Origin of the sequence: Streptomyces sp. NK15101, from assembly GCF_020400725.1 — a bacterium.
In the GTDB taxonomy this organism is placed as follows: domain Bacteria; phylum Actinomycetota; class Actinomycetes; order Streptomycetales; family Streptomycetaceae; genus Streptomyces.
In genome coordinates, this window is record NZ_JAINVG010000004.1 from 56,676 (window position 1) to 114,346 (window position 57,671).

A 57,671-nucleotide genomic window follows, 5' to 3' on the forward strand; every position below is an offset into this window, starting at 1 on the left:
TATGGACCTGAATCGTGTGTCGTTCACAGTGCCCAGGGTGGGACGGGGGAAACCGCCCCACCCGGTTCGAGCGGGAACTGACTCCCGCTCAGGCCTTCTTGAGACGGAACCAGTAGAAGCCGTGTCCCGCAAGGGTCAGGAGGTAGGGGAGCTGGCCGATCGCCGGGAACCTCACCCCGCCGATCAGCTCCACGGGGTGCGTGCCGGCGAAGCGCCGCAGGTCCAGCTCGGTCGGCTGCGCGAACCGCGAGAAGTTGTTCACGCACAGCACCAGGTCGTCGCCGTCCTCCCGCAGGAAGGCGAGCACGGCCGGGTTGGAGGCCGGGAGTTCCGTGTACGTCCCCGTCCCGAAGGCCCGGTTCTGCTTACGGATCTCGATCATCCGCTTCGTCCAGTGGAGGAGCGAGGACGGCGAGGCCATGCCCGCTTCGACGTTGGTCACCTGGTAGCCGTGGACCGGGTCCATGATGGCCGGCAGGTAGAGCCGTCCCGGGTCGCAGGAGGAGAATCCCGCGTTCCGGTCGGGGGTCCACTGCATCGGGGTCCGCACCCCGTCCCGGTCGCCGAGCCAGATGTTGTCGCCCATGCCGATCTCGTCGCCGTAGTAGAGCACCGGCGAGCCGGGCAGCGAGAAGAGCAGCGCGGTGAACAGCTCCATCTGGTTGCGGTCGTTGTCGAGGAGCGGGGCGAGCCGCCGCCGGATGCCGATGTTGGCCCGCATGCGCGGGTCCTTGGCGTACTCGGCGTACATGTAGTCGCGCTCTTCGTCCGTGACCATCTCGAGGGTGAGCTCGTCGTGGTTGCGCAGGAAGATGCCCCACTGACAGCCGGAGGGGATCTCCGGGGTCTTCGCCAGGATCTCGGAGACCGGGTAGCGGGACTCGCGCCGCACGGCCATGAAGATCCTCGGCATGACCGGGAAGTGGAAGGCCATGTGGCACTCGTCGCCGCCCGAGCGGAAGTCGCCGAAGTAGTCGACGACGTCCTCCGGCCACTGGTTGGCCTCGGCGAGCAGCACCGTGTCCGGGTAGTGGTCGTCGATCTCCTTGCGGACCCGCTTGAGGAAGGCGTGGGTGGCCGGGAGGTTCTCGCAGTTGGTGCCCTCCTGCTGGTACAGGTACGGCACCGCGTCGAGCCGGAAGCCGTCGATGCCCAGGTCCAGCCAGAACTTCAGCGCGGACAGGATCTCCTCCTGCACCGCCGGGTTCTCGTAGTTGAGGTCCGGCTGGTGCGAGAAGAACCGGTGCCAGAAGTACTGCTTGCGGACCGGGTCGAAGGTCCAGTTGGAGGACTCGGTGTCGACGAAGATGATCCGGGCGTCGGCGTACTGCTTGTCGTCGTCCGCCCAGACGTAGTAGTCGCCGTACGGGCCGTCCGGATCGCGCCGCGACTCCTGGAACCACGGGTGCTGGTCGCTGGTGTGGTTCATGACGAAGTCGATGACCACGCGCATGCCGCGCTGGTGGGCCGCGTCGACGAACTCCACGAAGTCGGCGAGGTCGCCGAACTCGGGGAGCACCGACGTGTAGTCGGCGACGTCGTACCCCCCGTCCCGGAGCGGGGACTTGAAGAACGGCGGCAGCCAGAGGCAGTCCACGCCCAGCCACTGGAGGTAGTCCAGCCTGGACGTGATGCCCTTCAGGTCGCCGACGCCGTCGCCGTTGCTGTCCTGGAAGGAGCGGACGAGGACCTCGTAGAACACCGCGCGCTTGAACCAGTCGGGATCGCGGTCCTTGGCGGGGGTGTCCTCGAAGGTGTCGGGGACGGGCTCGTTGACAGTCGTCATGAGGTGGGTGACCCTCCGGTCTGCGGGGACGGTCGCAGGACGAGGACGTGCGCGGGTGCGACACCCGGTTCCAGGCGCACGTAACTGGTCCTGCCCCAGTGATAGGTCTCGCCGGTGAGCTCGTCGCGCACCGGCACGGTCTCGTGCCAGTCGAGGCCGAGTTCCGGCATGTTCAACGAGACGGAAGCCTCCTGGGTGTGGTGCGGGTCGAGGTTGACGACCACCAGAACGATGTTCGAACCCGAGCGCTTCGAATACGCGATCATCTGCGGGTTGTCGACGTCGTGGAAGGTCAGGTTCCGCAGCCGGCGGAGCGCCGGGTGACGGCGCCTGATCCGGTTCAGGGCGGTGATGAGCGGGGTGATCGTCGCCCCGGCCCGCTCCGCCGACTCCCAGTCCCTGGGCCTCAGTTGGTACTTCTCCGAGTCGAGGTACTCCTCGCTGCCGTCCCGCAGCGGGGTGTTCTCGCACAGTTCGTACCCGGCGTACATGCCCCAGGAGGGCGAGAGCGTCGCCGCGAGCACCGCCCGCACCTCGAACGCGGGCCGGCCGCCCTCCTGGAGGTAGGCGTGCAGGATGTCGGGGGTGTTCACGAAGAAGTTCGGCCGCATCTGCGCGGCCGTCTCCCCGGACAGCTCGGTGAGGTACTCCGTCAGCTCCTCCTTGGTGTTGCGCCAGGTGAAGTACGTGTACGACTGCTGGAAACCGATCGCGCCGAGCGTCCGCATCATCGCCGGGCGGGTGAACGCCTCCGCCAGGAAGATCACGTCCGGGTCCGCCCGGTTGATCTCGCCGATCACCCGCTCCCAGAACACCACCGGCTTGGTGTGCGGGTTGTCCACGCGGAAGATCCGGATGCCGTGGTCCATCCAGAACCGCAGCACCCGCACGGTCTCCGCGACGATCCCGTCCATGTCCTTGTCGAACGCGATCGGATAGATGTCCTGGTACTTCTTCGGCGGGTTCTCCGCGTACGCGATCGAACCGTCCGGCCGGTGGTGGAACCACTCCGGGTGCTTCTCCACCCACGGGTGGTCCGGGGAGCACTGGAGCGCGAAGTCCAGGGCGATCTCCAGCCGCAGCTCCCGGGCCCGCGCCACGAAGGCGTCGAAGTCCTCGAAGGTCCCCAGATCCGGGTGGAGCGCGTCGTGCCCGCCCTCCGGCGAGCCGATCGCCCACGGCACGCCGACGTCGTTCGGCGCCGCCGACAGGGAGTTGTTCGGTCCCTTGCGGTGGGTCTCGCCGATCGGGTGCACCGGCGGCAGATAGACCACGTCGAAGCCCATCGCCGCGACCGCCGGGAGCCGCTCGGCCGCCGTGCGGAAGTTCCCCGGCACCGTGCGCCCCTTGACCTTCCGCACGCCCTCCGAGCGCGGGAAGAACTCGTACCAGGAGCCGAACAGGGCCCGCTCCCGCTCCACCCGCAGCGGCAACGCGGGGGAGGCGGAGAGCAGTTCGCGCAGCGGGTGGCGGTCCAGGGCCTCGACCACCTGCGGGGCGAGCGCCGCCGCGAGCCGCACCGCCGCCGGACGGGACACGTCGCGCAGCGCGTCCGCCGCCGCGAGCACGGCCTCCCGGCCGCCGCCCTTCTTCGGGACGCCCTTCGCCGCCCGCTCGTGCAGTTCGGCCCCCTCGGCGAGGACCAGTTCGGAGTCGATCCCGGCCGGGATCTTGATCCTCGCCGTGTGGCGCCAGGTGGACACCGGGTCGCTCCAGGCCTCCACGGTGTACGTCCACAGGCCCTCGGCGTCCGGGGTGACCTCGGCACCCCACCGGTCGGTGCCGGGGGCCAGTTCGCGCATCGGGGTCCAGGGGCCGGGCCGGCCCGACGGGCCGCGCAGCACGACATTGGCGGCGACCGCGTCGTGGCCCTCGCGGAAGACGGTCGCCGTCACCTCGAAGGTCTCTCCGGCCACCGCCTTCGCGGGGCGCCGGCCGCAGTCGACCAGTGGGCGGACGTCCAGTACGGGAATGCGTCCCATGAGCGGATTCACAGCATCACCTGACGGGTTACGGGGGTGCGGGTGGTGGTGCGCTCTTTCTAGCTCCGTCGGCGGCCGGCGGGTTGCGGGCATGACGGCTCCTGTCCGCGTTCACTCGGATGGCGGGTCCACAGGGATGAACCGGGATGGAGGAGGGGCACGGGGAGACGGGGTCGGGGGTTGTACCGCAGGAGCCTTCCCACGGTTGTCGGGTGGGCAATCCGGCGCTTTGTTAACTACTAGGGCGTAGGGACGCGGGCAAGGACGGGACCCGGACAAGAAAAGGGCCCCGCCTTTGTGGGAGGGGCCCTTTTCTCCGTTCCGGGATCAGTGGCGCGGCGACGCGTCCGGCTCCTCCGCGTCCGACGACCACACCTGCCAGGGCCGGCGGGCCACCCACTCCTCCACCGGGGCCGGCTCCACGCCGAGGACCTCCGACGACACCCCGTCGTCGTCCGCCATCAGCAGCGGATCCGCGCCGCTCGCCATGTGGTGGTAGATCCCCGCCACCCCCGCCGCCGTCTCCGGACCGAGCAGCTGCGCCAGGCCCCGCTCGAACACGGCCGGATCCAGCTCCTCGTACCGCACCGTCCGGCCGAGCCCCCGCCCGAAGGCCGCCGCCAGCTCACGGCCCGTCAGGGCGCGGTCCGCGCCGATGTCGAAGGTCCGGCCCTCCAGGCCCTCCCGGGTGAGCGCCGCGAGCGCCGCCCGTGCCAGGTCCCGGTGCGACAGCCACGCCGTCCGCGCCGCTTCCGGCAGCGGATAGGCGAGGACCCCCTCGTCGACGAGGGCGGGCCCGTTCCACGGGGAGAACAGGTTGTCCAGGTACACCGGCGGCCGGAGCACGACCAGCGGCACCCCGCTGTCCCGCAGCACCCGCTCCGCGAGCCGCCGCGTCTCGAAGGCGGCGACGTCCGTCGGACCCGGCGGGATACGGGTGTTGGCGTTGAACACCAGCCGTTCCGTGCCCGCCGCCAGGGCGGCCTCCGCGACGTTCCGCGCGTACGCCTCCACCCGCTCCCCGTCGTACACCAGCGGCATCGTGACGAACGCGTGCGTGGTCCCCGCGAAGAGCCGCCGCACATCGCCCGGGACCCCCAGGTCGCCGGCGACGAAGGAGGCGCCGGGGAGCGGCGGCCGGTCCGCCTCCGGGCGCCGGGACAGGGCCCGCACCCCGTGGTGGCGCTCGGCGAGGAGACGGGCCACCTCGCCGCCCTGGAAGCCGGTCGCGCCCACGACCGCCACCCGCATCGGAATCTCACTGTCCATGTGTGTCCAAGGCCCTTCGATAGGCTGTCGCCGCTGCCGTGTCTGCGTCCCTCCAGGCTCGCCGCGGCGGCTTCGGCCGTTCAATTAACAAACCGGGGCGGAAGTTGAAGGATCGTCCATGGAAACCGTGGGAACCGACCGTCACGACCAGCGCGACCCCCTCGATCCTCCCGGCGAGGGCGAGCACGAGGACCTGCTGAGCGAACTCCTCAAACCCCTCCGGCTCACCGGGGTCTTCGACAGCCGCTGGCACGTCCGCGCCCCCTGGGCCATCGAAGGAGACGCCGAACACAGCTGCGCCGTCCTCCACTACGTCGTCGAGGGCGACTGCTGGATCACCGCCGAAGGCGAGACCCCCGTCGAGCTCCACGCCGGCGACCTCGTCGTCTTCCCCACCGGCGCCGCGCACCGCCTCTCCGACCGGCCCGAACGCCAGGGCGTCCCGCTCAAGGCCGTCCTGCCCGAACGGCAGCCGGGCACCTCCGGCGAGATCGTCATCGACGGCAGCGGCCCCGAGAGCCGCTTCCTGTGCGCCGGCCTCCACTACGACGCCGGCGCCGCCACCGGCCTCTACACCTCCCTGCCCTGGGCCCTCGTCCTCGACGGCCACCAGGTCGACCGCGAGCCGCTGCTCCGCGACACCCTCCGGCTGCTCGCCGCCCCCGACCGGCCCGTCGGCCCCGGCGACCGGCTCATCACGCTGCGCGCCTTCGAGATGGCGCTCGTCCTCGCGCTCCGCCCGCTGCTCCGCGAGCTCGCCGGCAACCCGGCCTCGCTGCCGCTGCTCCGCCACCCCGGGATCAGCAGGGCCGTCGTCATGATGGCGACCCGGTTCGCCGAACCGTGGACCATCGACTCCCTCGCCCGCGAGGTCGGCATGTCCCGCTCCGCGTTCACCGCCGCCTTCCGCGAACTCGTCGGCGAGTCCCCCGCCCGGTACCTCTCCGCCCGCCGCATGCAGGAGGCCGGCCGGCTCCTCGCCGAGACCTCCCTCCCGCAGTCCGCCGTGCCCGAACGCGTCGGCTACCGGAGCGCCGTCGGCTTCCACCTCGCCTTCCGGAAATGGTTCGGGATGACCCCAGGCGAATACCGGTCGGGAGAGACCAGAGCCGCCTGATCCGCCGCCGGCCGGCACCGGTCGGCGCCGTCCGAGCCGCCCGACCTGACATCTTCGGGAGCCCCTGGACGGTTCTTAAGGACCCCTGGACGGACGTTCATTGTCCGGACGGGGCCGCCCGGACAGGCTCGGGACCGGCACAGCCGCGACCCCCGAGGAGAGGCGAGACACCGGTGACGAGGTCCGGGCAGGAGTATCTGGAGGGACTGCGCGACGGGCGCGAGATCTGGCTCGACGGCGAGCGCGTCAAGGACGTCACCGCCCACCCCGCCTTCCGCGCCACGGCAGCCTCCTTCGCCGGACTCTTCGACCTCGCCGCCGACCCCGTGCACCGCCCCGTCCTCGTCCGGGGCGGGGTGCGCCGGGCCGGAGCCGTGCCCCGCTCGTACGAGGACCTCGTCGCCCGCCGCCGCGCCTTCCGCACGACCGCCCGGGCGAGTTACGGCTTCCTCGGCCGCACCCCCGACTACATGGCCGCCGGCGCGGCCGGATTCGCCGCCGCGCCCGCCGTCTTCACCGGAGGGACCTTCGACGGCGCCGACCACGCCCTCGCCTTCCACCGCCGGCTCGCCGAGGGCGACCTGCACACCGCGTTCACCCTCACCAACCCGGCCTCCGGCCGCGGCGAGGACGACCTCACCCTGCGGGTCGTCGAGGAACGCGACGGCGGGATCGTCGTCCGCGGCGCCAAGACCGTCGGCACCGGCGCGGTCTTCGCCGACGAACTCCTCGTCGGCACCATCGAGCCGCTCGCCGACGACGACACCGAGCACGCCGTCACCTTCTCCGTACGGCTCGACACCCCCGGCCTCAAGCTGATCTCCCGCACCTCCTACGAGGAACGCGCCCGGTCCGTCTTCGACCACCCGCTCTCCTCCCGGTACGACGAGAACGACGCGATGCTCGTCTGCGAGGACGTCTTCGTGCCCTGGGAACGGGTCCTCACCTACCGGGACCCGGCCACCACCGGCGCGATCTGGTGGCGGACCCCGGCCTACCTGAACCTCGTCCACCAGTCCGCCACCCGCTTCTGGACCAAGCTGGAGTTCCTCACCGGCCTCGCGATCCTCCTCACCCGCTCGAACGGCACCGGGGAACTGCCGCCCGTCACCCAGGCCCTCGGCCGGCTCCTCGGCATGGTCGCCCAGGCCAAGGCCTTCGTCCTCGCCGCCGAGGCCTCCTACGAGGAGGTCGACGGCGGGCGCGGCGGCGTCCGCCCCGGGCAGGAGATCTCCTTCGCCCAGCGGATCATGGCCGGCGAGCTCTACCCGCGCGCCGTCCAGGACATCAAGCTCCTCGCCGGCGGCGCCCTCGTGCAGCTCCCCGCCAGCGGCCGCGACCTCCTCCACCCCGAACTCGGACCGCTGGTCCGCCGCTACTTCGCGACCCCCGGCCACCCCGCCGAGGACCGCGTCAAGCTCCTCAAGCTCGCCTGGGACGCGCTCGGTTCGGAGTTCGCCGGCCGCCACGAGCAGTACGAGCGCTTCTACCACGGCGCCCCCCACGTCTACCTCACCATGCAGACCTGGGCCGGTTCGGCGGGGGAGTGCGAGAGCCTCGCCCGGGCCTGCCTCGACGGCTACGGCCTGGGGACGACCCGGTGACGACGCCACCACCGGCCCCACGGCGCGGAGCGCTCGCCCTGCTCGCCTCCACCCAACTGCTGCTGATCACGGACACCGCGATCGTCAACGTCGCGCTGCCCTCCGTCGGCGAGGACCTCGGCTCCGGCTCCACCGGCCTCTCCTGGGTAGCCAACGCCTACCTCATCGCCTTCGGCGGACTGCTCCTCCTCGGCGGGCGCGTCGCCGACCTCCTCGGCCACCGGCGGGTCTTCCTCGGCGGCCTCGGCCTGCTCGCCGTCGCCTCCGCCGCCGGTGGTCTCGCCCCCGGCGCCGACGCCCTCGTCGCGGCCCGCGCCGCCCAGGGCGCCGGCGCCGCCCTCGCCGCGGCCGCGGCCTTCGCCCTGCTGCTCCTGCTCTTCCCCGACGGCCCCGCCCGGCACAGGGCCCTCGGCGCCTTCGCCGCCATGGGCGGCCTCGGCGGCGTCCTCGGCACGGTCCTCGGCGGCGTCCTCACCGACGTCCTCGGCTGGCGCGCCACGTTCTGGCTGAACGTGCTCCTCGCCGCCGTCCTCGCCGCCCTCGCCCTCCGGATCCTCGACCACCGCCCCGGAGCCGTGCTCCGCGGCGGCTTCGACCTCGCCGGGGCGCTCACCGCCACCGCCGGCCTCGGCCTCGTCGCCCACGCCCTCGTCGGCGGCGCCGAGACCGGATGGCTCACCGCCCGCACCCTCGGCACCGGAGGGGCGGGCCTGGCGCTGCTGCTCGTCTTCGCCGCCGTCGAGACCCGGGCCGCCGCCCCGCTCGTCCCGCCCCGGGTCCTCGCCCGGCCCGCGCTCCGCCTTGCCAACGTCCTCGCCGCGCTCGCCCAGACCACGCTGTTCCCGATGTTCTTCCTGGTGAGCCTCTACCTCCAGAGCGTCCTCGGGTACGCGCCCCTCGGCGGCGGCCTCGGCCTCCTGCCGCTCTCCCTCGTCGTCGTCGTGGTCGCCCCGCAGACCGGCCGGATCATCCTCCGCGCCGGCCTGCACCGGACCATGACCCTCGGCTTCGTCCTGCTGTCGGCCGGGACCCTCTGGCTGGCCCTGGCGCTCACCGCCGACGGCACCTTCGCCGGCACCGTCCTCGCCCCCAGCCTCCTCCTCGGCGCGGCCCTGCCGCTGGTCGTGGTCACCACCAACGTGGCCGCCACCGCCGGGGCCGCGCCCGCCGAGACCGGACTCGCCTCCGGACTCGTCAACACCAGCCAGCAGTTCGGCTCCGTCCTCGGCCTCGCCGTCCTGGTCGCCGTCGCCACCACCCGTACCGGGGCCACCGACGCGGCCGGGGCCGCCGCCGAGACCGCCGGCTTCCGCGCCGCCCTGCTCACCGGCGCCGCCTTCGCCGCCCTGGCCGCCCTGCTCTCCGTACGCCTGCACGCACGGGAGCGGTCCACGGCACCGGCCGACCGGCTGCCCGACCCCTACTGACCCCGCTCCCCACGCCGCGATGCCCACGACCACCCGGCGAGTGAGCCGTGTCCCCCGGCACACCCAGCCCCGAAGAACGGAGGTCCCCCTTGCTCGGCGACCCGCGTCACACGACCGAGGACATACGCGCCGCCGACCCGCTGGGCGCCGACGCCCTGCTCGCCGCGGTGCCCGCGATGAACGCGCGGGCCGACACCGCCGCCCTGACCGTCGCCCTGCGCGCCCTGACACCCGACCTGGAACGGGCCGCGCAGTGGAGCGTCGGTGGCGCGCTCGCCGCGATGCGGGACCTCGGCATCCTGCTCGGCTCCCTGAAACGGCACGGCGTGCAGCCGCTGCACGCGGTCCCCGAGGCACTGCCCGTCCTGGAACTCCTCGGCCGCCGCACCGACATGGTGCCCCGCGACACCGTCCACCACTACACGACCTGGAACCCCAAGGGCCCCCGCCGCCGCACCTACACCGGCCACCCCACCGAGGCCCTCCTCCAGGACGCCGTACGGACGGTGTTCCCCGGACTCGTCGCGGCCCTCGACGACTGCGCCCGGGTCGCCCGCCTCGAACCGTACGACCCCGGCTTCGCCACCGCCCTCCACCGGATCGCCGGGCACGTGCGGGCGATGGTGGACTCCATCGACCTCACGGTCGCGCAGGTCCCGCCCGAGTACTTCGCGCTCACCCTCCGCCCCTACTTCGAGGAGGTCGAGGTCGCGGGCCGCGACTACCTCGGCCCCGCCGCAGCACAGGTCCCGCTCTGGCTGGTCGACCTGACGCTGTGGCAGTGCGACCGCTCCGACGCCGCCTACGACGCCTTCCTCGCCGAGTCCCTGCCGTACGCCCTGCCGTCCTGGCGCGCCTTCCACGCCCGGCACCGCGGCGGGATCTCCGCCGTCGGCAAGCTGTCGGCGGCCGTCAGCTGGGAGGGCGCCGACCGGCTGCCGCCCACGCTCACCGCCTCGGCCGAGGCGCTCGGCCGCGTCCTGCGGATCCTGAAGACCTTCCGGGCCCGCCACCTCGGCATCGCCCGCAAGGCGTACAGCGACGGCGTGCGCCTGTACGAGGAGGGCAGCGGCGGCGCCCCCGTCACGCTGCTGCGCTCGATCCTGGACCTGACCAGGGAGAACGAGACCATGGTGCGCCGCGCCACCGAGCGGCGCCGTCCCGTCGGCATGCCCGTCGGCCACCCGGCCTAGGGGATGTCCTGCCGGTCAGGCCGGGCCCGCGGCGCCCGGCACCGCGCCCCGACGCGTCGTCGTCGGTCGCCGACGCCCCGCGCCGCCTCCCTCCGCCGCCTCGCGAGGCGGCCCCTCGGCCCCGGCGGGCCCGGGGAGACCCCGGGCACCGGACACCGCTCCCCGATCCGGCCCGACCGGCAAGACACCCCCCCACCACGCGAAGGAGCAGTCGTCATGTCCCCCCGCACCCCGGCCCACCCCGGCCACGGCCCCCACATCCTCATCGCCGGCGGCGGCGTCGCCGGCCTCACCGCCGCCCTCGCGCTGCACGCCGCCGGATTCGAGCGGGTCACCGTCGTCGAGGCCGCCGCGGCCATCCGCCCCGTCGGCGCCGGACTCAACCTGATGCCGAACGCCGTCCGCGAACTCGACGCCCTCGGCCTCCTCGACGCCCTGGAGGCGGGCGCCCTGCGCACCCGCGAGCTGCGCTACTACCACCGCTCGGGCAGCCTGATATCCCGGGAACCGCGCGGCCTGGGCGCCGGCTACCGCTGGCCCCAGCTGTCCGTCCACCGCGGCCACCTCCAGCAGGTCCTGGCCGGCGCCGTCCGCGCCCGGCTCGGCACCGCGGCCCTGGTCACGGGCGTCAAGGTGACCGGCGTCGAACCGCTCCCCGACGGGCGGCCCCGGCTGCGCCTGGAGCACCGCGAAGGACCCGTCCGGGGCCGGGCCTCCCTCGAACCGGACGTCCTCGTCGGCGCCGACGGCATCCGCTCCGCCGTCCGCGCGGCACTCAACCCCGCGGAGGGCGGGCCCCCGTGGAACGGGATGCTCGTGTGGCGGGGAGTCTCCCGGATGCCCGCGCGGGCCGTGGGCTCCTTCATGCTCATCGCGGGCGACGACCGGCAGAAGGCCGTCGTCTACCCCATGAGCCGGCCCACCGGACCCGGCCGCGAGGTCCTCGTGAACTGGGCGCTCGCCCGCCCGGCCGACACCCCCGCGGCCGCCGGCGAGGATCGGCTGCGGGGCGACTGGAACCGGGCCGTCCCCGTCGAGACCTTCCTCCCGCACTACGAGGGCTGGGAGTTCGACGGCGTCGACGTCCCCGCCGTCCTGCGCGCCGCCGACACCGCGCACGAGTACCCGATGGTCGACCGCGACCCCCTCGACCGGTGGACCCACGGCCGCACCACCCTCATCGGCGACGCCGCCCACGCCATGTACCCCATCGGCTCCAACGGGGCCACCCAGTCGATCGTCGACGCCCGCGCCCTCGCCCACGCCCTCGCCCGGCACCCCGACGACCCCGCCGAGGGCCTCGCCGCGTACGAGCGCGAGCGCCGCCCCGCCATGACCGCGCTCCAGCACGCCAACCGGCAGCTCGGCCCCGAGGTGGTCATCGACCTCGCCCACGCCCGCGCCCCGCACGGCTTCACCGACGTCCACCAGGTCATCCCCGCCGAGGAACTCGCCGCCATCGCCGGCCGGTACGCCGTCACCGGAGCCTTCGACCCGGCCACCGTCAACCAGGGCTCCCCCTACGGGACCGCCGTCCCCGCCCCCTGACGCCCCCGACGCCCCGTGGTCCGACGGGCGGGCGTGCCCTACCGTCGGAGCGGCACGCCGGACGCACAGCGTGGTGCGCCCGCTCCGCTCCGTACTCGCCTGCGAAGGTGGACAACGTGAAGGCAATCCGTCGATTCACCGTGCGTCCCGTCCTCCCCGACACCCTTCGACCCCTCGCCGACCTCGCCCACAACCTGCGCTGGTCCTGGCACGAGCCCACCCGGGAGCTCTTCGAATCCCTCGCCCCCGAGGGGCTGACCGGCGCCGACCCCGTCCGGGTCCTCGCCGCCCTGGAGGCGCCCCGGCTCACCGCGCTCGCCGCGGACCAGGACTTCCTGGCCCGGCTGCGGGCCGCCGCCGAGGACCTCGACCACTATCTGCACGCCCCCCGCTGGTACCAGGGCCGGCCCGGCGACGCCCCGGCCGCCGTCGCCTACTTCTCGCCCGAGTTCGGCGTCGCCGCCGCCCTGCCCCAGTACTCCGGCGGCCTCGGCATCCTCGCCGGCGACCACCTCAAGTCCGCGAGCGACCTCGGCGTCCCGCTGATCGGCGTCGGCCTGCTCTACCGGCACGGCTACTTCCGGCAGTCCCTCGGCCGCGACGGCTGGCAGCAGGAGCAGTACCCCGTCCTCGACCCCGGCGAACTGCCGGTCACCCTGCTCCGCGAGGCCGACGGCACCCCCGCCCGGATCACCCTCGCCCTGCCCGGCGGCCGCAGCCTCCACGCCCACCTGTGGATCGCCCGGGCCGGCCGCGTCCCGCTCCTCATGCTCGACTCCGACGTCGAGGAGAACGCCCCCGGCGAACGGAGCGTCACCGACCGGCTGTACGGCGGCGGCAGCGAGCACCGGCTCCTCCAGGAGATGCTCCTCGGCATCGGCGGCGTCCGCGCCGTCCGCACCTACACCCGGCTCACCGGCCACCCCGCCCCCGAGGTCTTCCACACCAACGAGGGCCACGCCGGCTTCCTCGGCCTCGAACGCGTCCGCGAACTCCAGGGCGAGGGACTCGACTTCGACAGCGCCCTGGAGACCGTCCGGGCCGGGACCGTCTTCACCACCCACACCCCCGTCCCGGCCGGCATCGACCGCTTCGACCGGGCCCTCGTCGCCCGCCACCTCGGCGACGACGGCGCCCTTCCCGGCGTCGACCTCGGCCGGATCCTGGCCCTCGGCGACGAGACCCCGCTCGGCGGCGAACCCGACGTCTTCAACATGGCCGCCATGGGCCTGCGCCTCGCCCAGCGCGCCAACGGCGTCTCCACCCTCCACGGCGCCGTCAGCCGCTCCATGTTCGCCGGCCTCTGGCCGGGCTTCGACGCCGACGAGGTGCCGATCACCTCCGTCACCAACGGCGTCCACGCCCCCACCTGGGTCGCCCCCGAAGTGGCCCGGCTCGACCCGGACGCGAGCGACCGCGAGCTGTGGGAGCTGCGCCGCACCCTCCGCGAGCGGCTCGTGGCCGACGTACGGGAACGGCTGCGGGCCTCCTGGCGGCAGCGCGGCGCGGCCGCCGCCGAACTCGGCTGGACCGAGTCCGTCCTCGACCCCGACGTCCTCACCATCGGCTTCGCCCGACGCGTCCCCTCGTACAAGCGGCTCACCCTGATGCTGCGGGACAAGGACCGGCTGCGGTCCCTCCTCCTCCACCCCGAGCGGCCCGTCCAGCTCGTCGTCGCCGGCAAGGCCCACCCCGCCGACGACGGCGGGAAGCGGCTCGTGCAGGAACTCGTCCGGTTCGCCGACGACCCCCGGGTCCGGCACCGGATCGTCTTCCTGCCCGACTACGGCATGGAGATGGCCCGCGGCCTCTACCCCGGCTGCGACGTCTGGCTCAACAACCCGCTGCGCCCGCTGGAGGCCTGCGGCACCAGCGGCATGAAGGCCGCCCTCAACGGCTGCCTCAACCTCTCCGTCCTCGACGGCTGGTGGGACGAGTGGTTCCGGCCCGACTTCGGCTGGGCCATCCCCACCGCCGACGGCGCGGCCGCCGCCGACGAGGACCGCCGCGACGACCTGGAGGCCGCCGCCCTCTACGAGCTGATCGAGCGCCGGGTCGCCCCCCGCTTCTACGACCGGGGCCCCGACGGGGTGCCGGTCGCCTGGACGGCCATGGTCCGGCGCACCCTCGCCGACCTCGGCCCGAAGGTGCTCGCCGACCGCATGGTCCGCGAGTACGTCGAGAAGCTGTACGTGCCCGCCGCAGGCGCCCGCCGGGCCCTCACCCCGGCCCGGGCGCGGGACCTCGCCGCCTGGAAGGCCCGGGTCCGGGAGGCCTGGCCCCGGGTGGCCGTCGACCACGTCGAGGTCGGCGACGGGCTCGCGGACGACCTCGCCGACGCGGAGCTGGGCGCGACGCCCGTCGTCCGGGTCCGGGTGGCGCTCGGCGCGCTCGGCCCCGACGACGTCGAGGTCCAGGCCGTCACCGGACGCGTCGACGCCGACGACACCCTCGCCGCCACCCGGACCGTCACCCTCAAGCCGGCCGGCGGCCCCGACCTGGAGGGACGGCTGCCCTACGCGGGCACCCTGGAACTCGATCGGACGGGCTCCTTCGGCTGCACGGTCCGCGTCCTGCCCGCCCACCCGCTGCTCGCCCAGCCGGCCGAACTCGGCCTCGTGGCGCTGCCGTCGGAGACGACGGGGGAGGGGGCGGGAGTGCTGCTGAGGTAGCTCCTAGGGGACCTCCGCCTTGTCGGCGAGGTGCCCGTCGACGAAGCACAGCCGGTACACCGGGATCGCGGCCAGCATCGTGGACCGGTAGTACCGGCACTCGTCCATGCCGGGCGGCTCCGCCGGGGCGCGCTGCGGCCTGCCGTCCAGCGGGTGGTCGGGCAGCCCGTCGGAGAGCTCGGTGATCTCCGCGAGCGACTGCCCGACCCGCATCCGGGCGTAGTCCTCCGGCTCCAGGTACGACCGGGCCTGCGTCCACAGGGCGACGCCCGCCATCAGCAGGCCGAGACCGGCGAGGAGCGCGAGCGGGATCCAGATCGCCCGCGCGAGGCCCTTGCGGACCTCGCGGCGGGCCCGGTCCAGCTCCCGCGCGGACCGCGGCGCGGCCGGCAGCGGCGCCGGGGCGCTCCGGGGCAGGACGGCCTCCAGGACGAAACCGCCGTCCCCGGTGACCCCGTGCGCCAGCGTCCCGCCCGCGAGCCGCACCCGCTCGTCGAGCCCGACGAGCCCGGTCCCGCCGGAGGGCAGCGTCGCTCCCGCCGATCCGCGGCCGCTCACCACCCTGACCCGGACGCTCGTCCCGTCCTCGGTGACGGCGACCGAGACCGCCGCGCCCGGCGCGTGCTTGGCCGCGTTCGTCAGGCCCTCCTGGACCACCCGGCGCAGGGCGAGGCCCGACATCCCCGGCAGCGTCGGCACCGGTGTCGTGGTGAGCGTGACGGCCAGCCCCGAGGCCCGGGCGCGGGCCGTCAGCTCCTCGACCGTCTCCCCGGCCGGGGTCGTCGGCGCCACGGCGTCGTCCTCGCGCAGGACGCCGATGATGTCCCGCAGCCGGGCCGTCGCGTCCGCCGCCGCGCGCCGCAGCTCGCCGGCCGCGTCCTGCTGGGCGGGACCGAGCGCCGGATCGACCTCCAGGGCGCCCGCGCGGACCGCGATCAGGGCCAGGTCGTGGCCCAGGGAGTCGTGCATGTCGCCCGCGATCCGGGAGCGCTCCCGCAGCCGCTCCCGGTCGGCGACGGCCGCCTGCTCCCGTTCCATCCGGTCGGCCAGCTCCCAGCCGCTGCGCACCAGCCGGTCGTACTGGCGCACGTAACGGCCGATCAGCCAGGGCGCCACGATCGCGAGGGCCAGCGAGAGCAGCAGCGTGAACCACTGGCCCGGCGAGGCGTGCGTGACCACCGTCAGGACGAGCCCCGCCGCCGCGACCGCGCCGAACAGCCACAGCGCCGCCCGCGCCCGCTCCTGCCGCCGCCCGGCGAGGTAGCCGAAGGCGATCAGGGCCAGGCTGTACGAGGCGGTGAACAGTTCCGGGGTGGACCACAGGCTCACCGCGACCGTGACCGCGACCGGCACCGGCGGCCACCTCCGGCTGACCGCGACACAGCCGCCGAGGAGCGTCACGCCGACGACGACCCCGGCCCAGCTCCCGCCGTCGTTCGGGTCCGACCCCAGCAGGACGGGCACGCACAGGAGCAGCCACAGTCCCAGGTCGAAGAGGCGCTCACGCACCGGGGACCAGGCCCGCCTCGTACGCCAGGACCGCGAGCTGGACCCGGTTGCGCAGGCCGAGCCTGCCGAGGACGGCGCTCACGTGCGCTTTCACGGTGCCCTCGACGACGTGCAGGCGGGCGGCGATCTCCTGGTTGGAGAGTCCGGCGCCGAGGAGGGCGACGACCTCCCGCTCCCGGCCCGTGAGGGGTTCCAGCCGGGTCCGCGCCTCGGCCGCGCGGGTGAACCGCTCGCCGCCGAGGGTGTCGATGACCCGTCGGGCGACCGTGGGGGAGAGGGCGGCACCGCCCCCGGCCACGGCCCGGACCCCGGCGATCAGCTCGCGCGGGTCCCCGGACTTGAGGAGGAAGCCGCTCACGCCGCTGCCGAGCGCCCGCGCGATGTAGGCGTCCTCGGAGAAGGTGGTGAGCATGACGACGGCCGCGTCCGGCACCGTCGCCCGCAGTTCCTCGGCCGCGCCGAGCCCGTCGAGCCGGGGCATCCGGATGTCGAGCAGGACGACGTCGGGCCGGTGCCGGTGGGCGAGTTCGACGGCCTCGTGTCCGTCGCCGGCCTCGGCCACCACCTCGATCCCGGGATCGGCGGCGAGGATGGCCCGCACCCCGGCCCGGATCATCGTCTCGTCGTCGGCGAGCAGCACCCTGATCATGCCGCCAGGGTATGCAGACGCGCGGGCGCCCGGAGGGAAACGATCCCTCCGGGCGCCCGTCCCGTGCGATGCGGCTTACGGGAAGGTCAGCTTGAAGCTGTTGATGTAGCCGGTGTCGATCGACGCCTTGTCCTGGACGCGGAGCTTCCAGGCACCGTTGGCGACCTCGGTGGAGGCGTTCACGGTGTAGGTCTGGTTGATGTTGTCGGCGCTGCCGCCGGACCGGTTGTGCAGGTTGTAGACCGAGCCGTCGGGGGCGATGAGGTCGACGACCAGGTCACCGATGTAGGTGTGGACGATGTCCACGCCGACCTTGAGGGTCGAGGGCGCGTTGCCGGTGATGCCGGTGACGTTGACCGTCGAGGTGACCGCGACGCCGTTGTCCGGGATGGACACGTCGGCGTCGTTGGTGAACACCGTGCCGCCGCCGGGGCCGCCGGGGCGGGAGCCGACGTTGACGGCCGCCCAGGCGTTCTCCACGGCCAGGACCTCGGCGCTGCCCGCGCCGTACAGCTCGGTGGCCGCCGCGACGGTGCCCGTGCGGGCGCCGGCGTAGTTGGTGGAGGAGCCCCACTTGGTGGTGAGCGCCTTGAACCAGATCATCCGGGCCTTGTCGATGCCGATGCCGGTGACCGGCAGGCCGTCGGAGGTCGGCGAGTCGTAGCTCACGCCGTTGACGGTCTTGGCGCCGCTGCCCTCGGAGAGCAGGTAGAAGAAGTGGTTCGCCGGACCCGAGGAGTAGTGGACGTCGATGGAGCCGATGCCCGAGTACCACGCGTCCTTGGACGAGCCGTCCTTGCTCGGCTTGTCCATGTAGCGCAGCGGGGTGCCGTTGCCGCGGATGTCGATCTTCTCGCCGACGAGGTAGTCGCCCTTGTCGTTGGCGTTGTTGGCGTGGAACTCGACCGCCGCCGCCATGATGTCCGAGGTGGCCTCGTTGAGGCCGCCGGACTCGCCGCTGTAGACCAGGCCGGCGGTGTTGGAGGTGACGCCGTGCGTCATCTCGTGCGCGGCCACGTCGATGGACGTCAGCGGCTTGGCGTTGTTGGTGCCGTCGCCGTACGTCATGCAGAAGCAGGAGTCGGACCAGAAGGCGTTGACGTACGCGTTGCCGTAGTGGACGCGGGAGTACGCGCCGACGCCGTCACCGCGGATGCCGGAGCGGCCGTGCACGTTCTTGTAGTAGTCCCACGTGAGGGCGGCACCGTAGTGCGCGTCCGCGCCCGCGGTCTCCAGGTTGGACGGCAGGCCGTTGCCCCAGGTGTCGGTGCTGTTGGTGAACAGCGTGCCGGTGCCGGAGGTGCCGCGGTTGAGGTTGTACGTCTTGTGGTTGCCGCGCGCGGTGTCGGTCAGCGTGTACGAGGGCGCGGTGCCGAGGGTCACCTGGCCGCTGTACTGCGTGTTGCCGATGCCGGTCTCGATGGCCTGCCACTCGTAGAGCTTCGCGCCGGTCTTCGCGTCCGTCACGACGTGCAGCTCGTTCGGGGTGCCGTCGTGCTGGATGCCGCCGACGACGGTCTCGTACGCGAGGACGGGAGCGCCCTGGGCCATCCACACGACCTTGCGCGGGGCACGGTCGGCGGTGGTCTTCTTCGAGCCCTCCGCGGCGGCGAGGCCGAGGGCCTGCTTCTCGGCGGCGGCCGGGGCGACGTCGGCGGCGAGGTCGACGTTCTTGAGCTCGGCGCGGTTGGACTTGATGACCCCGGTCGTGGCGCCGGCCTTGGTCTCGGCGACGATCAGGTCACCGCCGAGGACGGGCAGCCCGGCGTAGGTGCGCTCGTAGCGCGTGTGGGTCGTGCCGTCGCGGTCCTGGACGACGTCGCGGACGACCAGCTTCTCCTGGGCGCCGAGGCCGAGGGACTTGGCCGTGGCGGCCTTGTCCGCGTCCGCCGCCTTGATGAGCGCGGCGCGCTCGGCGGGGGAGAGGTCGGCCGGGAGCTTGCCGGGGTTGACCTTGCCGGCGGAGGCCGCCTGGGGGGCCGCTCCGAAGGTGCCGGCGGAGGCGGTGCCGGCCTGGACGCCGAGGGTGAGCATGGCGGCGGCGGCGATCAGAGCGCCGGTCGCGGTGGCGCGACGGCTGGGCGTGGATCTCACGCAGACTCCTTAAGCGAGGGGGGTACCGGCGGACTTGGGTGAGTCCGTCCGGGCGGAGCAAGGAGAGCTGTGGAGCGGGTACTCGTGACGCGGAACCCGGCGGGGGCGGGACCGTCGGGCCCGAACCCGTTCGAGTGACGCGGTGAACGGTGGTGCGAAGAACCGGGGAGAGAGTGACAGGGATGACGGGTACCTGTCAGGACTGTGGCGAGAAGTTGGCCGGAAATCGTCCGCTGTCCGAATGCCCGTGTTCGTTAAGCGGACGTTTCCTCGATCATGGCCGCGATGCCGTCCAACGTTCTGCGGAGCCCGAATTCGAAGAGACTCTCCAGACTGAGCTCGAAGCCCCCGTCATGGGTGACGGCATCGAGCAGGGGATACGGACCACCCGACTGCATCGCGTCGAACCGTGGCTCATTCTGTTCCATCCACTCGCCGTCCGACAGGCCCGTGTCGAGCCGCGCCGGGAGCCGATGGTCCTCGCCGGCGGGGCGGTGCCGGTGCTGTTGCGGTGAGCCCGTGGGCGGGCGTGGGGGGGCATGGAGGGTTCCGCGTTCGGGACTGCACGACTTACGGCGCCGGGGCGCCACACATCACGCTTCACGTCCCGAACGCGGAACCCTCCACACCCCCCTTCTGTCCGTCCGCCCTCAACCCACCAGGCTGTCCCGCCACGCCTGGTGCAGGCCCGCGTAGTGGCCGTCGCCCTTCACCAGCGTCGACGGGGGGCCGTCCTCCACGATCCGGCCCGACTCCATCACCAGGACGCGGTCCGCCACCTCGACCGTCGACAGGCGGTGCGCGATGACCACCGCCGTACGGCCCGCCAGGACCGTGTCCATCGCCCGCTGCACCGCCCGCTCGCCCGGCACGTCCAGGGAACTGGTCGCCTCGTCCAGGATCAGGACCGCCGGGTCCGCGAGCAGGGCGCGGGCGAAGGCCACCAGTTGGCGTTGGCCGGCCGAGATGCGACCGCCGCGCTTGCGGACGTCCGTGTCGTAGCCGTCCGGGAGGCCGGTGATGAACTCGTGGGCCCCGATGGCCTTAGCCGCCGCTTCGATCTCGCCGCGGGTCGCGTCCGGGCGGCCGATCGCGATGTTGTCCGCGACCGTGCCGGAGAAGAGGAACGCCTCCTGGGTGACCATCACGATCCCGCGGCGGAGGTCGGGTGTCGTGAGGTCGCGGAGGTCCACGCCGTCGAGCCTGACCTGGCCTTCCGTCGGGTCGTAGAAGCGGGCCAGCAGTTTCGCCAGTGTCGACTTGCCCGCGCCCGTCGCGCCGACCACCGCGACCGTCTGGCCGGCCGGGATCGTCAGGTCGAAGCGGGGGAGGACCTCGCCGCCCGTCCGGTAGGCGAAGCTCACCGAGTCGAAGACGACCTCCCTGCCGGGTGCCCCGGCGCGCCGGGGGAGTTCGCGGGGTGCCGTCGTCTCCGGGACCCCCGGCTCCTGGGCCAGGAGGCCGGCGATCTTGGTGAGGGAGGCCGCCGCCGACTCGTACGAGTTGAGGAACATGCCGAGGCGGTCGATCGGGTCGTACAGGCGGCGCATGTAGAGGACCGCCGCGGCGAGCACGCCCAGTTCGAGTGTGCCGGCCGCCACTCGGTACGCCCCCCAGAGGCACATGCCGGCCACCGCCGTGTTCGCCACCAGGCGCGAGCCGACCACGTAGCGGGCCATTTCGAGGAGGGCGTCGCCGTTGCTCCGCTCGTGGCGGTGGTTGAGCGCTGCGAACTCGGCGTCGTTGGCCCGTTCCCGGCGGAACGCCCTGACCGGGCGGATGCCGTTCATCGTCTCCGCGAACTTCACGATCACGCCCGCGATGGCCGTGGAACGCTCCGCGTACACCTCGCCCGCGCGCCGCCGGTAGAGCCGGATGAGGAGGTGGAGGGGGAGGAAGGAGGCGACCGCCACCGCTCCGATGCCCCAGTCCAGGGAGAGGAGGATCAGGGAGATCGAGACGAAGGAGAGGACCACGCCGATCAGTTCCTGCAGGCCCTCCGAGAGGAGCTCGCGGAGGGACTCGACGTCCGTGGTCGAGCGGGAGATCAGCCGGCCCGAGGTGTAGCGCTCGTGGAAGTCGACGCTCAGCACCTGCGCGTGCCGGAAGATCCGGCCGCGCAGGTCGAGCAGCGCGTCCTGGTTGATGCGGGCCGCTCCGCGTACGAAGGCGTACTGGAGGGCGCCCGACAGGGTGGCGCAGAGGAGGTAGCCGGTGGCCACGGCGATGACGGGCCCGTGGTCCCCCGCGCGGAAGGCCGGGACGCCGCGGTCGATGGCGTACGCGACGAGCAGCGGGCCCGCCTGCAGCGCCGCCTCCCTGACGAGGAGGATCAGGGCCGCGACCACGACCCGCCCGCGGTGGGGGGCGAGGAGGGAGCGGAGCAGGGCCCCGGTCGCTCCCGGGGGTGCGGGCAGGTCGTCGCGGTCGAAGGGGTCGGACGGTGCGGCCGGGGCCTTCGTCGTCTTCTCTTCGAGCGTGGTGTCCGTCATCGGTTCCCGTTCCCCTCGCCGGACATCAGCCAGGCGTACTCGGCGCTGCTGCGCAGCAGTTCCTGATGGGTGCCCACGGCCGCGATCCGGCCGTGCGAGAGCAGCGCCACCCGGTCGGCGAGCATCACCGTCGACGGGCGGTGCGCCACGACCAGGGCCGTCGTCTCCTTGAGGACCTCCCGCAGGGCCGCCTCGACCCGGGCCTCCGTGTGGACGTCGAGCGCCGAGAGCGGGTCGTCCAGGACCAGGAACCGGGGCTTGCCGACCACCGCGCGGGCCAGGGCGAGCCGCTGCCGCTGGCCGCCGGAGAGGCTGAGACCCTGCTCGCCGACCTGGGTCGCGGTCCCCTCGGGCAGCCGGTCGACGAAGCCGTCCGCCTGGGCGACGCCCAGGGCGCGGCGCAGTTCCTGGTCGCCGGCTCCTTCCGCGCCCATCAGGACGTTCTCGCCGACGCTCGCGGAGAACAGCGTCGGTTCCTCGAACGCCATGGAGACGAGGGAGCGGAGCTTCTCCCGTTCCATGAGGGCGGTGTCCTCGCCGTCGAGGAGGATGCGGCCGGCCGTCGCCTCGTGCAGGCGGGGCACGAGGGCCGTGAGGGTGGTCTTGCCGGAGCCGGTGCCGCCGACCAGGGCCAGTGTCTCGCCGGGGCGGATGTGGAGGTCGACGCCGTCCAGAACGGGGGGCGTCCCCTCGGGGGCGTCCGGGTAGCGGAAGGTGACGCCCTCGAAGCGGACCCCGTCCGGGGCGCCGACGTCCTCGGAGGCGGCGGCCGTGTCCGGTTCCTCCTCGGCGTCCATCACCTCGAAGTAGCGTTCCGTCGCGGTCGCCGCCTCCTGACTCATCGCGAGGAGGAAGCCGATCGACTCCACCGGCCAGCGCAGCGCCAGGGCCGTCGACAGGAACGCGACGAGGGTGCCCGCCGACAGGTCCCCGTCGGCGACCTGGACGGTGCCGAGCACGAGGGCGGCCCCGATGGCCAGTTCCGGTACGACGGTGATGACGGCCCAGATCATGGCGAGCAGCCGCGCCTTGGCCAGTTCCGTGCCGCGGAGGTGTCCGGAGAGTTCGCGGAACGCCTTCGCCTGGCTGCGGTGGCGGCCGAAGCCCTTCACGATCCGGATGCCGAGGACGCTCTCCTCGACGACCGTCGTCAGGTCGCCGACCTGGTCCTGTGCCCTGCGCGCCACGATCCCGTACCGGCGCTCGAAGAGGTTGGAGAGGAGCACGAGCGGGAGCACGGGCGTGAGGAGCACGAGGCCGAGGGTCCAGTCCTGGGTCAGGAGGAGGACATAACCGGCCAGGATCGTCACGCCGTTGACCAGGAGGAACGTCAGCGGGAAGGCCAGGAACATCCGGACCAGCATCAGGTCCGTCGTCCCGCGCGAGAGCAGCTGTCCGGAGGCCCACCGGTCGTGGAAGGCGATCGGGAGGCGCTGGAGCCTGCCGTACAGGTCGGCGCGCATCCGGGCCTCCACGGCGGACAGCGGGCGGGCCACCAGCCAGCGGCGGAAGCCGAACAGGACGGCCTCGGCGATCCCCAGGAGCAGCAGGTACAGCGCGCCGAGCCAGACGCCCCCGGGGTTCCGGTCCGCGACGGGGCCGTCGACCAGCCACTTCAGGACGAGCGGGATGACGAGCGACAGACAGGAGGCGACGATCGCGACGACCGCGGCCGTGAACAGGCGGCCCCGGACGGGCCGCACGTACGGCCAGAGACGGAGCAGGACGCGGGTCGTCGAGCGGTCGGGACGTGGGGGGATCGGTTTCTCGGGCATCAGGTCCGACCATACGGTTCGCCACTGTCACGCCTCACCCGATTTTCGGTGCCGTCCGGCCTTGTCCCCGCGAAGCCGCACGTCGGAGACTTGCGCGACCCCGCACGGGGTCCAGACACAAGGGGCGGCACCTCACATGACCACACTCGACAGTTACGGCGACCGCTGCGAGCGGCTCTTCCTCGCCGGCGGCACGGCGGCCGTCCGGCGGGCCGCTCAGGAGGGCCTCGACGAGCTCGGCCCCCACCCGGACCTGTACTGCTGGCTCGCGCTCGGCCACGTGGCGGAGGACGAGGACGACCACGACGACGCCGCCGAGAAGGCCTTCCGCGCCGGCCTCGCCCTGGACGCCGACCACCTCGGGCTCCTCGCCGGATACGCCGAGTTGTGCCTGCGCGCCGACGGCTTCGACCACCCGGGCCGCGCCGCCCGTGCCGCCGCGCTCTCCCGGCGCGTCAAGGAACTGGATCCTGGATCCGCCGAGTCCGACCGGGTCACCGCAGTCGAACGCTGGGCCCGCCGCGGCTACTGGGACGACCTGCGGATGAACGTCGCACGCGAGGCCGTCGCCTCGCGGGAGAGCCACGCCACGACGGTGACCCAGGCCCGCGCCCTCACCGACGCCCTCGCGAAGGACGGCACCGGCACCGCCCTGGCTGCCGCCCGCGCCGCCGAGGCCGCCGACCCGGTCGACCGGGAGGCCGCCGTGCGCGCCACGACGCTCGAAGCCCTCGCGGGCCCGTGGAACGCACCCGTACGGATCCTCGGGCGCCACCGTCCGGCCGCCTGGGCGGTCTCCGTCCTGCTCGCCTTCGTCACCAACCAGCTGCTCCGCCAGACCGGCGTCGTCGACTCGTTCAGCGTCTGGGGCTACGCGTGGCTGGTCCCGGTCCTCCTCGTCGACCGGCGCTTCGCCGCCGTCCGCAGGGAGGCCGAGGCCCGCCACCTCGCCCGTCTCGAAGCGGCCCTCGCCGCCCGGGACTGATCCGCCCCCTCACGCCCCCACCCGCAGCAGCACCACCGACCGGGCCCCCACCGGCAGCGTCCCGCCGCCCGGGTGACGGGTGCCCGGGGCCGTCGACTGGTCCTCCCGGGCCGTGTCGACGACCAGTTCGTACGACTCCGCCCACGGCGGGCCCGGCAGCCGGAACTCCAGGGGGCGGTGGCCGGCGTGGAGGACGGCGAGGAAGCTGTCGTCGGTGATCTGCTCGCCCCGCGCGTCCCGCCCCGGGATGTCCCGGCCCGACAGGTAGAGGCCGAGCGTGGCCGTCGGCGCGTACCAGTCCCGCTCCGTCATCTCGGTGCCCTCGGCGGTGAACCAGGCCAGGTCCCGCAGCCCGTCCGCGCCCTGCGGCCGGCCGGAGAAGAAGGCCCGGCGGCGCAGCACGGGGTGGCGGTGACGGAGGGAGAGGAGCCGGCGGGCGAGGGCGAGCAGGCCGGCCCGGCCCGGGTCGTCCGGGAGCGACCAGTCGAGCCAGCCGAGCTCGTTGTCCTGGCAGTAGGCGTTGTTGTTGCCGCCCTGGGTGCGGCCCATCTCGTCGCCGGCGACGAGCATCGGGACGCCGGTGGAGAGGAGGAGGGTGGTGAGGAGGTTGCGCTGCTGGCGCAGGCGGAGGGCGTTGACCTCGCGGTCGTCGGTCTCGCCCTCCACGCCGCAGTTCCAGGAGCGGTTGTCGTGGGTGCCGTCCCGGTTGCCCTCGCCGTTGGCCTCGTTGTGCTTGCGCTCGTACGTCACCAGGTCGCGGAGGGTGAAGCCGTCGTGCGCGGTGACGAAGTTGACCGAGGCGTACGGGCGGCGTCCGCCCCAGGCGTACAGGTCGCTGGAGCCGGACAGCCGGTAGCCGAGGTCCCGCACGTCGGGCAGCGCCCCGCGCCAGAAGTCCCGCACGGCGTCCCGGTAGCGGTCGTTCCACTCGGTCCAGAGGGGCGGGAAGGCGCCGACCTGGTAGCCGCCGTTGCCGACGTCCCAGGGTTCGGCGATCAGCTTGACCCGGCGCAGGACCGGGTCCTGGGCGATGACGGCGAGGAACGGGGAGAGCATGTCGACGTCGTGGAAGGAGCGGGCGAGGGCCGCCGCCAGGTCGAATCGGAAGCCGTCGACGCCCATCTCGGTCACCCAGTAGCGCAGGGAGTCGGTGATGAGGCGGAGGACCTGCGGCTGCACGACGTGCAGGGTGTTGCCGCAGCCCGTGTAGTCGGCGTACCGGCGGGCGTCGGACTGGAGCCGGTAGTAGCCGCGGTTGTCGATGCCCTTCAGGGAGAGGGTGGGGCCGAGCTCGCCCGCCTCCGCCGTGTGGTTGTAGACGACGTCGAGGATGACCTCGATGCCGGCCGCGTGCAGCGCCCGCACCATCCGCTTGAACTCGCCGACCTGCTGCCCGGTCGTCCCCGACGAGGAGTAGCCGGCGTGCGGGGCGAAGTAGCCGATCGAGTTGTAGCCCCAGTAGTTGCGCAGCCCGCGCCGCAGGAGGTGGTCCTCGTGTGCGAACTGGTGGACCGGGAGCAGTTCGACCGCCGTCACCCCGAGGCGTACGAGATGGTCGATCGCGGCGGGGTGGGCGAGTCCCGCGTACGTGCCCCGCAGGTGCTCCGGGATGCCGGGGTGCCGTTTCGTGAAGCCCTTGACGTGCAGCTCGTAGATGACCGAGTCCTGCCAGGGCGTCTTGGGCCTGCGGTCGTCGGACCAGTCGTCGTCGTCGTGGACGACGACCCCCTTGGGGACGTGCGGGGCGGAGTCCCGCTCGTCGCGGACGGTGTCGGCCACGTGCTGCTGCGGCCAGTCCCGGACGTGCCCGTACGCCTCCGGGGGCAGCGCCGCGAAGTCGCCGTCGACGGCCCGGGCGTACGGGTCGAGGAGCAGCTTGGCCGGGTTCCAGCGGGCGCCCGTCCACGGGTCCCAGCGGCCGTGCACCCGGTAGCCGTACCGCTGTCCCGGGCCGACGCCCGGCACGAAGCCGTGCCAGATCTCGTGCGTCAGTTCGGTCAGCCGGAGCCGTGTCTCCGTGCCGTCGGCGTCGAAGAGGCACAGCTCCACGGCCTCCGCCCCGCCCGCCCACAGGGCGAAGTTGGTGCCCGTCACCCCGCCGGGGCCGACCCGGCAGCGGGCCCCCAGGGGCGTCGGCGCGCCCGGCCACACCGGTGGTCCGGCCTGCTCCAGGGCATGCTCGGACACCGCCTCCTGCTCGGCTGCGCTCGTCACCGTCCCGGCCTCCCGCGGCTCGTCGGGCCCGCACCCAAGGAAGCGGCGGCGTCCCGGCCGCCGCTCCCGCGCGTGGTTCTCCCCCTGTTCTGCCCGCACGGCCGTGCTCCCAACATGACCCGCACGCACGTTTCCCCTGGAGGGTGGCCGTCGTTGGGCCGAGCGTGACATTTGCATGGAAGCGGGCGAGGCGGGCCCTCGTGGTGACGGGACTGATGGCGGGGCTCGCGACGGGCCTCGCGGGCTGCACCGGAGCGGACGGCGGAGGGGGCGTCGACATCAGCCTGCCGGGCAAGGCGCGGGCCCCGGGCGACGTCATCCGGGTGACCCCGGAGGACGGCAGCCGGGCGGTGCCGGCCGACGGGCCCGTCGAGGTGAGGGTGGACAGCGGTCGCCTCGAGCGGGTGACGGTCGTGCAGGTCGAGGACGGCCGGCGGGCCGAGGTCGCCGGGGAGATCTCGGCGGACGGACTGGGCTGGCGGCCCCGGCCGGGCACCCGGCTCGCGCTGGCCGCCAAGTACAGCGTGGACGCGGTCGCGCTCGACGGGCACGGGCGCCGCTCGGCCCGGCACACCACCTTCACCACCGTGGTCCCCGGGTCCCGTTTCATCGGCTACTTCAAGCCGGAGAACCGTTCCACGGTCGGCACCGGCATGATCGTCTCCTTCGGCTTCAACCGGCCGATCGAGAACCGGGCCGAGGTCGAGCGGGCCATCCGCGTCACCTCGGAGCCGCCGGTGGAGGTCGTCGGCCACTGGTTCGGCAAGGAGCGGCTCGACTTCCGGCCCGCCGCGTACTGGCGGCCCGGCACGAAGGTGACCGTCGAACTCGCCCTGCGGGACGTCGAGGGGGCGCCCGGGGTGTACGGCATCCAGCGGAAGAAGGTCGGCTTCACCGTCGGCCGTTCCCAGGTCTCCCTGGTCGACGCCGAGCGGCACACGATGGAGGTCCGGCGGAACGGCGAGGTGCTCGCCACGCTGCCGGTCACCGCGGGCGCGCCGAAGACCACCACGTACAACGGGAAGATGGTCGTGACCGAGCTGTACGACGTGACCCGGATGGACGGCAGGACGGTCGGCTTCGGCGGCGAGTACGACATCAAGGACGTGCCGCACGCGATGCGCCTCACCGACTCGGGGACCTTCCTGCACGGCAACTACTGGGCCGACGCGTCCACCTTCGGCTCCGCGAACGTCAGCCACGGCTGCGTGGGCCTCCGGGACGAGAAGGGCGGCAGCGCGGACTCGCCCGCGGGCTGGTTCTTCGACCGGACGCTCATCGGCGACGTGGTGGAGGTGGTCAACTCCCGCGACAAGGAGGTCGCTCCCGACAACGGCCTCGGCGGCTGGAACCTGGAGTGGAGCCGGTGGAAGGCGGGCTCCGCGCTGCGGTGAGTCCGGGCGGTCCCCCGTATCACGCCGACTGGTGCCGAACGGTGACATTCACGAGGAACTTTCGTGTCCCGCGGTGTGATTATCTAGCGCTGTGTGCGCGAGTGGATGCGCACGGGGGTGGGGCCGTGGCGTTGCCAGGCCGTGCGAGGGGAGAAGACCACAGTGAACGGGCAGCCGATATCGGGGGCATCGGTAGGGGCGACGGGGCGGCGCGGCCGACGCGGGGGCGTCAGGCTGCAGGCCCTGGCGGCGGGGGCGCTGCTCCTGGTCCTGACCGCCTGCGGCGGCGGTGAGACCGGCGCCGGCGGCGCGGGTGGACAGGGGCCTGCGGCCCAGGGCGGCGGCAAGCAGGAGAACGCGGCCTCCCAGGCGGTCGTGACGATCCTTCCGAAGGACGGCGCCGACTCGGTCGCCACCAGCGGGGCCCTGAAGGTCACCGCGTCGCAGGGCAAGCTGACCACGGTCACGGTCGCCGACTCCAAGGGCACCGAGGTCGAGGGCAAGATCGCCGCGGACGGCTCCAGCTGGTCGCCGACCGCGCACCTGGCCGCGGCCACCCAGTACAAGGTCCACGCGATCGCGAAGGACGCCGAGGGCCGCGAGTCGGCGAAGGACACCACCTTCACCACGCTGGTCCCGCAGAACACCTTCATCGGTCACTACACGCCCGAGGACGGTTCGACCGTCGGCGTCGGCATGCCGGTCTCCATCAACTTCACCCGGGGCATCACCGACCCCGAGGCCGTCGAGAAGGCCATCAAGGTGACGGCCGTGCCGGCCGTCGAGATCGAGGGCCACTGGTTCGGCAACGACCGGCTCGACTTCCGTCCCAAGGAGTACTGGGCCGCAGGCACCAAGGTCACGGTCGCGCTGAACCTGGACGGCGTCGAGGGCCGCCCCGGCGTCTACGGCAAGCAGAAGAAGACGATCTCCTTCACCATCGGCCGTCGTCAGGTCTCCACCGTCGACGCGAGCGCCAAGACGATGAAGGTCGAGCGGGACGGCAAGATCATCAAGACGCTGCCGATCACCGCGGGCGCGCCGTCCACGACCACGTACAACGGTCAGATGGTCATCAGCGAGAAGTACAAGGTGACCCGCATGAACGGGGCCACGGTCGGCTTCGGCGGCGAGTACGACATCAAGGACGTGCCGCACGCGATGCGCCTGTCCACCTCGGGCACCTTCGTCCACGGCAACTACTGGGCCTCCGCCTCCACCTTCGGCTCCGCGAACGTCAGCCACGGCTGCGTCGGCCTGCAGGACCAGCGGGGCGCGGGGAACAGCTCGATGCCGGCGGCGTGGTTCTACGACAGCTCGATCATCGGCGACGTCGTGATCGTGAAGAACTCCAAGGACAAGCAGATCCAGCCGGAGAACGGCCTCAACGGCTGGAACATGGACTGGTCGGAGTGGATCGCCTAGATCTCCCGTCGGACACGGCCTGAAGGGGCCCGGTGCTGTGAGCAACAGCACCGGGCCCCTTCTCGTTAACGGCCACTAATCTTTCCCCATGACTGTGAACCTCGAAGTCGCCGAAGGCGTCGGCACGATCCGCCTCGACCGCCCCCCGATGAACGCACTGGACATCGCCACCCAGGACCGGCTGCGCGAGCTGGCCCAGGAGGCGACCGACCGCGACGACGTGCGGGCCGTGGTCCTCTACGGCGGCGAGAAGGTGTTCGCGGCCGGCGCGGACATCAAGGAGATGCAGGTCATGGACCACGTGGCCATGGTCAAGCGCTCGCGCGCCCTGCAGGACTCCTTCACCGCCGTCGCCCGCATCCCGAAGCCGGTCGTCGCCGCGATCACCGGTTACGCGCTCGGCGGCGGCTGCGAACTCGCGCTCTGTGCCGACTACCGGATCGCCGCCGACAACGCCAAGCTGGGCCAGCCGGAGATCCTCCTCGGCCTGATCCCCGGCGCGGGCGGCACCCAGCGCCTGTCCCGGCTCGTCGGCCCCTCCAAGGCCAAGGACCTCATCTTCACCGGCCGGATGGTGAAGGCCGACGAGGCCCTGACGCTCGGTCTGGTCGACCGGGTCGTCCCGGCCGCCGAGGTGTACGAGCAGGCGCACGCCTGGGCCGCCAAGCTGGCGCAGGGGCCGGCCGTCGCCCTGCGGGCCGCGAAGGAGGCGATCGACCAGGGTCTGGAGGCCGACATCGACACCGGTCTCGCCATCGAGCGCACCTGGTTCTCCGCCCTGTTCGCGACCGAGGACCGCGAGACCGGGATGCGCAGCTTCGTCGAGGAGGGGCCGGGCAAGGCGAAGTTCGCCTGACGATCCTTCACGGGTGGGGGCCGATTCCACCGGAACGGCCCCCGCGGACGCCTCCGTGCGGCCATGATGGGGGGCATGGCGGGCCTGGAGGGTAGGGAACAACCGGGGCAGCGCGCGAGCGCCGCCGCGCCGCGGTGGTCACCGGCCGTGGACGACGAACAGGCCTTCGAAGCGGTGGAGTTGTACGGCAATCCGGCCGAGGAGGATGTCCGGCTGCCGTCCCGCCCCGAGTCCGCGCGGGTGGCCCGCAGGCTCACCCAGTACGTCCTGCTGCGGCAGTGGGCGCTGGGCCCGCAACTCGCCGAACACGCGGTGCTCCTCGTCTCGGAGCTCGTCGGGAACGCCGTCCGGCACACCGGCGCCCGCGTCTTCGCCCTGCGGTTACAGCGACGCCGCGGCTGGATCCGGATCGAGGTGCGCGATCCTTCGCGGGGACTGCCCTGTCTGATGCCGGTGCACGAGCTCGACATCAGCGGCCGCGGGCTCTTCCTCGTCGACAAGCTGGCCGACCGCTGGGGCGTGGACCTGGCGCCGCGCGGCAAGACGACCTGGTTCGAGATGCGGGTCTCGGACCGCTGACGCACCCCGGACGCACGGAAGCCCCCGTGCGCCGTGGTGGGGTGCGTGGGGGCTTCCGTGTGGTGCGTCGTGGACGGGGGGGTGTATCCACGACCGCTATGTCGACCTGGCCCGGGTCAATGGGGGTCGTGTCTCCGACTATGTCAGACGGGGGGCCTTGCCGCCAAAAGTCCCTAGTGGGGCAAGGTCGGGCAAAGGTGGACAGTTCAATTATGAATCGTTGGTGACGTGTAGCACTCGCCTTGTAAACAGTGAATGGCTATGCGGTTCGTCGGTTGTTTCCGGGGCTCGTCCGCATGCTGGACGGCTGACCGGCAGGCGCAAACGTCCTGAATTGGCCTAATCGCCACCAATCGGGCCTCACCCCTCTTGAATGGTCGCGTGAAGCCGACCGACCGCCGAGGAGCGCTCCGCGCGGGCGCGGCCGCCGCCCTCGCGGGAGCCCTCTCCACCGCCTGCGGCACGGAACCCCGCCCCGCCCCCGCCGCCGGACACCACCCCACCGGGCACCACCCCGCCGCAGGGCGTCGCCCCGCCCCCGCGCCCGCCGCCGCCCCGGCCCCCCGCCGCTTCCCCGGACAGCCGGCCGAGATCACCCACGGCCCCCGCGACCGGCCCCGGGTCGCCCTCACCTTCCACGGCCAGGGCGACCCCGACCTCGCCCGGCGGCTCCTCGCCCAGGCGGAGGAGGCCGGCGCCCGCGTCACCGTCCTCGCCGTCGGCGGCTGGCTCGACGACCACCCCGCCATGGCCCGGCGCATCCTCGACGGCGGCCACGACCTCGGCAACCACACCCAGCACCACATCGACGTCAACGCCATGACCGAGGCCCGGGCCCTCGCCGAGATCGAGGCCTGCGCCACCCGGCTGCGCCGGCTCACCGGCTCCGTCGGCACCTGGTTCCGCCCCTCCCGCACCCGGCACGCCGGGCCCGCCGTCCTGCGCGCCGCCCGCCGCGCCGGATACCCGCACGTCCTCTCGTACGACGTCGACTCCCTCGACTTCACCTCGCCCGGCGCCGCGGCCGTCGTCCGCAACGTCACCGGGCCGGTCCGCGCCGGATCCGTCGTCAGCCTGCACTTCGGCTACCCGGACACCGCCGCCGCGCTGCCCCTCCTCCTCGCCGATCTCGACCGCCGCGGCCTGAGCGCGGTCACCACCACGGAGCTGCTGAGCTGATGGCACACCTCAAGAAGAGAACCAGGACCCTCCTCGCCGCCGCCCTCCTGGTCGCCCTCGCCGGCTGCGGCACCGCGAACCACTCCGAGGGCGCCGCCCCCGTGAAGAAGGCCGCCGCCGTGCCCAAGCCGGCCACCGCCCCCGCCGGACTCCCCGGCATGCCGCCCCTGCTCGACCAGCACGACGTCTACGCCGCCGACCGGCCGAACCGGCTCTCCCCGGTGGTGCGGAACTTCCCCTCCCGGATCTACGTCCCCAACACCAACTCCAACACCGTCTCCGTCATCGACCCCACGACCTACCAGGTCGTCGAGACCATCCCGGTCGGCGTCCAGCCCCAGCACGTCGTCCCCTCGTGGGACCTGAAGACCCTCTGGGTCAACAACAACCGGGGCCACACCCTCACCCCCATCGACCCCGCCACCGGCGTCGCCGGCAAGCCCGTCGAGGTCCACGACCCGTACAACCTGTACTTCACGCCCAACGGCAAGTACGCCGTCGTCATGGCCTCGCTCGACCGCGAACTCGTCTTCCGCGACCCGCACACCATGGAGCGGAAGAAGTCCGTCCCGGTCAGCTGCTACGGCGTCAACCACGCCGACTTCTCCGCCGACGGCCGCTACTTCGTCGTCTCCTGCGAGTTCTCCGGAGAACTCCTCAAGGTCGACACCGAGAAGATGGAGGTGGTCGGCCAGCAGAAACTGCCCTTCGAGGGCGCCATGCCGCAGGACGTGAAGATCTCGCCCGACGGCAAGACCTTCTACATCGCCGACATGATGGCCCACGGCATGTGGGTCCTGGACGGCGAGAAGTTCACCACCCCCAGCCTGCTCCCCACCGGCAAGGGCTGCCACGGCCTCTACATCAGCCGCGACTCGCGCGAGATGTACGTCTCCAACCGCGGCGAGGGCACGGTCTCCGTCTTCGACTTCCAGCAGGACAAGCTCACCAAGAAGTGGCGGCTCCCGGACGGCGGCTCCCCCGACATGGGCGGCGTCTCCGCCGACGGCAAGGTCCTGTGGCTCTCCGGACGCTACGACGCCGAGGTGTACGCGATCGACACCACCACCGGCAAGCAGCTCGCCCGCATCCCCGTCGGCAGCGGCCCCCACGGCCTCGCCGTCTATCCGCAGCCCGGCCGCTACTCCCTCGGCCACACCGGCATCTTCCGGTAGCCGCCCGGTCGCTCAGCCGGCGATCAGGAGCGCCTCCGAGGCCACCGGGCGGTAGCCCGCCGCCTGGAAGACACGGACGCTGCGGGCGTTGCCCGGGGACTGCTGGGCCCACACCACCCCGTCCGGGACGAGGTGGCGGGCCGCCGTCGCCAGGGCCCGCCCCAGGCCCCGGTGGCGCACCTCCTCGTCCACCTCGATCGCCGCCTCCCAGCGGCCCGCGACGCCCCGGCCCAGGACGAGCACCCCGCCGTCGGCCGCCCACACCCGGACGTCGTCGCGGAACTTCAGCGCCCGCGACACCCGGGGGTGCCCCGGGTCGTCGATCTCACGGAGCTCCAGCGGGGGAGGGCCCGGCAGCGCGTCCGCCACCGTGAGCAGGTCGACGGTGTTCATGTGCCGGCCGGTGCGGGCCATCAGCGCGAGCAGGAAGCCCGGGTTCATGCTCGCCGCGAGCGGGTCGCTCGACGTGGCCGCCAGCTCGGCCCGCACCCACTCCGGGTCGGCGTCCGTGAAGACCACCGAATGGGCGGTGAAGGCGAGCACCCCCGCGTCCCGGGGACCCGGCTGCGGCACCACCGTCGTCGAGCCGTCCGGGGGCGGGAACTCCCCGCGTGCCGCCGCCGCCAGTATCCGTGCCACGTCGTCGCTCATACCCCCATCATCCTTCGGGGCGCGGCCAGCTAATCTGACCCCCGTCAGAAAAGCACCAAGAAGGGGCGGACGCAGTGGCGGACATCGACGCGGCGCGCAAGGCATTCAACAGTTTCGACGCCGACGGGGACGGTTTCATCACCGCCGCGGAGTACAAGAGCCTCATGGCGAAGCACGGCGACTTCAACGTCACCGAGACGGTCGCGGAGGTGCTCATCAAGCAGCGCGACGACAACGGGGACGGCGTGCTGTCCTGGGACGAGTTCTGGGCGCACTACAGCAAGGCGTGAGCCGCGGGCCGGGCGGGTGCGGCAACGCGGAGTTGCCGCCCGCCCTCGCCTGCTCACACGGCGGTGGACAAACGGTTCAGCACTCGATGATGTTCACCGCGAGACCGCCGCGCGCGGTCTCCTTGTACTTGACGCTCATGTCCGCGCCCGTCTCCTTCATGGTCTTGATGACCTTGTCGAGGGAGACCAGGTGGCTGCCGTCGCCCCGCATCGACATCTTCGCCGCCGTGACGGCCTTGACCGCCGCCATGCCGTTGCGCTCGATGCACGGGATCTGGACCAGGCCGCCGACCGGGTCGCAGGTCAGGCCCAGGTTGTGCTCCATGCCGATCTCGGCCGCGTTCTCCACCTGCTCCGGGGAGCCGCCGAGGACCTCGGCGAGGGCGCCCGCCGCCATCGAGCAGGCCGAGCCGACCTCGCCCTGGCAGCCGACCTCGGCGCCGGAGATCGAGGCGTTCTCCTTGAAGAGCATGCCGACCGCGCCGGCCGCGAGCAGGAAGCGGACGATGCCGTCCTCGTCGGCGCCGGGGACGAAGTTCATGTAGTAGTGCAGGACCGCCGGGATGATGCCGGCCGCGCCGTTCGTCGGGGCGGTGACCACCCGGCCGCCCGCGGCGTTCTCCTCGTTCACGGCCATCGCGTAGAGGGTGATCCACTCCATCGCGTGCGCCGTCGGGTCGCCCTCGGAGCGCAGCTTGCGGGCGGAGGTCGCGGCGCGGCGGCGGACCTTCAGGCCGCCGGGCAGGATGCCCTCCCGGGACATGCCGCGCGAGACGCAGGCCTGCATGACCCGCCAGATCTCCAGCAGGCCGGCCCGGATCTCCTCCTCGGTGCGCCAGGCCTTCTCGTTCTCCAGCATCAGGGAGGAGATCGACAGGCCGGTCTCCTTGGTGAGGCGGAGCAGCTCGTCGCCGGTGCGGAAGGGGTACTTCAGGACGGTGTCGTCCGGGATGATCGGGTTCTCGCCGGCCACCGCGTCCTCGTCGACGACGAAGCCGCCGCCGACCGAGTAGTACGTCTTCTCCAGGACGAGCCCGCCCTCCGCGTCGTACGCGAAGACCGTCATGCCGTTGGCGTGGTACGGGAGCGCCTTGCGGCGGTGCAGGACCAGGTCGTCGTCGAACGAGAACGGGATCTCGTGCGCGCCGAGCAGGTTGATCTTCCCGCTCGCCTTGATCCGCTCGAACTCGTCGTCGGCGCTCTCCACGTCGACCGTGCGCGGGGAGTTGCCCTCCAGGCCGAGCAGGACCGCCTTCGGGGTGCCGTGGCCGTGGCCGGTGGCGCCGAGCGAGCCGTACAGCTCCGCCCGTATGGACGCCGTGTGGGCGAGCAGGCCCTCGTTCTTCAGGCGGCGGGCGAACATCCGGGCAGCCCTCATGGGGCCCACCGTGTGGGAGCTCGACGGACCGATGCCGATCGAGAACAGGTCGAAGACCGAGATGGCCACGGAAGGACTCCTTGTGGGGGCTAGACGCCGTTGTCTGCCGGGGTGGAGCAGAAAGGCTGAGCAAGGGGCGGGGCACCGCGCCCACTGTCCAGTGTGCGCGGTGCCCCGGAGCTTTCGTACGAATGAAACCGGAACTAAAGCGTACGAAATTACTTCAGGCCGGGGTACAGCGGGTGCTTGTCCGCCAGCGCGGTCACCCGGGCCTTGAGGGCGGCGGCCTTGTCGGCGTCGAAGCCCGGCTTCAGGGCCTCGGCGATGACGTCGGCGACCTCGGCGAAGTCCTCGGCCTGGAAGCCGCGGGTCGCGAGCGCCGGCGTGCCGATGCGCAGACCCGAGGTGACCATCGGCGGGCGCGGGTCGTTCGGAACGGCGTTCCGGTTGACCGTGATGCCGACCTCGTGGAGGCGGTCCTCGGCCTGCTGGCCGTCGAGCTCGGAGTTGCGCAGGTCCACCAGGACCAGGTGCACGTCCGTGCCGCCGGACAGGACGGAGACGCCGTGGGCGGCGACGTCGTCCTGCACCAGGCGCTCGGCCAGGGCGCGGGCGCCGTCCAGGGTGCGCTGCTGGCGCTCCTTGAACTCCTCCGAGGCCGCGACCTTGAAGGAGACGGCCTTGGCCGCGATCACGTGTTCCAGCGGGCCGCCCTGGAAGCCGGGGAAGACCGAGGAGTTCAGCTTCTTCGCGAACTCCTTCTTCGCCAGGATGATGCCGCCGCGCGGGCCGCCGAGCGTCTTGTGCGTGGTGGAGGTCACCACGTCCGCGTACTCGACCGGGTTCGGGTGCAGGCCCGCGGCCACGAGGCCCGCGAAGTGGGCCATGTCGACCCACAGGTAGGCCTCGACCTCGTCGGCGATCCGGCGGAACTCCGCGAAGTCCAGCTGACGCGGGTACGCCGACCAGCCGGCGATGATCACCTTCGGGCGGTGCTCCTTGGCGAGGCGCTCGACCTCGGCCATGTCGACCAGGCCGGCCTCGTCCACGTGGTACGCGACCACGTTGAACTGCTTGCCGGAGAAGTTCAGGCGCATGCCGTGGGTGAGGTGGCCGCCGTGCGCCAGGTCCAGACCCAGGATCGTGTCGCCGGGCTGGGCGATCGCGAAGAGGGCGGCCTGGTTCGCGGAGGCGCCGGAGTGCGGCTGGACGTTGGCGTACTCGGCGCCGAACAGGTCCTTGATCCGGTCGATGGCGATCTGCTCGGCCACGTCGACGTGCTCGCAGCCGCCGTAGTAGCGGCGGCCCGGGTAGCCCTCGGCGTACTTGTTGGTGAGGACGGAGCCCTGGGCCTCCATGACCGCGACCGGAGCGAAGTTCTCCGAGGCGATCATCTCGAGGGTGGACTGCTGACGGCGGAGCTCGGCGTCGACGGCGGCGGCGACGTCGGGGTCCAGCTCGTGGAGGGGAGTGTTCAGAAGCGACATGAATCGATCCCTAGGGGGTCTCGGGCCCGGTCTCAGTTCCCGGCGAACGCGGTGTACTCGTCGGCGGAGAGCAGGTCCTCCGGCTCGCCCGTGACGCGCACCTTGAACAGCCAGCCACCCTCGAACGGAGCCGTGTTCACCAGGGACGGGTCGTCCACCACGTCCTGGTTGGCCTCGACGACCTCGCCCGTGACGGGGGAGTAGAGGTCGCTGACCGACTTCGTCGACTCCAGCTCGCCACAGGTCTCGCCCGCGGCGACGGTGTCGCCGACGGCGGGGAGCTGGGCGTAGACGACGTCACCGAGCGCGTTGGCCGCGAACTCCGTGATGCCGACCGTCGCGACGCCGTCCTCGGCGGCCGACAGCCACTCGTGCTCCTTGGTGTAGCGCAGCTCGTTGGGGTTGCTCATGACCTGATTCTCCTGGATCGGGGGAGTACTGATGAACGTGGGTCTTACGGGATGAGACGAGGAGTGAGACGACTGCGTCACTTCTGGCGCTTGTAGAACGGCAGGGCCACGACCTCGTACGGCTCGTGGGTGCCACGGATGTCCACACCTACACCCTGGGTGCCGGGCGTGGCGTGCGCCGCGTCCACGTACGCCATCGCGATCGGCTTTCCGAGGGTCGGGGACGGGGCGCCGGAGGTGACCTCGCCGATGACCTCGCCGTCCTTGACGACCTGGAAGCCGGCGCGCGGGACCCGGCGGCCCTCGGCGATCAGACCGACCAGCTTGCGCGGCGGGGCGGTCTCGGCGCGCTCGGCGGCCTTCTCGAGCGCCTCGCGGCCGACGAAGCGGCCCTCGTTGGTCGTCTTCTCGAACTTCACGACCCGGCCCAGGCCCGCGTCGAAGGGGGTGAGGGCGGTGGTCAGCTCGTGGCCGTACAGCGGCATGCCCGCCTCCAGGCGGAGCGTGTCGCGGCAGGACAGGCCGCAGGGGATCAGGCCGACGCCCTCGCCCGCCTCGGTCAGCGCCTTCCACACGCCCTCGGCGTGCTCGGGCTTCAGGAACAGCTCGAAGCCGTCCTCGCCGGTGTAGCCGGTGCGGGCGATCAGGGCGGGCACGCCCGCGACCGTGCCGGGCAGGCCGGCGTAGTACTTCAGGCCGTCCAGGTCGGCGTCGGTGAGCGACTTCAGGATGCCGGGGGACTCCGGGCCCTGGACCGCGATCAGGGCGTACGCGTCGCGGTCGTCGCGCACCTCGGCGTCGAAGCCCGCGGCGCGCTCGGTCAGCGCGTCCAGGACGACCTGGGCGTTGGAGGCGTTGGCGACGACCATGTACTCGGTCTCGCCGAGGCGGTAGACGATCAGGTCGTCGAGGATGCCGCCGTCCTCCTGGCAGATCATCGTGTAGCGGGCGCGGCCGTTGCCCACGGTGGAGATGTTGCCGACCAGCGCGAAGTCGAGGAGCTCCACGGCCTGCGGGCCGGTGACGGTGATCTCGCCCATGTGGGAGAGGTCGAAGAGACCGGCCCTGGTGCGGACGGCGTTGTGCTCGTCGCGCTCGCTGCCGTACCGGAGCGGCATGTCCCAGCCGGCGAAGTCGGTCATGGTCGCGCCCAGCGAACGATGCAGGGCATCGAGGGCGGTCAGACGGGGGGCAGTGCTCATGGGGTGGCTCCCGGGTCCCAAGGGCGTGATCGGTGACGAAAACACATGACGGGCGAGGACGTCCTCCCCATCTGTCATGGAACCTGAGAGGTTCACCGAGAGCATCTCGTCACCGAGAGATCGGCTTGCACCTTGGGTGGGGACACGGCGAGGTGTCCCGCTTTTCAGATCTGCCTCATCCACGCGGTACGGGGCCTGAGAGATTCAAGGGAGGGTCTTGCTCCTTCGGCGCCCGGACGCGCTCGGCGGTCCGGAACTCTCCCGCGCGGATTCGAGCGGCCGGTATGCGATTGTGCGGCGACTGTGCGCGCCTGGCGCGCACATCATCGCACGCGGTGTCGGCGGGGCAAATCGCTTGCGCACCATTACCATTTCTTTACACTTCATGGGCAAGGGTCTCCTCAGGTCTCCTGAGACCCGTACAGGGGGAGAACGATGAGGATCCAGCACACCGGCGCATACGCGGCGGGCACCGACATACCGTCCCAGCGGGCCCGCGCCCGGAGCCGCGGACGTCTCCTGCGGGACCTGCGCGAGCGCGGGGGCCGCGGCCCCCGCTCCCTCACCTTCGCCGCCGGCGACCTCGTCGTCGTCTCCGGGCTGCCCGGCAGCGGCAAGTCCACCCTGATGAAGCGCGCCGCCCGGGGCGGCGCCATCGACTCCCAGGACGTCCGCGAGCGCTGGGAGGCCCGCATGCCCCGCCTCCTGCCCTACGCCGTCTACCGCCCCCTGGTCCGGATCGCGCACTACGCCGCACTGCGCCGGGCCCTGCGCTCCGGCGAGAGCGTGATCGTCCACGACTGCGGCACCCAGTCCTGGGTGCGGGGCTGGCTCGCCCGCGAGGCGAGACGGCGCGGCCGCGACCTGCACCTGCTCCTCCTCGACGTCACCCCGGACACCGCGAAGGCCGGCCAGCACGCCCGGGGCCGGGGCGTCTCCGCGTACGCCTTCGGGCGCCACCGGCGGGCCGTCGGCCGGCTCCTGCGGGCCGCCGAGGCCGGCCGCCTGCCGCACGGCTGCGCCTCGGCGACCCTCCTCGACCGGGCCGCCGCCGACTCCCTCCGCAGCATCGGCTTCCGGCAGGCCGCCTGAGGTCCGGGCGGCGTCCCGGCCGTCCCGGGACGCCCGTACCCTTCCCTTCTGGCCACGGAGGTGCCGGGGCGGCGTTAGGGTGCTGCCGGGCGGCCGGTGCGGAAGGCCGTGCGAGAAGGGGAAACGCGACCGTGGACGTGACGTGGCCGGGCAACGAGCTCGAAGAGGTCCTTGCCGCCTCACTGGGCAATCCCGAGGCGGGTGGCCGCATCGTCGAGGTGCTGGGCCGCAGCCCGGTCTGGGTGCCCCTGCCCAACGGCGGCGGCCCCGACAGTCAGGCCCTGGACCTCGCCACCATGGAGATCGACGGCGCGGCCTACGTCCCCGTCTTCAGCTCCGAGCAGCAGTTCCTCGCCTGTGTCGGCGACCACATGTCCTTCACCGTCGCCCCGGCCCGTGACTTCGCCCGCGGCCTGCCCCCGCAGCTCGGCATCGCCGTGAACCCCGGCGGCGCCGTCGGCGTCCCGCTGCCCCCGCCCGCCGTCGCCGAGCTCTGCCGCGCCGGCCGCACCCCGCTCGACGGCCCCGCCAGCGGCGGCCGCGTGCGGCTCTTCGAGCCCGACTGGCAGGACGACCCGGTCGACTTCCTCGCCGCCGCCTCCGCCGAGTTCGAGGCCACCGGCGTCGTCGCCACCGCCCGCCGCGCCCTCGCCAGCGTCGAGGGCACCGAACCCGCCCTCTTCGTCGGCGTCCAGCTCTCCCACTGGGAGGGCGCCGACCGCACCGCCCCCCTGGACGCCCTCGGCCGTGCCCTCGGCCGGGTCGAGGTCGCCTGGCCGGTCAACCTCATCCTGCTCGACATGGCGCAGGACCCGGTCGGCGACTGGATGCTGGAACGGGTGCGCCCCTTCTACCAGCGTGGCGGCGCCTGAGCGGCCCCCTGTTTAAGCTGAACTGACTCGATCGCTGGACAGACGTACGTGGTGGACGGAAGAGGGGCGGGACCCAGGGTGAGCGCGTCAGGCACCGCGGCGACCGGAGGACGGGTCGAGCACATGCTGCGCCAGGTGGCACCCGGACGCTACGACGCGTACGAGCAGCTGCTGCACGCCCTCGCCGACGGCGAGCTCTGGATGCTGCTCTGGCAGGGCGCCCCCGGCTCGCCCGACGCCCAGTACGGGAACATGGAGGTCGACGGCCACGGCTACGCGCCGTGCGTCACCTCCGCCCAGGAGCTCGCCGCCTCCGGCTGGAACCGGGCCCACGAGCTCGTCACCGGCCGTGACATCGCCCGCGCCCTCTACCCCGACCGCTGGGGCGTCTGGCTCAACCCGCACGCCCCCGGCGGCGGCGTCGGCATCCCCTGGGCCGACCTGCGCCGGATCGCCACCGGTCTCGACCGGATGCCCGCCGGGCCGCTGCGCGTCACCGAGCCCGCCCTGGAGATCCCGCAGTTCTACGCCCTGCTCACGCAGAACGCCCACCGCACCCCGGCAGTCCGGGCGCTGCGCCGCGGCTGGGTGCAGCCGGCGCTCGGCTCCCCGTACCTCGCCATCGGTCTCGACCTTTACGACACGTCCCCGGCGGCCGTCGACGGCGTCCGCGCGATGATGCGCCAGTCGATCGGCTCCGTCCCCGACGGACTGCCCGTCTCGACGGTCGCGCTCTCCGACGCGTACGACCCGGTGGCCCTGTGGCTGCGGGCGAACGCGCGCCCCTTCTACGACCGCGAGGCGCACGCCGGACGCGGTTCCGCCGCCGTGCCGGGGTACGGATACCCCCCGCCGGCGCCGTCCGGATACTGAGACGTCCCTCGTGCCCCACTTGTCGGCAAAGGCCTCCGGAGTCCCCTCTGGAGGCCTTCGTTCACCCCAATTCGGCAGATCGCGACACCAGTTGAGCGACATGTCCGATTGCGGGCAAGAGGGCCCCGGTTGGTCCGCTCACGTGATCACGACGTCCGGATAACGGAAGTCGCAGCACCGCATCACGTTTGAGCAAACATTCCCCGTCAGGGCTGGCGGGTGATCGCGAGCGCATTGAAGACTCCCCGGAACACGGGACGTTCGGCTCCTTTCCAGCCGGTGTCCAGCAGGTTGTTCCACCGAGCCGCTACCCGCGGCGGGCAAGGGCCGGCTACCGGCGGCCGAGAGGGGTCCTCACCACGATGACGGCACCACTGCACGAGGCGAGTGCGGGCGAGGCGACCGCCACCGTCGACGGCGCGCCCGACGCTCCCGGCACTCCGGACAACTCCGGCACGGCAGGCAAGGCGATCGAGGGGCGTTCCCCCTGGAAGATCGCCTGGACCCGCCTCAAGCGCGACAAGCTGGCCCTCGCGGGCGCCTTCGTCGTCGTCTTCCTGATCCTCGTCGCGATCTTCGCGCCGGTCATCGTGGGCCTCCTCGGCCACCCGCCGGACGAGTTCCACGAGGACCAGATCGACCCGCTGTTCGGCACGCCGATCGGCTCCTGGGGCGGCGTCAGCGGCGACTTCCTGTTCGGCGTCGAGCCGGTCAACGGCCGCGACGTCTTCAGCCGGATCGTCTACGGCGCCCGGATCTCGCTGCTCGTCGCCTTCCTCGCGGCGGTCTTCGCGGTCGTCCTCGGCACGGTCCTCGGCGTCATCGCGGGCTACTTCGGCGGCTGGATCGACGCGGCCCTCAGCCGGGTCATGGACGTCATGCTCGCCTTCCCGCAGCTGCTGTTCACGATCGCCCTGGTCTCGGTGCTGCCCAACCAGTTCCTCGGACTGGACGGCTCGGGCGTGCGCATCGCCGCCCTCATCCTGGTGATCGGCTTCTTCGGCTGGCCGTACGTCGGCCGCATCGTCCGGGGCCAGACCCTCTCGCTGCGCAACCGCGAGTACGTCGAGGCCGCCCAGAGCCTGGGCGCCGGCCGCTTCTACATCCTGCGCCGCGAGCTGCTGCCCAACCTGATCGCCCCGATCATGGTCTACGCGACCCTCATGATCCCCACCAACATCCTCACCGAAGCGGCGCTCAGCTTCCTCGGCGCGGGTGTGAAGCCTCCCACCGCTTCCTGGGGCCAGATGCTGTCGACGGCCATCACCACCTACGAGTCGGATCCCCTGTTCATGGTGATTCCCGGCCTCGCGATCTTCATCACCGTTCTGGCGTTCAACCTCTTCGGCGACGGCGTGCGTGACGCGCTCGACCCGAAGGGCTCCCGCTGACCGTTCGCCGACGACACGCAAGACCCGCCCCTGCCGCTGGCGACAGGAGGCCCATCCCCAATCGGCGGACCGCCGTAACGGCCGCCACTATCCCGGAGGTTGCTGGACCCATGCTGAAGAGCTCTCAGCGCAGAATCGCCGCGGGCGCCCTGCTTGCGGCGGCCACGATGGTCGTCACCACCGCCTGTGGCGGCGGCAACGGCGACAACGGCGGCGGCAAGGGCAACGCGGGTGCGGCCGGCTTCAACGCCGCCGTGAACAAGGTCGCCAACGCCTCCGACAAGAAGGGCGGCGAGCTGAAGTTCATCGGCTCGCAGGAGGCCGACTCGTGGGACCCGCAGCGCGGCTACTACGGCTTCGTGTGGGACTTCGCCCGCTACTACACCCGCCAGCTCGTCACCTTCAAGGCCGAGCCGGGCGCCGCCTCCACCGAGCTGGTCCCGGACCTCGCCACCGACGCCGGCAAGGTCTCGGCCGACGGCCTCACCTACACCTTCACCCTGAAGGACGGGATCACCTGGGAGGACGGCAAGCCGATCACCTCCAAGGACATCAAGTACGGCATCGAGCGCATCTGGGCCCAGGACGTCATCTCCGGCGGCCCGATCTACCTCCAGCAGGTCCTCGACCCCAAGGGCGAGTACAAGGGTCCCTACAAGGACACCTCCGCGGACAAGCTCGGCCTGAAGGCGATCGAGACCCCGGACGACAAGACCATCATCTTCAAGCTGCCGGTCGCCAACGGCGACTTCCTGCAGATGCTGGCCATGCCGGCGGCCTCCCCGGTCCGCCAGGACAAGGACACCAAGGCCAAGTACGGCCTGAAGCCCTTCTCCTCCGGCCCGTACAAGTGGCAGTCGTACACGCCGAACAAGTCGATCAAGCTCGTCCGCAACGACAAGTGGGACGCGAAGACCGACACCGTCCGCAAGGCGCTCCCGGACAGCATCTCCGTCACGTTCACCACGAACGCCGACGACATGGACAACCGTCTGGTCGAGGGCGAGTACGACCTCGACATCAACGCGACGGGCATCGGCGCCGCCGCCCGCCAGAAGGTGCTCCAGCAGCACAAGGGCAACGTCGACAACCCGCAGACGGGCTTCATCCGCTACGCGGTCTTCCCGCAGACGGTGATCCCCAACGTCGAGTGCCGCAAGGCGATCATCTACGCCGCCGACTCGAAGTCCCTCCAGACCGCCCGTGGCGGCCCGCAGGCCGGTGGCGACATCGCCTCCAACATGCTCCCGCCGGCGATCAAGGGCGCCGACCCGAAGGCCGACCCGTACGGCAAGCTCGCCGGCGCCCCGGACCTGGCCAAGGCCAAGGAGGCGCTGAAGAAGTGCGGTAAGCCGAACGGCTTCAAGACCACGATCGCGGTCCGCAACAACAAGAAGATCGAGATCGCGACCGCCGAGTCCCTCCAGCAGTCGCTGAAGGCCGTCGGCATCGACGCCCAGATCGACCAGTTCGACGGCGCCCAGACCTCGGGCATCATCGGTTCGCCGAAGGTGGTCAAGGAGAAGGGCTACGGCATCATCATCATGGGCTGGGGCGCCGACTTCCCGACCGGTCAGGGCTTCCTCCAGCCGCTGGTCGACGGCCGCTTCATCCTGCAGAGCGGCAACAACAACTTCTCCGAGCTGAACGACAAGGCCATCAACGGCCTGTTCGACCAGGCGCTGAAGGAGACCGACCCCGACAAGGCCGGCGAGCTCTACAAGCAGATCAACACGAAGGTGTCGGAGGCCGCGGTCTACCTGCCCTTCACCCACGAGAAGAACATCATCTGGCGCAGCTCCCGGCTGACCAACGTCTACACGGCGGACGCCTACAACGGCCGCTACGACTACGCGTCGCTCGGCGTCGTCAAGTAATCCGACCCGCTTCACCGGCGCACCACCCGCCGCCAGGTCCGAAGGGCAGGTGATGGCCGCCCCGGCGGCCGGGGAACCCGACCGGGTTCCCCGGCCGCCGACCGGCCGACCGCATGCTTGCATACATAATCCGGCGACTCTTCGCGGTCGTCGTGATGCTGCTCGTCGTCACGCTGGTGACGCTCAGCATCTTCTTCCTCATCCCCAAGATGACCGGCAGCGATCCTGCCGCGATGTTCGTCGGCAAGCAGGCGGATCCGGCTTCCATCGAGGCCATCCGGCAGAAGCTGGGCCTGGACGAGCCGATCCTGGTGCAGTTCTGGCACTTCGTCTCCGGCATCTTCGTCGGCCGGGACTACACCGGCGGCGGCGACACCATCCACTGCGCCGCGCCCTGCTTCGGCTACTCGTTCCGCACCGAGCAGGACGTGTCGACGATGCTCGCCGACGCCTTCCCCATCACCCTGTCGATGGTCATCGGCGCCGCCGCGCTGTGGCTGGTGCTCGGCGTCTCGGCGGGCGTGATCTCCGCGCTCAAGCGGGGCACGGTCGTGGACCGTACCGCGATGATCACCGCGCTCGCCGGTGTCTCGCTCCCCATCTTCTTCACCGGCATGCTGTCGATGCTCGTCTTCCGCACGCAGCTGGGCTGGCTCAACGCCTCGTACACGCCGATCACCGAGTCCTTCGGCGGCTGGTTCGGCGGTCTCCTGCTTCCCTGGGTGACCCTCGCCTTCCTGTACGCGGCGATGTACGCGCGTCTCACCCGCGCCACCATGCTGGAGGTCCTCGGCGAGGACTACATCCGCACCGCCCGGGCCAAGGGCCTGCCGGAGCCGGTCGTGCTCGGCAAGCACGCCATGCGCTCCACCATGACCCCCATCCTGACCATCTTCGGCATGGACCTCGGCGCCCTCGTCGGCGGTGCGATCCTGACCGAGACCACGTTCAACCTCCAGGGCCTCGGCTGGATGGCGATCAAGGGCGTCAGCGAGCGGGACCTGCCGCTGATCCTGGCCGTCACCCTCATCACCGCCACGTGCGTCGTCATCGCGAACCTCGTGGTGGACCTGCTGTACGCGGTGATCGACCCCCGAGTGAGGCTCGCATGACGGACAAGCTGACGAAGACCGGCGCGGCGGTGGGAGAGCCCGTCGACACCGGGAAGTCCGCCCCCTCCGAAGCCTTCCTCGACGTACGCGACCTGAAGATCCACTTCCCGACCGACGACGGTCTGGTCAAGTCGGTCGACGGCCTCAGCTTCCAGCTGGAGAAGGGCAAGACCCTCGGCATCGTGGGCGAGTCCGGCTCCGGCAAGTCGGTCACCTCGCTCGGCATCATGGGCCTGCACACCGTCGGCCAGTACGGCCGGCAGAAGGCGAAGATCTCCGGCGAGATCTGGCTGAACGGGCGCGAGCTGCTCTCGGCGGACCCCGAAGAGGTCCGCAAGATGCGCGGCCGCGAGATGGCGATGATCTTCCAGGACCCGCTGTCCGCGATGCACCCGTACTACACGGTCGGCAACCAGATCGTGGAGGCGTACCGCATCCACCACGACGTCGACAAGAAGGTCGCGAAGAAGCGGGCCGTCGAACTCCTCGACCGGGTCGGCATCCCCGAGCCCGCCAAGCGGTTCGACAACTACCCGCACGAGTTCTCCGGCGGCATGCGGCAGCGCGCGATGATCGCCATGGCGCTCGTCAACAACCCCGAGCTCCTCATCGCCGACGAGCCCACCACGGCCCTCGACGTGACCGTGCAGGCGCAGATCCTCGACCTGATGCGGGACCTGCAGAAGGAGTTCGGCTCCGCGGTCGTCATCATCACCCACGACCTCGGCGTCGTCGCCGAGCTCGCCGACGACATCCTCGTCATGTACGGCGGGCGGTGCGTCGAGCGCGGACCGGCCGAGTCCGTCTTCTACGAGCCGCAGCACCCCTACACCTGGGGCCTGCTCGGCTCGATGCCGAGGATCGACCGCGAGCAGACCGACCGGCTCATCCCGGTCAAGGGCAACCCGCCCAGCCTCATCAACGTCCCCAGCGGCTGCGCCTTCAACCCGCGCTGCCCGTACGCGGACGTCCCCAAGGGGGGCATCACGCGCACCCAGCGCCCGGAGCTGGCCCTCGTCGGAGAGCGCCACTACTCCGCCTGCCACATGCCGCAGGAGGAGCGCACCCGCATCTGGACCGAAGAGATTGCGCCGAAGCTGTGAGCGAGACTATGGAACCCCTCCTCAAGGTCACCGGCCTGCAGAAGCACTTCCCCATCAGGAAGGGCCTGCTCCAGCGCCAGACCGGGGCGGTCAAGGCGGTCGACGGGCTGGACTTCGAGGTCTACCCCGGTGAGACCCTCGGCGTCGTCGGCGAGTCCGGCTGCGGCAAGTCCACGATGGGCCGGCTGATCACGCGTCTGCTCGAACCCACCGGCGGGAAGATCGAGTTCCAGGGCACGGACATCTCGCACCTCGGCGTGTCGGGCATGCGGCCGCTGCGCCGGGACGTCCAGATGATCTTCCAGGACCCGTACGGCTCGCTGAACCCGCGCCACACGGTCGGCTCGATCGTCTCGGCCCCCTTCAAGCTCCAGGGCGTCGAGCCCGAGGGCGGCGTGAAGAAGGAGGTCCAGCGCCTCCTCGGCCTGGTCGGCCTGAACCCGGAGCACTACAACCGCTACCCGCACGAGTTCTCCGGCGGCCAGCGCCAGCGCATCGGCATCGCCCGCGCGCTGGCCCTGAAGCCGAAGCTGGTGGTGGCGGACGAGCCGGTCTCGGCCCTGGACGTCTCCATCCAGGCGCAGGTGGTGAACCTCCTGGACGACCTCCAGGAGGAGCTGGGCCTCACGTACGTGTTCATCGCGCACGACCTCTCGGTCGTCCGGCACGTCTCGGACCGCATCGCGGTGATGTACCTCGGCAAGATCGTCGAGCTCGCGGACCGCAAGTCGCTGTACGAGAACCCGATGCACCCGTACACCCGGGCCCTGATGTCCGCGGTCCCGATCCCGGACCCGCGCCGCCGGGGCGTCAAGAGCGAGCGCATCCTGCTCAAGGGCGACGTCCCGTCCCCGATCGCCCCGCCGGCCGGCTGCCGCTTCCACACGCGCTGCTGGAAGGCCACGGAGGTCTGCGGGACCCAGGAGCCCCCGCTCCTGGAACTCCGCCCGGGCCAGCGCGTGGCCTGCCACCACCCGGAGAACGCGGACGGCGCGACGGTCCCGGCGGCACGGGAGTCGGTGGACGTGGCGATCACGAAGGCCCCGGAGCCGGCGAAGACCTCGGAATCGGTGAAGCCGGCGGCCGAGCCGGCCGCCAAGGCGGAAGCCGAGCCCGCGGCCGAGCCGGCCGCCGAGACGGAGACCGAGGCGGCCGCCAAGCCCGCCGCCAAGCCCGCGGCCGAGGAGAACACCTCCGGCGAGTGACCCGGACACGAGGCCCCTGTCGCCCATGGCGGCGGGGGCCTCCGTTCTGCCCCCACCGGGACAACCGGGACAATGGGCCCGTGCTCCACGATCTGTTCACCCCCTCCGTCCAACACGCCCTCGACCTCGTGGGCATCTTCGTCTTCGCCATCTCCGGCGCCCTCCTCGCCGTCCGCAAGAACTTCGACGTCTTCGGCATCGCCGTCCTCGCCGAGGTCACCGCCCTCGGCGGCGGACTCTTCCGCGACCTGGTCATCGGCGCCGTGCCGCCCGCCGCCTTCACCGACCTCGGCTACTTCCTGATGCCGCTGATCGCGACGGCCTTCGTCTTCTTCCTCCACCCGGAGGTCGAGCGCACCCAGGCCGCCGTCAACGTGTTCGACGCGGCGGGGCTGGGCCTGTTCTGCGTGACGGGGACGACGAAGGCGTACGACTACGGCCTCGGCCTGACCTCCTCCGCCGCGCTGGGGCTCGCGACCGCCGTCGGCGGCGGTGTGCTGCGGGACGTGCTGGCGAACGAGGTGCCGTCGCTGCTGCGCTGGGACCGGGACCTGTACGCCGTCCCGGCGATCGTGGGCGCGACGATGGTCGTGCTCTGCATCCGTTTCGACGTGCTCAACGGGTTCACGAGCGGCGCCGCCGTCGTGACCGCCTTCGCGCTCCGCCTCTTCGCGATGCGCTACCACTGGCGCGCGCCCCGCGCCTGGAACCGCCGCTCCTCCGCGCGTGAGGAACCGGAAAAAGCTACCGCTCAGTAGCTAGCTGCGGTACCGTCGGAAACATGAGCACGAGCACCGATGCGACCGCCGTCGTGACGTACGAGTTCGACCGCGACACCGCCGTCACCCTCCGGGAACCCGGCGTCTACGACGCCGACCTCTCCGCCGGCTGGACGATCATCCACGCCGTCAACGGCGGCTACCTCCTCGCCCTGCTCGGCCGCGCCCTCGGCGATCACCTCCCGCACCCGGACCCGTTCACGATCTCGGCGCACTACCTCACGCCGTCCGTGCCGGGCCCCGCGGTTATCCGGACGGAGACCGTCCGCACCGGCCGGACGCTCTCCACCGGCCAGGCCTCGCTCTTCCAGTACGCCGAGGACGGCACCGAGGTCGAGCGCATCCGCGTCCTCGCCTCGTACGGAGACCTCGACGCCCTCCCGGACGACGTCCGCACCGCCGCGGCGCCCCCGGCGATGGCGCCGATCGAGAACTGCTTCAGCGCCGCCGACAACCCGGCCCCGAGGATCCCCGGCTCCTCCGCGATCGCCGACCGCCTCGACCTCCGCCTCGACCCGGCCTGCGTCGGCTGGGCCGTCGGCGCGCCGTCGGGGAAGGGCGAGATGCGCGCCTGGTTCGGCCTGGCCGACGGCCGTGAGCCGGACCCCCTCTCCCTCCTGCTCGCGGTCGACGCCCTGCCGCCGACCTCCTTCGAGCTGGGCCTCAAGGGGTGGACCCCGACCGTGGAGCTCACCACCCACGTCCGGTGCCGCCCGGCGCCCGGGCCGCTGCGGGTCTCCATCACGACCCGGAACCTCGCCGGCGGCTTCCTGGAGGAGGACGCCGAGGTCTGGGACAGCGCGGGCCGCCTGGTGGCCCAGTCCCGCCAACTGGCCCGCGCCCCCCGCGCCTGACCCTCCTGCGGGACCCCCGCCCCCGCGCTTCCGCCCGTGCGGGGCCCACACCCGACGGGGCGACGCCCCCGCCCACCCGCCACGCGGCCCCCGCGCCCGGCGGGGCGGTGCCCACCCGCCGTGTGGGCGGTCGTCCCGCTGGGGCGGGACGGGTGGGCACACGGGACGGCGCACTTCGCGGCGCCTCCGCGTTCCGCGCCTGGACCCGCACCCCGAGCGCCGGTGCACCGGTGGTGGCCGTTCAGGTGCGGGAGCCTGGGCCCGGCAAGGGGCGCCGTCCCCGTTGTGCCCACCCTCCCCCAAGCTCTCGGTTCCGCTCGAGCAGGGGGAACCCCCTTGCCCCGGCGGAACGACCGCCCACAACGGGGGCACGGGTGGGCGCCGGCCCGGCGGAAGGGCTGCCCGCAACGGCGGGGCGCCGCCCCGGTGGAGCGGAGGGCCGCGACGGGGCCGCGGGGGCGAACCGTCCCGCGGCCGAGAACCGCCCCCGCCCCCGGCGCAAACAGGCCGGTCACCAGGCGCCGACGGACGGGCTCGTAGAATCGACCCACCATGGCTTACCTCGACCACGCCGCGACCACGCCCATGCTCCCCGAGGCGATCGAGGCGATGACCGCCCACCTCGCCGTCACGGGCAACGCCTCCTCCCTGCACGCCGCCGGACGGCGCGCCCGGCGGACCGTCGAGGAAGGACGCGAGACGCTCGCCGCCGCGCTCGGCGCGCGGCCGAGCGAGGTCGTCCTCACCTCCGGCGGCACGGAGGCGGACAACCTCGCCGTGAAGGGCCTGTACTGGGCCCGGCGCGACGCCGACCCCCGCCGCACCCGCGTCCTGGCCAGCCCGGTCGAGCACCACGCCGTCCTGGACGCCGTCGACTGGCTCGCCACCCACGAGGGCGCCCGGGTCGAGTACCTGCCCGTCGACCGCCACGGCCGCGTCCACCCGGACGCGCTCCGCGAGGCGATCGCCCGCGACCCCGAGTCCGTCGCGCTGGCCACCGTCATGTGGGCCAACAACGAGATCGGCACGATCATGCCGGTCCGCGAACTGGCCGACGCGGCCGCCGAGTTCGACGTCCCCCTGCACGCGGACGCCGTCCAGGCCGTGGGCCAGGTCCCGGTCGACTTCGCCGCCTCGGGCCTCGCCGCGATGACCGTCTCCGGCCACAAGATCGGCGGCCCGTACGGCATCGGCGCCCTGCTCCTGGGCCGCGAGCACACCCCCGTGCCCGTCCTGCACGGCGGCGGTCAGGAGCGGCACGTCCGCTCGGGCACCCTCGACGTGCCCGCCGTCGCGGCCTTCGCCGTCGCCGCCCGGCTCGCCGCCGAGCGGCAGGCGGAGTTCGCGCGCGAGGTCGGCGCCTTGCGCGACGAACTCGTCGGCGCCGTCCGGGCGGTCGTGCCCGACGCGATCCTCGGCGGCGACCCCGTCGACCGGCTCCCCGCCAACGCCCACTTCACCTTCCCCGGCTGTGAGGGCGACTCCCTGCTCCTGCTGCTCGACGCGGCCGGCATCGCCTGCTCCACCGGCTCCGCCTGCACCGCCGGCATCGCCCAGCCCAGCCACGTCCTGCTCGCCACCGGCACCGATCCGGACCTGGCCCGGGGCACCCTGCGCTTCTCGCTCGGCCACACCTCGACCGAGGAGGACGTGGCGGCGGTCGCCGGGGCGATCGGCCCGGCGGTCGAGCGGGCCAGGACCGCCGGCCTCAGCTGAGCCGCGCGCGCTCCCGCTCCACCAGGGGCATGTACCGGTCCCAGTCCCAGTGCGGTCCGGGATCGGTGTGGTCGGTGCCCTCGACCTCGACGTGCCCGATGATGTGCTCCCGGTCCACGGGGATGCCGTACCGGGCGCATATGCCGGCCGTGAGCCGCGCCGAGCCCTCGTACATCGCCGCCGTGAAGTCCTGCGGCCGTTCGACGAAGCCCTCGTGCTCGATGCCGATGCTCCGCTCGTTCATGTCGCGGTTCCCGGCGTGGAAGGCCACGTCGAGCTCGCGGATCATCTGCGCCACATGGCCGTCCCTGCGGACCACGTAGTGCGCGGCGGCCCCGTGCCCCGGGTCCTTGAAGACCTTCAGCGCGGTCGCGTAACTGCCCTGGACGACGTGGATCACGACCCGGTCGATCGTGTAGTCGTCCGGCCGGTCGGCCCGCCGCCAGTTCGCCCGCGCCGCCGAGGTCCACTCGGCGCCCTTGTGGTCCAGCTCCCCCTCGACCCTCTTCTTCTCCATCCCCGGCAGGCGCCACCACAGGCGCCCCAGCTCGTCCCCGGCCAGCGCGACCGTGCCCACCGCGGCGGCCGCGCCGCCGATCAGCACGGCCCGCCGGCCCACCCGCCGCCTGTCCGGCCCGGTCCCCGCGCCGTTCGACTCGCTCCCCATGCCACGGAGAACGCTCATCACCGCGACCGCGGTTCCCGGCGCCCCGTACCCTGGTAGGGCTATGACTCAGACTCCGCCCCAGCGCCCCCACGCCCGCCCCCTCCGGGTACTTGCCGCCATGTCCGGCGGAGTGGACTCCGCCGTCGCCGCCGCCCGCGCGGCCGAAGCCGGTCACGACGTCACCGGCGTGCACCTGGCCCTCTCCGCGAACCCGCAGTCCTTCCGCACCGGAGCGCGCGGCTGCTGCACGATCGAGGACTCGCGCGACGCACGCCGGGCGGCCGACGTCATCGGCATCCCCTTCTACGTGTGGGACCTCGCCGAGCGGTTCCGCGAGGACGTCGTCGACGACTTCGTCGCGGAGTACGAGGCGGGCCGCACCCCCAACCCGTGCCTGCGCTGCAACGAGAAGATCAAGTTCGCGGCGCTCCTCGACAAGGCGCTCGCCCTCGGCTTCGACGCTGTCTGCACCGGGCACTACGCCACCGTCGTCCTGAACGAGGACGGCACCCGCGAGCTGCACCGGGCCTCCGACATGGCCAAGGACCAGTCGTACGTCCTCGGCGTGCTCGACGAGAAGCAGCTGGCGCACGCGATGTTCCCGCTCGGCGACACCCTCACCACCAAGGACGAGATCCGGGCGGAGGCCGAGCGGCGCGGCCTCGCGGTCGCGAAGAAGCCCGACAGCCACGACATCTGCTTCATCGCCGACGGCGACACCCAGGGCTTCCTCGCCGCCCGCCTGGGCAAGGCGGAGGGCGACATCGTCGACGAGACCGGGACGAAGGTCGGCACCCACGAGGGCGCGTACGGCTTCACCATCGGCCAGCGCAAGGGCCTGCGAATCGGCCACCCGGCCCCGGACGGCAAGCCCCGCTACGTCCTCGACATCTCGCCCGTGAACAACACGGTCACCGTCGGCCCCGCCGAGGCCCTCGACGTCACCGCCCTCACCGCGATCAAGCCCCGCTGGTGCGGCACCGCCCCCGAGGGGCCCGGCCGCTACACCGCCCAGCTCCGCGCCCACGGCGGCGAGACGCCGGTGAGCGCGGCGATGGAGGACGGCGAGCTGAAGGTCGCCTTCGACGAGCCGGTCCGCGGCGTCGCCCCCGGCCAGGCGATCGTCCTGTACGACGGCACGCGCGTGGTCGGCTCGGCGACGATCGCGACGACCACGCGGCGTACGACCGCACCGGCCACCGCCTAGGTTCTGTCGTCGCGGGCAGGCGGCGGTCCGACGACAGGGCCCAGGACCTGCCGCCTCAGGCCGGCTCGTCGAGGAACTCCTCCAGGACCGGCGCCAGGACGTGCGGGGCCGGCTCGTGGGTCTGGCCCGTGAGGGTGCGGTGTCGGGCCCGGGGGAGCGCCGCCGCCAGGGCGCGCGCCGCGCCCCGCGTCACCGCCGGGCTCGCGCCCCCGTCGACGACGAGCACGCGCGCGTGGACCGCCGGCACGAGCCCGGCCGTGTACGGCGGCTCGTACACCGACACCGCGCCCACCGGGAGCCCGGCCGCCGCCCCCGCCAGCGCGAGGGCCCCGCCCGTCTCCGTGCCGTGCACGGCCGCCCCCGGCCCCGCCGCCTCCAGGACGGCCGCCAGGTCCTCGATCTCCCGCTCCACCGCGACGGCGCTCCGCCGCTCGTACGTCAGGACGGAGAAGCGCCGGGCGAGCAGTCCCGCGAGCGCCCGCCCGCCCCCGTCCGCGCCGTCCACCAGCACGACGGCCCCCCTCCCGTCCCCGTACCGCTCGTACGCGATCTCCGTACCGTCCCGCGACACGACCCGGCCCCGGACCCCGCTCGGCTTGGTGCTCACCTCGTCCATGGCAGGGCAGACCGGAGCCGTCACGGGAACTCATCGCCGCCCGCCGGACTTTTTCGCGGCGCCTTACGGTGGAGCCCATGAACATCTGCGTCTTCCTCTCGGCCGCCGACCTCGACGAGCGGTACACGGCCCCGGCCCGCGAGTTCGCCACGCTCCTCGGCAAGTCCGGCCACACCCTCGTCTGGGGCGGCTCCGACACCGGCCTGATGAAGGTCGTCGCGGACGGGGTCCAGGAGGCGGGCGGCCGGCTCGTCGGCGTCTCCGTCGACTTCCTCGCCCACAAGGCCCGCCCGAACGCCGACCAGATGGTCGTCGCCGGGGACCTGGCCGAGCGCAAGGCGCTGCTCCTCGCCAAGTCCGACGCCGTCGTGGTCATGGTCGGCGGCACGGGCACCCTCGACGAGGCCACCGAGATCCTGGAGCTGAAGAAGCACGGCAAGCACTCCAAGCCGGTCGTCCTCCTCAACACCGCCGGCTTCTACGACGGCCTCAAGGCCCAGTTCCGCCGCATGGAGGACGAGGGCTTCCTCCCGCTCCCCCTCGCCGACCTCGCCTTCTTCGCGGACGACGGTCCGACGGCCCTCGCCCACCTGGAGGCCGGGATCGGCTCCCGCTGATGCGAGCATGGTGCCCATGGCTACACATGTGATCACCGGAGCGGGTTCCGGCATCGGCGCGGCCGTCGCGCGCCGCCTCCACGCGCGCGGGGACGAGCTCGTGCTCCACGCGCGCGACGCGGGGCGGGCCAAGGAGCTCGCCGCGCAGTTCCCCGGCGCGCGCACGCTCGTCGGGGACCTGGCCGACCCGGACCGGCTTTCCTGGGCCTTCTCGCACCAGAGCCTGCCCGACCGGGTGGACGGCCTGCTGCACATCGCGGGGGTCGTCGACCTCGGGCCGGTCGGGGAGCTGACCCCGAAGACCTGGCACCACCAGCTGAACGTCAACCTGGTCGCCCCGGCCGAGCTGACCCGCCACTTCCTGCCGCAGCTGCGGGTCTCCCAGGGGCACGTCGTCTTCGTGAACTCGGGCGCCGGCCTCAACGCGCACGCGGAGTGGGGCGCGTACGCCGCCTCCAAGCACGGCCTCAAGGCCCTCGCGGACTCCCTGCGCCACGAGGAGCACGCCAACGGGGTGCGGGTGACCTCGGTCTACCCGGGCCGCACCGCCAGCCCCATGCAGGCGAAGGTCCACCGGCAGGAGGGCAAGGAGTACGACCCGTCGAAGTGGATCGACCCCGAGTCCGTCGCGACGGCGATCCTCACCGCGATCGACCTGCCGCGCGACGCGGAGATCAACGACCTGACCGTGCGTCCGGGGCGATAGGCATGGACGAGACCAAGCTCTGGGGCCCGGCCACCGGTGTCGGGTCCCTGCCCGGCGGCGACGCGCGCGAGGCGGCGAAGACGGCCACCGGATCGTTCGAGGACTTCCCGTTCCTCGCGGAACTGCCCTCGCGCGGGCCCGGCGCCGACATGATCGGCCGGACGACCGGGATGCTCGTCGACCTGTACGCGCACGTGGAGCCGAGCGGCTGGCGGATCAGCGACCGGCCCGGCCGCGACACCAAGCGGGCCCGTTCCTGGCTCGGCGAGGACCTGGACGCCCTGGAGGAGTTCACCCAGGGGTACGAGGGTCCGCTCAAGGTCCAGGCCGTGGGCCCGTGGACGCTCGCCGCGGCCCTGGAGCTGCGCGGCGGCGAGGCCGCCCTCGGCGACGCCGGCGCCTGCCGCGACCTGGCGGCGTCCCTCGCGGAGGGGCTGCGCGAGCACCTCGCGGAGGTCGCCAAGCGGGTGCCGGGGGCGCGGATCGTGCTCCAGCTCGACGAGCCCTCGCTCACCGCCGTGCTGCGCGGGCAGATCCGCACCGCCAGCGGCTACCGCACCCACCGGGCCGTGGACCGGCAGGTGGTGGAGAGCGCCCTGCGGGACGTGACGGCCGTCCACGGCGGCCCGGTGGTCGTCCACTCCTGCGCGCCCGACGTGCCGTTCGCACTGCTGCGCCGCGCCGGGGCGGCGGGCATCTCGTTCGACTTCTCGCTCCTCACCGAACGTGACGAGGAGGCGATCGGCGAGGCCGTGGAGGCGGGGACGAAGCTCTTCGCCGGTGTGGTGCCGTCCACCGACACGGCATTGTCGGACCCGGGAGGTAGCGTCATGGGTGTCAGGACGCTGTGGCGCAGGCTGGGGCTGAATCCGGGGACTCTGGCGGAGTCGGTCGTGGTCACGCCCTCGTGCGGCCTCGCGGGCGCGTCGCCCGCCTATGCCCGGGCGGCGCTCGCCCACTGCGTCAGAGCGGCACGGTCGCTCGCGGACAACCCTGAGTAACGGAAGGACGAAACGGTGGCAGTCGAACAGGGGGCCCTGCCCGCCGAGGCACGGGAGAAGCACGCCGACCTTGCCGAGCAGGTCGAGGAGCACCGCTTCCGGTACTACGTGAAGGACCAGCCGGTCATCAGCGACGGCGAGTTCGACAGGCTGCTGCGCGCGCTGGAGGCGCTGGAGGAGGAGTATCCGGAGCTGCGGACGCCGGACTCGCCGACCCAGAAGGTCGCCGGGCAGTACGAGACCGAGTTCACCGCCGTCGAGCACCGGGAGCGGATGCTCTCCCTGGACAACGCCTTCGACGACGAGGAGTTGGCCACCTGGGCGGAGCGGGTCGCGAGGGACGTCGGCACCCCCGACTTCCACTACCTGTGCGAGCTGAAGGTCGACGGCCTCGCGGTCAACCTCACCTACGAGCACGGGCGGCTGACCCGGGCCGCCACCCGCGGCGACGGCCGCACCGGCGAGGACATCACGCCCAACGTCCGGACGATCGCCGACATCCCGGAGCGGCTGCGCGGCGACCGCATCCCGGCGCTCGTGGAGATCCGCGGCGAGGTCTACTTCCCGATGGAGGCCTTCGAGGGGCTCAACGCCCGTCTGGTGGAGGCCGGTGACAAGCCCTTCGCCAACCCGCGCAACGCGGCCGCCGGTTCGCTCCGCCAGAAGGACCCGAAGGTCACCGCCTCCCGCCCGCTCCACATGGTGGTGCACGGCATCGGCGCCCGCGAGGGCTTCGAGATCTCGCGGCTCTCGGAGGCGTACGGACTGCTCCGCGAGTGGGGTCTGCCCACCGCCCGGCACAACAAGGTGGTCGACTCGCTCGCCGACGTGCGGGAGTTCATCGCGTACTTCGGGGAGAACCGTCACTCCGTCGAGCACGAGATCGACGGGGTCGTCGTCAAGCTCGACGAGATCCCGCTCCAGGGCCGTCTCGGCTCCACCGCGCGCGCCCCGCGCTGGGCGATCGCCTGGAAGTACGCGCCGGAGGAGGTCAACACCAAACTGGTCGACATCAAGGTCGGCGTCGGCCGCACCGGCCGCGTCACCCCGTACGCCCAGGTCGAGCCGGTGACCGTGGCCGGCTCCGAGGTCGAGTTCGCCACCCTCCACAACCAGGAGGTGGTGAAGTCCAAGGGCGTCCTCATCGGCGACACCGTCGTGCTGCGCAAGGCCGGAGACGTGATCCCGGAGATCCTCGGCCCGGTCGCCGACCTGCGGGACGGCACCGAGCGGGAGTTCGTGATGCCCGCCGAGTGCCCGGAGTGCGGGACGCCGCTGAAGGCGATGAAGGAGGGAGACATCGACCTCCGCTGCCCGAACGCCCGGACGTGCCCGGCCCAGCTGCGCGAGCGCGTCGAGTTCCTCGCCGGCCGCGAGTGCCTGGACATCGAGAAGTTCGGTGCCGTGGCCGCCGCCGCCCTGACCCAGCCCCTGGAGCCGGCCGAGCCGCCGCTCAGGGACGAGGGCGACCTCTTCGACCTCACCATCGAGCAGCTCCTGCCGATCAGGGCGTACGTCCTCGACGCGGCCAGCGGGCTGCCGAAGCGGGACCCGAAGACCGGCGAGGAGAAGATCGCCAGGGTCTTCGCCAACCAGAAGGGCGAGCCGAAGAAGAACGCGCTCGCGATGCTGGAGAACATC

The 57,671-nt window shown here is 72.4% G+C and carries 47 protein-coding genes and 1 riboswitch (1 of these 48 only partly in view); of the genes, 30 read left to right on the top strand and 17 right to left on the bottom strand.

Translation table 11 applies throughout. From position 1 onward, the window contains the following. Window positions 1–88: 88 nt before the first annotated feature. The 3 genes from treS to K7G60_RS03135 form a co-directional block, all read right to left on the bottom strand. Window positions 89–1,786, bottom strand: coding sequence for a maltose alpha-D-glucosyltransferase (gene treS / locus K7G60_RS03125; protein WP_225799214.1), 1,698 nt, complete (start codon window positions 1,784–1,786; stop codon window positions 89–91). After that, window positions 1,783–3,768 (bottom strand): alpha-1,4-glucan--maltose-1-phosphate maltosyltransferase, encoded by a 1,986-nt coding sequence (locus K7G60_RS03130; protein ID WP_225799215.1) that lies wholly within the window; start codon window positions 3,766–3,768, stop codon window positions 1,783–1,785. Before K7G60_RS03130 ends, treS begins: the two co-directional genes overlap by 4 nt. Window positions 3,769–4,095: 327 nt before the next feature. Beyond that, window positions 4,096–5,037, bottom strand: coding sequence for an SDR family oxidoreductase (locus K7G60_RS03135; protein WP_225799216.1), 942 nt, complete (start codon window positions 5,035–5,037; stop codon window positions 4,096–4,098). Between the two features lie 118 nt (window positions 5,038–5,155). On the opposite strand from K7G60_RS03135, the gene K7G60_RS03140 reads away from it, so the two are divergent. From K7G60_RS03140 to glgP, 6 genes are all read left to right on the top strand, one after another. Beyond that, window positions 5,156–6,154, top strand: a complete 999-nt coding sequence (locus K7G60_RS03140; RefSeq protein ID WP_225799217.1) for an AraC family transcriptional regulator — start codon at window positions 5,156–5,158, stop codon at window positions 6,152–6,154. A 173-nt stretch (window positions 6,155–6,327) separates the two neighbouring features. Continuing rightward, the gene (locus tag K7G60_RS03145) at window positions 6,328–7,758 is read left to right on the top strand and encodes a 4-hydroxyphenylacetate 3-hydroxylase family protein (protein WP_225799218.1); all 1,431 of its coding nucleotides are present in this window, start codon (window positions 6,328–6,330) and stop codon (window positions 7,756–7,758) included. After that, window positions 7,755–9,185, top strand: coding sequence for an MFS transporter (locus tag K7G60_RS03150; RefSeq protein ID WP_308080062.1), 1,431 nt, complete (start codon window positions 7,755–7,757; stop codon window positions 9,183–9,185). The genes K7G60_RS03145 and K7G60_RS03150 overlap by 4 nt, the downstream gene beginning before the upstream one ends. An 89-nt stretch (window positions 9,186–9,274) precedes the next feature. Continuing rightward, window positions 9,275–10,378 (top strand): monodechloroaminopyrrolnitrin synthase PrnB family protein, encoded by a 1,104-nt coding sequence (locus tag K7G60_RS03155; RefSeq protein WP_225799219.1) that lies wholly within the window; start codon window positions 9,275–9,277, stop codon window positions 10,376–10,378. Between the two features lie 216 nt (window positions 10,379–10,594). Then, a complete protein-coding gene (locus K7G60_RS03160) occupies window positions 10,595–11,926 on the top strand; it encodes an FAD-dependent monooxygenase (protein ID WP_225799220.1) in 1,332 nt (443 codons plus the stop codon). A 116-nt stretch (window positions 11,927–12,042) separates the two neighbouring features. After that, entirely contained in the window at window positions 12,043–14,598 is a 2,556-nt protein-coding gene (glgP, locus tag K7G60_RS03165; RefSeq protein ID WP_225799221.1) for an alpha-glucan family phosphorylase, read from the top strand. 3 nt (window positions 14,599–14,601) lie between these two features. Here glgP and K7G60_RS03170 read toward each other — a convergent pair whose 3' ends face one another. From K7G60_RS03170 to K7G60_RS39355, 6 genes are all read right to left on the bottom strand, one after another. Beyond that, complete coding sequence (locus K7G60_RS03170) at window positions 14,602–16,107, bottom strand: histidine kinase (protein WP_225799222.1); 1,506 nt, start codon at window positions 16,105–16,107, stop codon at window positions 14,602–14,604. Continuing rightward, window positions 16,100–16,756 carry a response regulator transcription factor gene (locus K7G60_RS03175; protein ID WP_225799223.1) on the bottom strand — a complete coding sequence of 219 codons (657 nt, stop codon included), beginning with the start codon at window positions 16,754–16,756 and terminating at the stop codon, window positions 16,100–16,102. The genes K7G60_RS03170 and K7G60_RS03175 overlap by 8 nt, the downstream gene beginning before the upstream one ends. A 75-nt stretch (window positions 16,757–16,831) precedes the next feature. Further along, window positions 16,832–18,850: a M4 family metallopeptidase gene (locus K7G60_RS03180; protein WP_225799224.1), complete on the bottom strand. Its 2,019-nt coding sequence runs from the start codon at window positions 18,848–18,850 to the stop codon at window positions 16,832–16,834. A gap of 254 nt (window positions 18,851–19,104) precedes the next feature. Beyond that, a complete protein-coding gene (locus tag K7G60_RS39345) occupies window positions 19,105–19,278 on the bottom strand; it encodes a TetR/AcrR family transcriptional regulator C-terminal domain-containing protein (protein WP_374115571.1) in 174 nt (57 codons plus the stop codon). A 222-nt stretch (window positions 19,279–19,500) separates the two neighbouring features. Further along, the gene (locus K7G60_RS39350) at window positions 19,501–21,342 is read right to left on the bottom strand and encodes an ABC transporter ATP-binding protein (protein WP_374115572.1); all 1,842 of its coding nucleotides are present in this window, start codon (window positions 21,340–21,342) and stop codon (window positions 19,501–19,503) included. Beyond that, complete coding sequence (locus tag K7G60_RS39355) at window positions 21,339–23,117, bottom strand: ABC transporter ATP-binding protein (protein ID WP_374115573.1); 1,779 nt, start codon at window positions 23,115–23,117, stop codon at window positions 21,339–21,341. Before K7G60_RS39355 ends, K7G60_RS39350 begins: the two co-directional genes overlap by 4 nt. Window positions 23,118–23,253: 136 nt before the next feature. Between K7G60_RS39355 and K7G60_RS03195 the strand changes: the two genes are divergently transcribed. Continuing rightward, a complete protein-coding gene (locus K7G60_RS03195) occupies window positions 23,254–24,102 on the top strand; it encodes a hypothetical protein (RefSeq protein ID WP_225799226.1) in 849 nt (282 codons plus the stop codon). A 9-nt stretch (window positions 24,103–24,111) separates the two neighbouring features. On the opposite strand, the gene glgX is transcribed toward K7G60_RS03195, so the two are convergent. Further along, window positions 24,112–26,316, bottom strand: a complete 2,205-nt coding sequence (gene glgX, locus K7G60_RS03200) for a glycogen debranching protein GlgX (RefSeq protein WP_225799227.1) — start codon at window positions 26,314–26,316, stop codon at window positions 24,112–24,114. A 215-nt stretch (window positions 26,317–26,531) separates the two neighbouring features. Here glgX and K7G60_RS03205 point away from each other — a divergent pair, with 215 nt between their 5' ends. From K7G60_RS03205 to K7G60_RS03230, 6 genes are all read left to right on the top strand, one after another. Then, window positions 26,532–27,710 (top strand): Ig-like domain-containing protein, encoded by a 1,179-nt coding sequence (locus K7G60_RS03205; RefSeq protein ID WP_225799309.1) that lies wholly within the window; start codon window positions 26,532–26,534, stop codon window positions 27,708–27,710. Window positions 27,711–27,872: 162 nt separating this feature from the next. Next, on the top strand, window positions 27,873–29,135 hold the full coding sequence (locus tag K7G60_RS03210; RefSeq protein ID WP_225799228.1) for an Ig-like domain-containing protein: 1,263 nt from the start codon (window positions 27,873–27,875) through the stop codon (window positions 29,133–29,135). 88 nt (window positions 29,136–29,223) lie between these two features. After that, window positions 29,224–29,991: an enoyl-CoA hydratase/isomerase family protein gene (locus K7G60_RS03215; protein WP_041131329.1), complete on the top strand. Its 768-nt coding sequence runs from the start codon at window positions 29,224–29,226 to the stop codon at window positions 29,989–29,991. Window positions 29,992–30,054: 63 nt separating this feature from the next. Continuing rightward, window positions 30,055–30,570: an ATP-binding protein gene (locus K7G60_RS03220; protein WP_225799229.1), complete on the top strand. Its 516-nt coding sequence runs from the start codon at window positions 30,055–30,057 to the stop codon at window positions 30,568–30,570. 381 nt (window positions 30,571–30,951) lie between these two features. Further along, entirely contained in the window at window positions 30,952–31,749 is a 798-nt protein-coding gene (locus tag K7G60_RS03225) for a polysaccharide deacetylase family protein (RefSeq protein ID WP_225799230.1), read from the top strand. Then, a complete protein-coding gene (locus K7G60_RS03230; protein WP_225799231.1) occupies window positions 31,749–32,924 on the top strand; it encodes a YncE family protein in 1,176 nt (391 codons plus the stop codon). Before K7G60_RS03225 ends, K7G60_RS03230 begins: the two co-directional genes overlap by 1 nt. A gap of 12 nt (window positions 32,925–32,936) precedes the next feature. Here K7G60_RS03230 and K7G60_RS03235 read toward each other — a convergent pair whose 3' ends face one another. Further along, window positions 32,937–33,575, bottom strand: a complete 639-nt coding sequence (locus tag K7G60_RS03235) for a GNAT family N-acetyltransferase (RefSeq protein WP_225799232.1) — start codon at window positions 33,573–33,575, stop codon at window positions 32,937–32,939. Window positions 33,576–33,649: 74 nt separating this feature from the next. On the opposite strand from K7G60_RS03235, the gene K7G60_RS03240 reads away from it, so the two are divergent. Beyond that, window positions 33,650–33,865 (top strand): EF-hand domain-containing protein, encoded by a 216-nt coding sequence (locus K7G60_RS03240; RefSeq protein WP_225799233.1) that lies wholly within the window; start codon window positions 33,650–33,652, stop codon window positions 33,863–33,865. A 76-nt stretch (window positions 33,866–33,941) separates the two neighbouring features. On the opposite strand, the gene K7G60_RS03245 is transcribed toward K7G60_RS03240, so the two are convergent. The 4 genes from K7G60_RS03245 to gcvT form a co-directional block, all read right to left on the bottom strand. After that, a complete protein-coding gene (locus K7G60_RS03245; RefSeq protein WP_225799234.1) occupies window positions 33,942–35,312 on the bottom strand; it encodes an L-serine ammonia-lyase in 1,371 nt (456 codons plus the stop codon). 149 nt (window positions 35,313–35,461) lie between these two features. Continuing rightward, on the bottom strand, window positions 35,462–36,730 hold the full coding sequence (gene glyA / locus K7G60_RS03250; RefSeq protein WP_225799235.1) for a serine hydroxymethyltransferase: 1,269 nt from the start codon (window positions 36,728–36,730) through the stop codon (window positions 35,462–35,464). A 32-nt stretch (window positions 36,731–36,762) separates the two neighbouring features. Beyond that, window positions 36,763–37,140 carry a glycine cleavage system protein GcvH gene (gene gcvH, locus K7G60_RS03255; RefSeq protein WP_225799236.1) on the bottom strand — a complete coding sequence of 126 codons (378 nt, stop codon included), beginning with the start codon at window positions 37,138–37,140 and terminating at the stop codon, window positions 36,763–36,765. Window positions 37,141–37,217: 77 nt separating this feature from the next. Continuing rightward, entirely contained in the window at window positions 37,218–38,342 is a 1,125-nt protein-coding gene (gene gcvT / locus K7G60_RS03260) for a glycine cleavage system aminomethyltransferase GcvT (RefSeq protein WP_225799237.1), read from the bottom strand. 174 nt (window positions 38,343–38,516) lie between these two features. Beyond that, window positions 38,517–38,616, bottom strand: a riboswitch (glycine riboswitch). 161 nt (window positions 38,617–38,777) lie between these two features. Here gcvT and K7G60_RS03265 point away from each other — a divergent pair. The 11 genes from K7G60_RS03265 to K7G60_RS03315 all read left to right on the top strand — a co-directional run bounded on the left by K7G60_RS03265 (window position 38,778) and on the right by K7G60_RS03315 (window position 51,216). Then, window positions 38,778–39,434, top strand: coding sequence for an AAA family ATPase (locus K7G60_RS03265; protein WP_225799238.1), 657 nt, complete (start codon window positions 38,778–38,780; stop codon window positions 39,432–39,434). Between the two features lie 131 nt (window positions 39,435–39,565). Continuing rightward, complete coding sequence (locus K7G60_RS03270; protein WP_225799239.1) at window positions 39,566–40,306, top strand: enhanced serine sensitivity protein SseB; 741 nt, start codon at window positions 39,566–39,568, stop codon at window positions 40,304–40,306. Window positions 40,307–40,384: 78 nt separating this feature from the next. Then, window positions 40,385–41,179 carry an enhanced serine sensitivity protein SseB C-terminal domain-containing protein gene (locus tag K7G60_RS03275; RefSeq protein ID WP_225799240.1) on the top strand — a complete coding sequence of 265 codons (795 nt, stop codon included), beginning with the start codon at window positions 40,385–40,387 and terminating at the stop codon, window positions 41,177–41,179. Window positions 41,180–41,541: 362 nt separating this feature from the next. Beyond that, window positions 41,542–42,570 (top strand): ABC transporter permease, encoded by a 1,029-nt coding sequence (locus K7G60_RS03280; RefSeq protein WP_225799241.1) that lies wholly within the window; start codon window positions 41,542–41,544, stop codon window positions 42,568–42,570. Window positions 42,571–42,680: 110 nt separating this feature from the next. Next, window positions 42,681–44,447, top strand: coding sequence for an ABC transporter substrate-binding protein (locus K7G60_RS03285; protein WP_225799242.1), 1,767 nt, complete (start codon window positions 42,681–42,683; stop codon window positions 44,445–44,447). A 113-nt stretch (window positions 44,448–44,560) separates the two neighbouring features. Next, window positions 44,561–45,559, top strand: coding sequence for an ABC transporter permease (locus K7G60_RS03290; protein ID WP_225799243.1), 999 nt, complete (start codon window positions 44,561–44,563; stop codon window positions 45,557–45,559). Further along, on the top strand, window positions 45,556–46,662 hold the full coding sequence (locus K7G60_RS03295; protein WP_225799244.1) for an ABC transporter ATP-binding protein: 1,107 nt from the start codon (window positions 45,556–45,558) through the stop codon (window positions 46,660–46,662). Before K7G60_RS03290 ends, K7G60_RS03295 begins: the two co-directional genes overlap by 4 nt. Window positions 46,663–46,670: 8 nt before the next feature. After that, window positions 46,671–47,867 carry an ABC transporter ATP-binding protein gene (locus K7G60_RS03300; RefSeq protein WP_225799310.1) on the top strand — a complete coding sequence of 399 codons (1,197 nt, stop codon included), beginning with the start codon at window positions 46,671–46,673 and terminating at the stop codon, window positions 47,865–47,867. Window positions 47,868–47,947: 80 nt separating this feature from the next. Then, window positions 47,948–48,625 carry a trimeric intracellular cation channel family protein gene (locus K7G60_RS03305; protein WP_225799245.1) on the top strand — a complete coding sequence of 226 codons (678 nt, stop codon included), beginning with the start codon at window positions 47,948–47,950 and terminating at the stop codon, window positions 48,623–48,625. A gap of 23 nt (window positions 48,626–48,648) precedes the next feature. Continuing rightward, window positions 48,649–49,500: a thioesterase family protein gene (locus K7G60_RS03310; protein WP_225799246.1), complete on the top strand. Its 852-nt coding sequence runs from the start codon at window positions 48,649–48,651 to the stop codon at window positions 49,498–49,500. Between the two features lie 552 nt (window positions 49,501–50,052). Continuing rightward, window positions 50,053–51,216: a cysteine desulfurase family protein gene (locus K7G60_RS03315; RefSeq protein ID WP_225799247.1), complete on the top strand. Its 1,164-nt coding sequence runs from the start codon at window positions 50,053–50,055 to the stop codon at window positions 51,214–51,216. Here the strand turns inward: K7G60_RS03315 and K7G60_RS03320 are convergent. Further along, a complete protein-coding gene (locus tag K7G60_RS03320; RefSeq protein ID WP_374115574.1) occupies window positions 51,209–51,901 on the bottom strand; it encodes an N-acetylmuramoyl-L-alanine amidase in 693 nt (230 codons plus the stop codon). The genes K7G60_RS03315 and K7G60_RS03320 overlap by 8 nt on opposite strands. A gap of 43 nt (window positions 51,902–51,944) precedes the next feature. Between K7G60_RS03320 and mnmA the strand changes: the two genes are divergently transcribed. Further along, window positions 51,945–53,090, top strand: a complete 1,146-nt coding sequence (gene mnmA, locus K7G60_RS03325; protein ID WP_225799248.1) for a tRNA 2-thiouridine(34) synthase MnmA — start codon at window positions 51,945–51,947, stop codon at window positions 53,088–53,090. Between the two features lie 55 nt (window positions 53,091–53,145). On the opposite strand, the gene K7G60_RS03330 is transcribed toward mnmA, so the two are convergent. Next, window positions 53,146–53,706, bottom strand: a complete 561-nt coding sequence (locus K7G60_RS03330; protein WP_225799249.1) for an alpha/beta hydrolase — start codon at window positions 53,704–53,706, stop codon at window positions 53,146–53,148. Window positions 53,707–53,783: 77 nt separating this feature from the next. Here K7G60_RS03330 and K7G60_RS03335 point away from each other — a divergent pair, with 77 nt between their 5' ends. The 4 genes in view from K7G60_RS03335 to ligA are tightly spaced (at most 15 nt apart) and all read left to right on the top strand, a layout consistent with a single transcriptional unit that may run on beyond the window. Further along, window positions 53,784–54,323, top strand: a complete 540-nt coding sequence (locus tag K7G60_RS03335) for a TIGR00730 family Rossman fold protein (RefSeq protein ID WP_225799250.1) — start codon at window positions 53,784–53,786, stop codon at window positions 54,321–54,323. Between the two features lie 7 nt (window positions 54,324–54,330). Next, window positions 54,331–55,029, top strand: a complete 699-nt coding sequence (locus tag K7G60_RS03340; RefSeq protein WP_225799251.1) for an SDR family oxidoreductase — start codon at window positions 54,331–54,333, stop codon at window positions 55,027–55,029. A 2-nt stretch (window positions 55,030–55,031) separates the two neighbouring features. Next, on the top strand, window positions 55,032–56,030 hold the full coding sequence (locus K7G60_RS03345) for a methionine synthase (protein ID WP_225799252.1): 999 nt from the start codon (window positions 55,032–55,034) through the stop codon (window positions 56,028–56,030). A gap of 15 nt (window positions 56,031–56,045) precedes the next feature. Further along, a protein-coding gene (gene ligA / locus K7G60_RS03350) for an NAD-dependent DNA ligase LigA (RefSeq protein WP_225799253.1) crosses the window boundary here: on the top strand, window positions 56,046–57,671 show its 5' portion. It continues 555 nt past the right edge of the window; the window shows 1,626 of its 2,181 coding nt (coding positions 1–1,626); its start codon is at window positions 56,046–56,048; its stop codon lies beyond the right edge, outside the window.

Bases quoted from the DNA above. Each gene is read 5' to 3' on its own strand.
- glyA (WP_225799235.1), bottom strand. From the start codon at position 36,730: ATGTCGCTTCTGAACACTCCCCTCCACGAGCTGGACCCCGACGTCGCC.
- K7G60_RS03300 (WP_225799310.1), top strand. From the start codon at position 46,671: ATGGAACCCCTCCTCAAGGTCACCGGCCTGCAGAAGCACTTCCCCATC.
- mnmA (WP_225799248.1), top strand. From the start codon at position 51,945: ATGACTCAGACTCCGCCCCAGCGCCCCCACGCCCGCCCCCTCCGGGTA.
- K7G60_RS03265 (WP_225799238.1), top strand. From the start codon at position 38,778: ATGAGGATCCAGCACACCGGCGCATACGCGGCGGGCACCGACATACCG.
- K7G60_RS03235 (WP_225799232.1), bottom strand. From the start codon at position 33,575: ATGAGCGACGACGTGGCACGGATACTGGCGGCGGCGGCACGCGGGGAG.
- K7G60_RS03215 (WP_041131329.1), top strand. From the start codon at position 29,224: ATGACTGTGAACCTCGAAGTCGCCGAAGGCGTCGGCACGATCCGCCTC.
- K7G60_RS03320 (WP_374115574.1), bottom strand. From the start codon at position 51,901: ATGAGCGTTCTCCGTGGCATGGGGAGCGAGTCGAACGGCGCGGGGACC.
- treS (WP_225799214.1), bottom strand. From the start codon at position 1,786: ATGACGACTGTCAACGAGCCCGTCCCCGACACCTTCGAGGACACCCCC.
- K7G60_RS03340 (WP_225799251.1), top strand. From the start codon at position 54,331: ATGGTGCCCATGGCTACACATGTGATCACCGGAGCGGGTTCCGGCATC.
- K7G60_RS03160 (WP_225799220.1), top strand. From the start codon at position 10,595: ATGTCCCCCCGCACCCCGGCCCACCCCGGCCACGGCCCCCACATCCTC.
- gcvH (WP_225799236.1), bottom strand. From the start codon at position 37,140: ATGAGCAACCCCAACGAGCTGCGCTACACCAAGGAGCACGAGTGGCTG.
- K7G60_RS03335 (WP_225799250.1), top strand. From the start codon at position 53,784: ATGAACATCTGCGTCTTCCTCTCGGCCGCCGACCTCGACGAGCGGTAC.
- K7G60_RS03230 (WP_225799231.1), top strand. From the start codon at position 31,749: ATGGCACACCTCAAGAAGAGAACCAGGACCCTCCTCGCCGCCGCCCTC.
- gcvT (WP_225799237.1), bottom strand. From the start codon at position 38,342: ATGAGCACTGCCCCCCGTCTGACCGCCCTCGATGCCCTGCATCGTTCG.
- K7G60_RS03315 (WP_225799247.1), top strand. From the start codon at position 50,053: ATGGCTTACCTCGACCACGCCGCGACCACGCCCATGCTCCCCGAGGCG.
- K7G60_RS39350 (WP_374115572.1), bottom strand. From the start codon at position 21,342: ATGACGGACACCACGCTCGAAGAGAAGACGACGAAGGCCCCGGCCGCA.
- K7G60_RS03310 (WP_225799246.1), top strand. From the start codon at position 48,649: ATGAGCACGAGCACCGATGCGACCGCCGTCGTGACGTACGAGTTCGAC.
- K7G60_RS03140 (WP_225799217.1), top strand. From the start codon at position 5,156: ATGGAAACCGTGGGAACCGACCGTCACGACCAGCGCGACCCCCTCGAT.
- K7G60_RS03205 (WP_225799309.1), top strand. From the start codon at position 26,532: ATGGCGGGGCTCGCGACGGGCCTCGCGGGCTGCACCGGAGCGGACGGC.
- K7G60_RS03290 (WP_225799243.1), top strand. From the start codon at position 44,561: ATGCTTGCATACATAATCCGGCGACTCTTCGCGGTCGTCGTGATGCTG.
- K7G60_RS03135 (WP_225799216.1), bottom strand. From the start codon at position 5,037: ATGGACAGTGAGATTCCGATGCGGGTGGCGGTCGTGGGCGCGACCGGC.
- K7G60_RS03330 (WP_225799249.1), bottom strand. From the start codon at position 53,706: ATGGACGAGGTGAGCACCAAGCCGAGCGGGGTCCGGGGCCGGGTCGTG.
- K7G60_RS03285 (WP_225799242.1), top strand. From the start codon at position 42,681: ATGCTGAAGAGCTCTCAGCGCAGAATCGCCGCGGGCGCCCTGCTTGCG.
- K7G60_RS03195 (WP_225799226.1), top strand. From the start codon at position 23,254: ATGACCACACTCGACAGTTACGGCGACCGCTGCGAGCGGCTCTTCCTC.
- K7G60_RS03130 (WP_225799215.1), bottom strand. From the start codon at position 3,768: ATGGGACGCATTCCCGTACTGGACGTCCGCCCACTGGTCGACTGCGGC.
- K7G60_RS39355 (WP_374115573.1), bottom strand. From the start codon at position 23,117: ATGCCCGAGAAACCGATCCCCCCACGTCCCGACCGCTCGACGACCCGC.
- K7G60_RS03220 (WP_225799229.1), top strand. From the start codon at position 30,055: ATGATGGGGGGCATGGCGGGCCTGGAGGGTAGGGAACAACCGGGGCAG.
- K7G60_RS03280 (WP_225799241.1), top strand. From the start codon at position 41,542: ATGACGGCACCACTGCACGAGGCGAGTGCGGGCGAGGCGACCGCCACC.
- K7G60_RS03295 (WP_225799244.1), top strand. From the start codon at position 45,556: ATGACGGACAAGCTGACGAAGACCGGCGCGGCGGTGGGAGAGCCCGTC.
- K7G60_RS39345 (WP_374115571.1), bottom strand. From the start codon at position 19,278: ATGGAACAGAATGAGCCACGGTTCGACGCGATGCAGTCGGGTGGTCCG.
- K7G60_RS03175 (WP_225799223.1), bottom strand. From the start codon at position 16,756: ATGATCAGGGTGCTGCTCGCCGACGACGAGACGATGATCCGGGCCGGG.
- K7G60_RS03345 (WP_225799252.1), top strand. From the start codon at position 55,032: ATGGACGAGACCAAGCTCTGGGGCCCGGCCACCGGTGTCGGGTCCCTG.